Here is a 57,017-nt window from a genome sequence, read left to right on the forward strand (position 1 = left end):
TCCGGTAAACATTATCACCGGATATGAAGGTACCTCGGATCAGACCCTTGCGGTCCTCCGCGATGAAGCACAAGGCACCATCAATACCTATGGCAGCGCCATTGACCAGATCAACGACGAGGGCTTCAAGGTCATTACCAAACTGGGTGATCACCCTGCCATTGCCGATGTAGATAACGTTAAGCTTGCACTGACCGGCAAATGGCTGCAGGTCGCGGACGTTCTGGAAGGTCAGATGTTGATTGGCCGACCCTTCTTCACGGCGCCTGGCGTTCCGGCGGATCGCTTGGCAGCGTTGCAGGAAGCCTTCCATAAGGTTGTCGATGATCCGCAGGCAAAGGAAGAGGCTGAGCGCGCAGGTCGTCCATGGGGAGATTACGCCAGCCCTGAGGAGATGAATGATGCTTACCAGAAACTGTTTGATGCTCCGGATGAGGTGGTTGAATTGCTCGGAACCGACGACTGAGTAACTGGAACTGGCTACGCCGATATTCGGCGTGGCCAGAAACCAATTTCTTGCGGGATTCTGTTAGCTCATTCTGGTAGAGGAAATGAAATGTCTCAACAGTCAGGAAGTGGTGGTAGTGCGAAATGGGAAGAGCCGGGCAAGGGGAAACGGGCCGGTTTTGGCTCATTTGGCCAACCCAAATCGGATTATGACAAATTTATGGACTCCGAGGGCGTACCGGTTTTTCGGGGCATAGGTATTCGATCGGTCAAGGAATTGCCCCTGGCCGACTGGCCACGACTTGGCGGCCGGGGCAGCTACATACAGCTGAACGGGTCGGAAGGGAAGTGGGGGTTTTACATTGCGGAAATACCGGCTGCCGGCGCCCTCAATGTAGAAAAACACCTGTATGAGAAAGTCGTGTTTGTGGTGGAGGGACGTGGCAGTACCGAGGTGTGGCTTGAGGAAGGAGGCAAGAAACATACGTTCGAATGGCAAAAGGGTTCGTTGTTCTCTATCCCGGTGAATGCCTATCACCGCATTGTGAATGCCACTTCAAAGCCCGCTCTGATCTGTGTGGGAACCACCGCACCAAACTTGATTAATCTGATCGGCGACGTCGATTTCATTTTCAATTGTCCTTATCAATTTACCGACCGCTTTTCTGAGGCGGACGACTTCTATGTGCACAATGAGGAAGTCGAGCCAGACCCGATTCGGGGCCTGGCGATGCAGCGCACCAATTACATCCCCGACATCATCAATGCCGACCTGCCCTACGATAACCGTCGTTCACCGGGCTATCGTCGCGTCGAACCCCTCATGACGGGGAACAAGTTCTACATCAAGATCGGCGAGCATGAGACAGGCCGGTACGCCAAGGCTCATGCTCATACGTCGGCAACCGTACTGATGTGTATCGGAGGCCACGGCTATACCTATACCTGGCCTGAACACTTGGGTGTGACCCCGTGGGCGGACGGCAACGGCCATCTGGTTGAGCGGGTTGATTATGAGGCATTCGGGATTGTCAGTGCGGCGCCCGGAGGTGCCCGTTGGTATCACCAGCATTTCAATGCGTCAAAGGAGCCGTTCCGTCTGATCATGTGGAATGGGCCGAACCACCCAAGTCTGGTTACAGGCCTGGCTCCTGGAGCGAAACAGATCGATCATACTGGCATGGACATAACCGAGGGTGGTACGTCCATACCCTACTGGATGGAAGACCCGTACCTGCGGGACGAGTTTGAACGCCGACTTGCAGAAGATGGCGGGAAAAGCCGTATGGAACCCGATCTCTACGACAAGCCGGAAGGCGCCTAATCGATTGTGAGTGGGAGGGAGAATCCGTCATGCACGATGTGAAGAATCTCTGGAAGCCGGGAGATAGATATAGAGAACCGGCCAAACTGATGGAGCCGATTGTTGATCCTGCCGGATGGTATCCCTCGGAGTTGAATGCGGACGAGTGGATATACCGGCTGTCCGAAACCGAGATCGCTGAAATTCTGGATGCGGTGAGATCGGTAGAATCTGCTGGTCTGGATCTTAAAGACATCGACGTGAGGGCATTTCCGTTGCCGACGCTTGGTCCTCGATTGGTGGAACTGCGCAATGAAGTGATGGAAGGCCGCGGGTTTGCTCTCATACGCGGTTTACCCGTTGCAGGACGAAGCCGATTCCAGAACGCTGTCGCGTTTTGGGGCATTGGCGCGCACATCGGCCAGGCACGGTCTCAGAACAAGCATGGACATCTGCTTGGTCACGTAAAAAGCCTGGGTGGGGACTACGCAAAAGTGCGTGGCTATATGACCCAGGCCGCAATGGACTTTCACTGCGACAGCGCCGATATACTGTCACTGTGTTGTCTCAGCCCGGCGAAATCCGGCGGTGAGCATCGGATCTGCAGTTCGGTAACGCTCTACAATGAGATGCTGAAAAGCCATCCTGACCTGGTGAAAGAATTGACTGCCCGTTTCTATCTGGCTCGAAAAGGAGACATCCCTCCCGGTGAAACCGAGCCCTGGGATCGACTGCCTATTTTCAGTGTTACCGACGGCTACTTTGCTGGCCGGGGCATCAGTGCCCATATGGCAAAGGGGCAGCAGATTCCCGGGGTGCCAAAATATACCGATATCCAGGAAGAAGCGATTCGGATGTACAAGGAAACTGCGCCGAAACTCGCGATCGATATCGACTTCGAGCAGGGTGATATTTCCTACGTCTCGAACCACACCACGCTGCACTCACGCACAGACTTTGAAGATTACGACGAGCCCGAGCGTAAGCGGCATCTTTTGCGACTCTGGCTTTCAACCAGGATGCGCCCTGTTCATTCGGACATCGCCCGCATGTTGCGGGGGGTTCCGATCGAGGGCAAGGAGGATCCGACGCCGCTGGATGCGGTTTAACGGAAGTGCAGGTTCAAGCTCTGTGGACCTTAAAACAATAAAACCGTTTAGGAGAATAGTGATGAAAATACCCGTTTTATCCAGCCTGTTTTTATCTGCTGTGGTGGGGCTTACTTCGTTCACAGCTACAGCACAGGATCAGACTCCAGCTGAGTTTTACGGCGGTAAAACCATTGAGTTGATGGTGGGTTATTCCGCCGGTGGTGGTTACGATACCTACGCGCGGACAGTTGCCCGCCACCTGGGCAAACATGTTCCGGGCAACCCGGACGTCATCGTAAAAAACGTGCCCGGGGCGGGCTCTCTGGTGTTGATGAATCAGTTAGCCAACACCTTGCCGAAGGATGGGTCGGTCATTGGCTCCATCAACTCGGGGATGCCCTTCGAGCCCTTGTTTGGCAATGAAAAAGCCAAGTTCGACATTGAAACGATGAACTGGATCGGTAACGTTCTGGTTGCGACTACCGTTGGAGTTGTTCATGAGGATGCCGGCGTTAACAGCTGGCAGGACTTGCGAACAAAGAGCGTGACTATGGGTGCAACCGGCGCTGGCTCCAATACCAATGTTGTGCCGCGGATCATGGCCAAGATTTTTGACCTCAAGATTGATGTGATCGCCGGCTATCCGGGCGCCAACGATATCGTTCTGGCAATGGAGCGGGGCGAAGTTGACGGCCTGGGCAGCCGGTTCATGAGCTCCCTGAAATCCAGCACCCCCGAGTGGCTTGAGCCTGATAGCAAAATCAAAATCCTCTACCAGATTGCCCGCAAAAAGCATCCGGATCTTCCAAACGTTCCCCTGGTCAGTGAAATGGCAGAAACCGAAACCCAGCGTCAGGCAGCCAACCTTCTGGGTGCTCGCCTGGTCATGGGGCGTCCCTACGTTGCACCTCCGGGCGTTCCGGCCGACCGCATGGCAGCCTTGCGCAAGGCGCTGGAAGATACGTCAAAGGACCCTGAATTTCTGGCGGACGCGGCAAAACAGAGCCTGGCCATCGAATACGCCAATGACCAGGAGATGCTCGACTTCTACCGCGATGTCTACAAAGCGCCGCCCGAAGTGATTGAGTTTGTTGAAAGTGCAGTGAACTGATTGTGAACAGCCGGGGACAGGTTCTTCAACTGTGCCCGGCCCCTTGTTGGATACCATAAACCGTCAGGAGGTCAGATCCGTGGAAAGCCGGATTAAAACGTCTGAAACCCGAGGCCAGGAAGATGCGAATCCGAAGTCTGGCAGTGTGCTTGAAACGGCACTGGATGCGCACCTCAAAGAGCACGATCTTCGACATCCTCAAATGTTCAAATTGCGCGCCCAGTTGCCCAGTCAGGGTCGGGGGTCGGCGCTGGTTGCGGCCACGGACCGCATGTGGGTGAACCTGAAGACCTACGCGCAGGGGGGTGAGAATACGCTGCACGCCCATCCCAATGAGGATCATGTGTTCATCGTGCTTCAAGGCAAAGCGGTGTTCTTCGGCCCGGACGGTGAGAGCGTCACCTTCTCCCGGAATGAGGGCATCCTGTTGCCTCGGGGATGTTCCTATTATTTCCATGCCGATGAAAGCGAACCGCTGGTGCTGCTCAGAGTGGGCTGCGTGTTTGATGCCAGCAAGCCACCGTGGGGCCGGGTTGATCGGGATGGCGAGCCGCTGCTGGCGGTGAGTAAAGAGAATAATGCCGAAAAGACCGTATTTACCGACGACTATTTTGAGTAACTGCCAACTGAGTTTGGCCTTGGATGGTGGGCCGCCATGGCGCAGATAGATCGTTGTTACAACATCGCAGATTTGCGGCGTGTTGCCCGCCGACGGCTTCCAAAAGGGGTATTTGAATACCTGGATCGGGGCTCAGAGGACGAAGTCGCGCTGGCCCATAATCGTGCCGCTTACGACCGCCTGAAGCTCAAGACACGGGTATTGGCCGATCTTCGGGAACTGAGCACCGATGTCGATCTTTTAGGAGACGCTTCAGCGCTGCCGCTGGCGATCGCACCCACTGGTATCGCCGGTTTGTGTTCGTACGAGGGCGAGCTGGCACTGGCCAAGGCGGCAGCTAAAGCCGGTGTTCCGTTTACCCTGGCGACAGGGTCCATTACGTCGATGGAAAAGATCGCGGTAGAAGCGGGCGGGCGGCTTTGGTTTCAGTTGTACATGTGGCAGGAGGAAGACCTTTCCTACCAGTTGGTACAACGGGCCAAAGACGCAGGCTTCGAGGCGCTGGTAGTGACCGTAGACGCCGCGCTGGGCAATAACCGCGAATACAATCAGCGTAACGGCTTCAGTATTCCTTTCAAGGTCTCTGCCCGATCCATCATGGACATGCTACGCCATCCTCGGTGGATGTTGACGGTGCTCGGGCGCTATTTGATCACGTCCGGCATGCCGAGACACGAGAACTACCCTGCCAAATATCAGCATCGCATTACCCGGGGTACTGGTCAGGCCAAGCCCATGCGGCAGAGTGCCATGAGCTGGCAGGATATCGCTCGTTTGCGTGAATTCTGGCCCGGCAAGTTCATTGTAAAAGGCATACTCAGGGCAGAGGATGCGGTGCTTGCGGTGGAGCATGGAGCGGATGGGATCGTTGTGTCAAATCACGGCGGTCGCAATCTAGACAGCAGCGTTGCGTCGATTGACGCGTTGCCGGAGATCGTGTCCGCCGTTGCCGGCAGGGCTACGATCCTGCTCGACAGCGGCATTCGCCGTGGCAGCGATATCGTAAAGGCACTGGCGTTGGGTGCAGACAGCGTTCTGATCGGGCGCGCGACACTTTACGGCATATCCGCCGGAGGCCAGCAGGGCGCTGAAAAGGCGCTGGCGATTCTGCGGTCCGAGCTGCGCAAAACTATGGCGTATGTCGGTTGCAGGGAGGTGTCTGAGCTAGGCCCTGAAATTGTTGCTACGCCTCCGGATCCGCCGTCGGAAACAGCAGAGATTTTACCGTGACCGGAATCACCTCGGTAAAGCCCATGGGTGCGCCAATGTCGATGTAATCCAGGTCGCCAACCGCTATGCCGTCTATCGCCACCAACGTATTGCGAATCGTCAGTTCCTCTTCAAGAATGCCCCCCAGAGATTTGGCAACGTCCTGCTCCAGAAGAATGTAAAGCGGGGCGTCTGGCGCTGTGCTGGCAATCTGGGCGATGGCATTGGCCAGTTCGCGCAATCGCCCATAATTGATGTCACCTTCGATGGAAAAGGCCAGCGCGAGGCCCGGGCCAAATTCCCCGAGATCGAATTTGGTAAACGCGTCCTGCAATGCGTGAGTGAATGGCTGGTTTTCACGCAGCGGTACGGGAATAACTTTAAGTGCGTAGGCTGGCAACTGATGTTTGCCACTGATGTAGCTGGTATTGCCGCTGGCCTGAACGGTGTATTCACCAGCACCAATCACCGTCGCCCGAATACGCTCGGCAGGCTCGCACAGCTTGCCATCGGGCAAGGTGGCTAAAAACGTCGCCAGCTCGGCTCCCAGAATCGGTCCCAAGTCCCCGTAGGCGGAGGTGGTGCGTCCGTAGATATGTTCTGACACGCCGCCGGAAAAGACGATGTGGTCCACGCTCACCAAGCCCGGATAGACATTGAGCGGTGTGGTTACCATCAGGCTGGCAGCCAGGTCAAAGTTGTTATTACCCTCAATGACCGCAACCAGTATCTTGGCCATTAACTTACCGAGCTGATCTTTCTGCTCTTCGGTGATGGTCTGTCCGACCTTGATCTGATGGCCGCAGTGCGCCATCAGCCGTTCACCGGCGTGTTCGACGCGTGTCAAAATGTTGTTCTCATCAAAGGCAACGAGCCGGGCGCCAATGCTGATCGATGCGGTTTGCGTCACCGTGCCGTTGTTGATAAGCGACAATTTGGTGGTTCCTCCCCCCATATCGACGTTGAGGACGGTTGCCTGTTGCTGCGCGGACAGATCAACCGCGCCACACCCGTAGGCGGCTAGCAAGGCTTCGTGATGAGGTCCTGCGGAGGCGCAGATAAACTTACCGGAGTCATCGGAAAAAAAGTTGGCAATGCGTTGGGCGTTTTCTTTCTTGAGTGCTTCACCGGTGATCACTACAACGCCCGTGTCGATGTCATCGCGCTCCAGACCGGCCTCCTGGTAGGAGCTGCTAACGAACGCTTTGACCCGGTCGATATCAATCCGGGTCTCTGACAGGTAAGGCGTTAGCAGGATGCTCGAACGATATAGCAGCTCTCGCTCGGTGACTTTGAAGCGCCCGGAATAGTTGCCACTGTCCCGCCTGAGTGTCAGGTGGGAAAACACCAGGTGAGAGGTGGACGAGCCAATATCGATGCCCACGCTGATGAGCGTGAACATCTCCAACCCCTCAATTTCTTCCCCGAACTCAAACTCCGACGGATGTTCATGATCAAAGTCAGCATCATGCATGTGCGTTACCCTCTCCCCTCCCGCTCGCAGTTCTAACCGCTGGTCCTGGCGATCTTGGCCCAATCGAAATCCGGGTCGGTATAGGCATCCGGTGGCATCACGGTTGAGGTATTGTTCTTGGCCAGCTCTTCTTCGAATTTCTGTCTGATCCAGGGATCTTCATCCACATACTCAATCTGGTCTTTGGCCCGGTCTTTCATTTTGTCGGCGTGACCGTGGAACTGAACGGGTGGGTGCATCGCCAGGTAGCGGGCAGGTTCGCCACCGGTATTGAAATGCTGGTGGAACCATCGATCGGGGGGGACAAACATGCTGCACTCGTGCCAGGGCACGACCACCTTTTCCTTACCTTCTTCCCACAGGATCGAATAGCCTTCGCCTTTCGGAATAACAATGGCTCGGCCGGGCCCATGCCGATGGGCCTTCTTGTACATACCGGCGCCAAACTGAGACATGTGCGCTGACAATTCCGTGTGGGGGAACTGCATGAACACACTCTTACCGCCCGCACCCCGCCGGATATTGGCTTCCAGCTTATCCCACGCGCGCATGTCAGGGAAAAAGTTGCCATACCAGTAGGCGCGTTTGCTGTCGACCGAGCCATCAGCCCGTTCTTTGGGCTTGACCATCTTGGCTTCGGAGTAAAAATCCTGTCCCAGGTCGGGCGGGGAAATGGCCATGGGATTGTTGAAGAAGAATTCAGCGTCGGGCACGCCGGACATTGCCATGGGCAAGTAGTTATAGAGCAGAACGCGCACTGGTCGGTCGCCGTGAGCGTTGCTGAACTGGTAGTTGTGGTGTCGCGGCAGCAGGAACATGCTGTGCGCCTGCCATTCAAATGTCTGCTTTGCCTGCCCATCTTCGGGCCACAACGTCGTCAGGCCACGGCCATCGAGCGGGTAACAAATTTCGTCAAAGGCAAGCCGGATCGGGTCCAGACTTTCTCCAGGGGGAATTTCGACAACCCGGGTTGAGCTGACGCCTTCCTGGCCGGTTAGCTGTACGAAGGCGGCATTGCAATTCCGTGCTTCCCAGAAACCCAACTCAACCGTTCTCAGGTCTTCAATGTAATAACCTTTATGGATGGGGATGCCCTGTTCTTCCATCCACAGGTCGTAGGAAAAAACTTTCGACCACATCTGCTGTTCACGACGTTTGGGTTTTGTCACTAAAATCGCTCCGCTGCTTGTTATTTGAGTAAGACGCCCGCTAACGCGGAACATTCATACTGTCGATTGCAGTTGGCGTATGGCAAATGACTTTTTGTGAAGGATATATACGAATTTTGACGTGATCAGACTGAAGCTGCGGGAGAGGAAAGGAGAGAGGAGTGCTATTCGGGCTGGAATCGTTCGGCGAGTCTGCAGTGACAAACGCAGTGCGTTGAATTCTGCATACCCGCCGATCAGTTACGGTAATGCTGCTTCAATAAATCAAGCGTTTACGGCGCCTTTGCTACTGGTAACTTCCGATTTCCTGAACAGCTCAGCAATGTTGCGGCCAGCCCAGGAGAAGAATGCCAGCAGGTCGGCAACCATAGGGTTTGCAGGAGCGATTACCAAGGAGTTGCCGTGGTTGACCACACGCACTTCGCCATCTTGATCAGAGGCGTTGATCTTAGCGGCCATCGCTGCTGCTTCGTCTGCTGACTGGTAGTTGATGGTCACGATTTTATCGTTAGCCATAAAGTAAACTCCTATGGGTATTTGTAGTGAAGAAAGATGGGTTACGTTTAAGTGTTACCTATAGTAGCACGGCGTTCCAAAAATAGGAAGTTGACTAACCAATAAGCACGTAGTATTAACCGAGACTTCAAGGAAGGCTGAAAAAAAAGACGCTAAAACAGATCGTTATGCGATTCGGAAAAGTACGTGTCGGACAGGCGGGTGCATTTGGGAAGTATTTTCTATGTTACCTGAGTTCTCGCCTAAGACCTTAATCTACGGGGCTCCGGAACGGTGAAAATCAGCATGGAAAGTGCCAGCCCCTGCAACACCATGCAGGTAATAAACAATGACTGATAGCTGGAAAAGGCAAGGATAACACCGCCAAGCACAGGGCCAATCGCGGCGATTAAGCTGACGGCGGCACTTGAGGCGGCCAGCCGAAGGGGCACGTTTTCAACGCGACCGAATTCAAGGATCAGGTTTTGCCCGGATTGCACGAAACCTCCGCGACTGAGCCCCATGAGGGCAAAGAACAGGGCCATGCCTACAAGCTCCGTCACGAACAGGAGCAGTAGGTGAGACAGAATCCACAAAGCAAGGGTAGACACCATCACAATGCGGTGGCCCTTACTATCCGCCAGTATGCCCCAGACCATGTTAGTGATGCTTGGTGTGATCATCCATACTAGGGTCAGTAGGCCAAGCTCACTGCCACTGATGTCCATGCGAGTGGCCGCGAACAGGATGTAGAAGGGCATCGCCATTCGTCCGAAAGCGGCAAGCGCACGGGCAATGAAGAATTTTGCGAACGCGGGGTCGTCCCGCAGCAGGCCGGGTATCGAGCGCACAACCTCGCGGGTTGAAGCCCGATCACGAACCTTCACGGAATGCGGCTCGCGGGTGAACGCGATAATCGCCATGCCAGCGACGCCAATGGCGAAAGCCAGCAGGAACACGGAAGCGTAGCCATTGCCCAGAAAGTTGTTCTCAACCAGGTAGGCACCGGCAAAGTAGGACACCAGCGCTGAGGTCAGGCCAGCGAGGAAGCTCCTGGCACCGGCGATAACCCCTCGTCGTTTAACCGGAATGACCTTAGCCCTGAGTGAGTTAAGCGTGACCTGGGACATGCCTTGGAAGAAGCCCATCAAAGCCAGAAATGCGATGACGGCATAAAGCGCCTGTACGCTGCTGAGCAGAAACCCCGCCATCGCCATGCCAAGAATTTGCAGGCGCATCACCACGCCGAGAATCAGCGTGGTGCTCAGAATGCGCTCACGATGGCCGATCAAGGAAGCACCAAAAAACGGAGAGAATACGCGTCCGCTGGCTTCCAGAGAGCGCGCAAGACCGACCACGAAATCTGAGCCGGATAGTTCAAACAGGTAGGCGGGGATGAACGTTGGTGCCTGAACGAGGCGGACGCCGGTCTGCCCAAACATTCCGTTCAGGATCTGAACCGTTGCATTGCGTTTAAGGTACCGGTTTACCTCGCGCTGGTAGTTTAAATCGAGACGTTCTTGCGGGTCTTGCACCTTAGGACTTTGACTCGACCGGTTTTCCGAGAGCCGCTGATGGGGGGAAAACCAGAGATTTGATCACCACCGGCACGGCACCGGAAGACTCCATCAACGCACCAATATCAATGAAGTCGAACTCCTTCAACTTGATGCCGTCGATCGAGACAATCGGCTTGTCCAGTTGAACCGTTTCAGAGCAGTGCAGACCTATCAGCCCACCAATGTCGCCGTCACTGACCAGAATCAATGGCAGGTTCCTGTCCAGTATCGGTGCCAGGCCCTTGATGACGCCGCGGCAGAAGGCGTCGAGTCTGCCAAAGGTTGCTGAGCCCTGCCATCTAAAACACAGAGCAACGGCCTTTTCTCCCTCGTGCAAATCCAGCCGACGAAGAGATACCCCGATTGCCTCAGCGAGAGCGTCGACATCCAAATCATCGCTGGCCAATGGAAGGTCTGGCGTGATGACCGGCACATTGCGCACCGGAAGGGTTTCATGGGGCTCTACAAAGATCGTACTGCCGCTGACCTGAATGGTGTACTGGGAAGCACCTACCACCGTGGCCCGGAGGCCCTCAGCCGGGGGGACCATTTTTGGCCCCCAGTTTTTAACCCGCCGTGCGACGGCTTCTGCAAGCATCGGGCCGAGATCGCCATAGCCGGCGCTTTCTTTTGCATAGATATATTCAGAAACCCCACCGGAGAACGACAGAGTGTCCGGTATCAGTGGGTTTTTCAGGGGATCCAGGCGCAGCAGATTGATGGTGTCCGCATCGATGGGCGCGCCCCCCATCGCCTGAAACAGCCTGTCTGTCATCAGCTCAACAATCCGCGAGATCTGCATGTCGGAAATTTGCACGCCGGGCGCCAGCGTCACGCCTGCCTCTTGCGCAAACTGGCGACCGGCTTCTTCGAAAAAGGTGACCCGGTTCTCGTTGTCAAAGCAGATAATTCGTGCACCCACGTCAATGGCGGTCAGGTCAATGATTTCGCCGTCTTTGCATACGGCAATCTTTGACGTTCCGCCGCCGATATCGACGTTCATTGCGCACAGATTTTCCCGTTTGGACAACGCAGCTGCGCCTGATCCAAAGGCAACAAGGGTCGTTTCCAGGCCGTCGCCGGCACTGACGGCCACAAACTTACCGGCCTGGCTGGCGAACAGTTCGCCAATAGCGCGGGCATTGCTCCGGCGCACGGCCACCCCGGTAAGAATCAGGGCACCGGTGTCGATGTCGGTCGGTGCCAGGCCAGCCAGTTCATATTGACGGTCTATAAATTCGCCAAGCAGGTCGGCATTGATTGCCATATCGTCGGTATAGGGCGTTAAAAGAATTTCAGACTCGTGAAACACCGAACGCTCAGTGACGATGTAGCGGTTTCCGACCTGCTCCATGACAATTCGGGAAAACACGAGATGAGAGGTCGACGAGCCAATGTCGACACCGACACTGGTTAACCGGATTTCGTCTTCCTGCTCAAGACTGCGACCCACACTTGAAAAGATTCTCTGCTCGACTGCTTCCGACATGCCTGACCCTCTACATTTCACTAAAGATACAACCGAAAAAGCATCGCGCGGGGCGCGATGCTTCTGTTTCTAGATCATTTTTCGGTGGGTGATTGGTAAAGCTCATCCTGCATGCGGTTTTCAACGCCTTCACGCTCGAGGGTCTTTTTATATTCCTTGCGCAGGTACGGATCTTCCATCCAGTAGGGGATGGCGGTGCCGCCCTCGGGGAGGTCGATGGCGGTGTAGTCGGTATGCTTTTCGCCTGGGGGCCCTGGGTCCCGGCCGGGGTTGTGAGGGCCAAACCACGCGGTCAGACGGAACGGCTCTTTGGACACACTGAAATGCTGGTGGTACCAGCGTGCGCCACCGGGCGCCGCAGTCACCATGCCGCCCGGTTCATAGTCCAACCTGCGCACCTGATCGCCATGCCCGTCTTCCCAGGGTGTGGGCCCCAGGTGTTCCGGCCAGGTGTAAGTGTACCCTTTGCCTTTCAGGCAGATCAGAATTGCCGCTGACGTGTGAGCGTGTGCTTTAGAGTAACGACCGTTCTCATGTTGCCCAATCCAGTAGTAGAACGTGTTCTGGGTCATGAACGGTTCGACGCGCCGGTAACCAGGGGAGCGACGGTTATCAAGCGGCAGCTCGCAGTTAATTGCATCGGGAAGAAAGTTGGTACGACGCATGGCCAGACCGCGCACCGGGTCCGGTTCTATTTCATCGTGCTCTTTGTAGAAATCATCGGCACTGCTGAACCTGTCGTGGAACACGTAGGGGTTGTTGAAAACAGAGTCAACGTTTTGCAGAGCGTTGATGACAACAGGAGCCGTAGTGCCAGCTTGCAACAGAGCGCTGTCGTTGGTGGCGTTAACGATCCGGTGCCATGCGTTCATGGGGATTGAAAATACCGACCCTTTCTGCCACTCGAACACATGCTTTTTGTTCTCGCCTTCGAGCCAAACCTCGGTGGAGCCGCGACCTTCAACCACCAGGTAGATCTTCTCAAACATGTGCTTTTCAGGGTGCAGTGCGCCAGCGGGTGGTACCTCTACGACATAGCAACCCCACTTGCCTTCTGTTCCGTAAAGCTGAATGTAGCTTCCTTTGCCACCGGTGCGTTTCCAGGGTGCCAGAGGCAAGTCGCGGACATTCTTGACGCCCAGGTCGCGAAAAACCGGGATGCCTTCCTCTTCCATAAATTTGTCGTAGGCGGTCGCGAGTTTCGTGAACTTTCCGAAACCGGCTTTCTTGCCCCCTGAGGGCTCATTCCACTGTTTGCTCGCCATTAGCGGCTCCTTGTTATGTGGTTATTGCCAGGCGCGAAGTGAGCCTGCCGATCGTCGCAGGCGTTATTGGTCTGGCGATGTTGGTGCGTGTCTATAATTCTTGGATTCCTTATTTATCCATTTGGGCGAGATAAAGGCAAATGACCTTTTGAATGCCTTCCATACCGAAAAAGATATGCCTTTGTGGCATGGACTGCGGCCAGCGTCAGCCCACAGCCCACCCGATCAGACCCACAGCTGCGGCACCCAGAACGATGATGGCCGGTTCCGGGCTTCGCCACACGACCCATACCGCAATAGCAATAATCGAGGATAATTCAACGGTGCCAAGCGCCATCGGTTCGGCCAGTTTCCAGGCGGCCGCTGAGATCATGCCAGCGATGACAAATCCGGCGGGCAGGCTGATTCGTTTTATGGCGGGCTGCAGTCGGTCAAACCAGTATGAGACGGCACCCGCGCCAACCAGGCTTGGCAGGATAACGCCAACCATGGCCGCAAATGCACCGGGCAGGCCGTACATGTAATAGCCAATGGCGGAGAGGAATCCCGCTTTGGGACCGGGGCTGAGATAACCCAGCGCCAACGCCCAGGAGAACAGGGTGGGTTCCAGCAAGCCTGAGTTGACCCAGCGGTCCTGGATAATGGCGAGCGGGCCGTTACCGCCGCCGACTGAAAACAGAGTACTGAAAGCGATGATCATGACGATCTCGAAGAAACCGACGGAGTCTCCGGTCATTGGTTGCTCACCTTCTTGGGACGAATCAGGAAGACCCCGATGACCAGTCCCGAAATAGCCACAATGACCAGCGGCGCTCCCATGATCGTGGAGATTGCCACCGAGGCGCCGATCGCAATGCCGGTTACCCGTTCCCGCAATGGAACTTTGGTATTTCTGATCTGGTGTAGGGCATTGCCGAAAAGCAGGCCGATAACGCCAATTCCGACAGCTCTGGAAAGTACCGGCATGGCACTACCGAGGTTTTCGGGACTCAGAACAATGGCGCCAGCAAGAACGAACAGCGCGGGAGGCGCGAGAATGGAAAAAAGAGCCACGATGCTGCCGGGCCATTTACGCAGACGAAAGCCAATCATGCCGCCGAAGGCTAGAAATTTTGGCGCTGGAATGAGAGTGGCTGCCACCATAAGGGCTTTCTGATCATCAACCGTCAGCCAGCCTCTTTTTGAGACCAGCTCGTTCTCAAGCTTCTGCGTCGCTGCCCATAAACCGCCAAACGAGGTCGCTCCGATCCTGAAGAGAATCAGGCTGAGTTTTACCAGCGAAACCTGCCGATCGCTGACAGGTTCCAGCTTTTCCGCAACCAATTCGTTGGTCGGCTCAGTCATCATGAGTTTCCGTGTGTTTGTCATGCCGCAGTGGCAAGGACTGGTCAAGATCAAGGTGCCCAGCCAGGTCATCAATGTGAGGATGTGCGGGATCTTCGTCGGCAGGGTGTGCGTGCAGATGGGTGTGAGCATGTACGTGGGGATGACGATGCAATACCGAGTCAACCAGGTTGCCGTGCTTTAAAATGACCGCTCGGGTGGCCAGGCGTTCAACGAAGGCGGCATCGTGGGAGATGAAAACCATGGCAAGCGGCAGGTTGAGCAGGTAGTCAGTCAGCAACTGTTCGGTCGCATCATCCAGCCCCGTAGTTGGCTCGTCGAGCAGCAGAACGTCCGGCTCCATCGCCAGCACCGTCGCCAGGGCTACCAGGCGTTTTTCGCCGCCGGACAGCTTATGGGTGATCCTTTCGGTAAAATCACTGATCCCGAGATCGTCCAGGGTGCGGCGAGCGATCAGCAGTGCCTCGTGCCCGGAACGGCCCAGATTCAGTGGGCCAAACGCAACGTCCTCCAACACCGTCGGGCAAAACAACTGGTTGTCCGAGTCCTGAAACAACAGGCCGGCGCGTGCGCGAACTTCACGGAAATCGCGTTCGCAACGACGGGGCTTGCCGAAGGCGACGATGCGGCCTGAGGTCGGCGTGTTCAGGCCAACCATTAGTTCAAGCAATGTGGTTTTGCCGACGCCATTGGCGCCGAGGATTGCCACTCTTTCACCGGGGTGCAGTTCAAAATCGACACCGTTGAGCACGGTTCGATCCGCCGTGTTGAAACAGAGCCGCTCTAACGACAACAGTGGTTTGCTCATAAAAGTAGCTCCAGAATAACAAGTAGGCTCAGAGTCGTTAGGGCGGAAAATAGCATCAGGCTATCCCTCCACTGCCAGCACTGCTCATTGAGCAAATAGAAACGGCCATCGAACCCCCGGCATTTCATGGCTGCCATCACCCGCTGAGACCGTTCCAGGCTGCGCACCAGCAGCATGCCAAGGAGGTTGCCCAGGCTGCGCCAGGTATGAAAGTTACTCCGTGGTGTAAATGCCCGGGCACGCATGGCGCGGCGAAGGCTTTGGTATTCGTCGTGCAAAACACTGATGTAGCGAACAGTGAGAAGAAAAAGATGTACCAGTTTTGCGGGAATTCGCAGCCTGGCCAGGGCATGGCCAAGCACAACCGGCTCCAGGGTGCCTACCAGTGCCAACAACATGAGTACGACGGCGTTGGCCTTGAGAATGATGGTGAGCGCCAGCGTGAGGCCTTCCTCGCTGGCGGTCAGTGCACCAACGGAAAAGACTGGGGCGCCCGGTGTGGTAAATGGCAGCAGGCCAAGCATGACCAGCATGAATGTCTCGAGGGCCGCGATGCGCTTCAGCAACAACAAGGGCCGAAGCCCGGCTGCCAGAGCCGTACTGACCGCAATAATCAGGGCCGTGGTCAGTAACCCCAGGTGATCCAGGCTAACGGTCGCCAATGAAAACAGCACGGCCGTGATAACACGGGTTCTGGGGTCCCGCTGGGTTAGCCAGCTTTGCTGACCATCGCACAGTTGCAGGGTAATGCTACTCATTGGCCCGCCTTGCGTTTTTGCTGCCACCAGGCGATCAGCCCGAAGACTCCAAGGATGTAGCCAATGCCACCGATGATGTCCTGTAAACGAATCTGTTCATCGTAATCAATCATCTGCTTACGCAGCGGTTGGACCTGCCGCGCGACGGCGGCTTCGATCATAGCGGACAGCTCGCTGTCATTGGTGCTCGAAACTGTTTCGGGCGTCATCGCAGGGTCTTTTGGCCGGGCTTTGCTGCTACCGGTCAGTTCGGCGGAAGACACACGCCATTGGGCCACGTGTCCATCGCCGGTATCCGCCACAATCACATGGTCTTCCGCAGTGGTTGCCTGATAGCTGAACTCACCCTCGGCGTTGGGTTCGAGGGTGGCGAGCAAGCGATTGTCGGCGCTCATAACGCTCACCACCGCACCTGAGGCGGGTGTTCCACCGACAAAATAGACGCTGCCGGTGATGTGGTTACCGTCGGCAAAGGCAAATACGTTGAGCAGGTGGGCCTGTGCAATCGGGCTGATAAACGTCATCAGTACCATCAGCAAAAGCGCCAAAAGGCTAGTGCGCGCCATAGACGGCTCCCTTCATGAACAGCAGTTCCGGTGCGACTCGCTTGATGAACGACACGGTAGCGCCGGTAACGACAGCTTCCACGAAGGCGAGTGGAATGAACGTTGCGATGAGAACCTTGGCAGCCGGAATAAAGGCGCTGCCACTCATGGCCAGAGCGGCGCAGACTAGAAGGCCGGTCATCGCAACGGCGGATGCCCCGGCAACCGCCCCGATCATAAACGCACCTTTGGCACCTGAGTGCCGCAGGGGGCCACGAAGAAACAGCGCGCAAATCAGAGCTGGGAGTGCAATATTCATGATATTGACGCCCATCACCAGGATGCCGCCATAACCGAAGAAAACGGTCTGCAACACCAGCGCAATTAGGATTGCAGGAACCGCAGCCCATCCCAGCAGCAAACCCATCAACCCGTTCAGTATCAGGTGCACGCTGCTAACCCCAACTGGCACACTGATTAGCGAAGCAACAAAAAAGGTGGCCGCCATCACGGCTGCCTGGGGCACCTGTTCTGACCGGAGGCGACGCACTGCAATAGTCACCGCAGCGGCGGCAACGACCGCGCCGCAGGTGAGTATCGGTGTAGCGAGAACGCCATCGGGTATGTGTGCCATGCCAGATCCTCTACTTCATATCTCTGGTGTGAACCCAGATCAGCGCACCGGTTTCCACGGGCACCTGGTCACCATTCGGATTCGTCATGGTCGAGGGGCCCTCCAGCAAAGCGGCAAATCCCCACCAGCCCCCGCGCGGCATGGCGTAACTGAACACGCCGTTGGCATCCGCACGAACCACTTGAGTGCTGTAAGCATCGGCCGGAACGTCAACGGAGCCATCGTTGCGCCACTCCACTTCTACTTCCGCAAACGGCACCGGCTTACCCTCCTGTTTGACAATGCCGGTGAAGAGATTGCCGGTCCAAAGTCCGTATGGGCGGGTGAGTGGGGTAATCTCAACCGGGAAGCCCACTTCCGCCTGCCAGTTCTCCTCGCCGCCGAACGCTGTTACCACGGTCTTGGTGTAGTGAACAATCATGACGCCCTCGGCCGGCTCCCAGTAGGGTTCCGGCTCCAGATAAAACACCAGGTCGCCCGGGCGCTTGACGTCGTAGCTGGCTTCAAACGTTCTGGGTTCAGCACCCGTTTTTGCCATTAACTGTGAGCTGAGGTCTTCCTTGCCAGAAACCGTCAGCACACCGAACTGCGCGGGAACGCCCATTTCCATCACTGGCCCGCCGTTCATTGGGTGCGTAAATTGCAGTTGCAGACCCAACTGACGTCCGGTGGTCTGTGTGACAATTTCAGTGTCAGGAATCAGTTCCTGAAAATGCGCCTGGGCAGTGCCCGCGATTCCCAGAGCCGCGAGCAGTCCGAACGCGTACTTCTTGGTTTGAGCAAATAACATGAGCATCTCTTAGTAGTAGTGCAGTTGAGACCCCAGGGATCTGATTTTTTGTATAAGTAGAGCTGGGGATGGTTTAACGGCTCGGCTAGTAAAACTCGTCGAAATGAATTTGCTCAGGTGGCACTTTCAGTTCAAACAACAGTTTCTGCACAGCCTGGGCCATGGGCGGCGGCCCGGCGAAGTAGATTTCTTTGTCGCGGATGCTGTCGCCAAAAATCTCGTAGGCTACGTCGTGTATGAAACCGGTATACCCTTCCCAATCCGTGTCTTCCGGGCCGGGGTTGGAAATAGCCGCGTGAAAATGGATGCGCTCACCGAAGCCCGGAAGTTCAGCCAGGAATTCACGCCCACAAACATCCCGGGTCGCTCTGCCGCCAAACACGAAATCAATCTGGCGGCCTTTCAGTTTTTCGCTGATCGCAGCCGCACGGGTGATTGAAATCATGGGCGACAGCCCAGAGCCACCCGCCAGGCATAGAATATCTCGCGGCGCATCTTCGCGCAGAAACGCGGTGCCGTAAGGACCGTCCAGCTCGAGGGTGTCGCCGATCTTGACCTGATCAAACAGGCAGGTGGTGGCAATACCTTGCGGAACACGTTTGATCTGAAAGTGCCACTGTGAGCCATCATTGGTGATGTTGCTCATAGAGTAGGCCCTGCCACCCTCGACGCCGGGCAGCCCAAGCAGTGCATATTGTCCGGGAAGGAAGGGGTTGGAGTCTTTCAGTTCGAAGAAGAATTCAGTGATATCGTGGGTGATGGCGCTTTTTTCTTTCAACGTCATTTCAGTACGTGCCGGCGCAAACTCCGGCGCGTACGATTCATCAAATCTGAGTTTGATGCGACAGTCATCTTTCGGGTGGGCCTGGCAGCCCAGGTACCGATTACGCTTGAGGTCGCGTTCGCCCCAGGCCGGGGCATCTTTGCGGGCGTGTTCAACCTCGCCCTCAAGCAGCTGGAAGCGGCAGTTGCCACAGGAACCTACGTTGCAGGCGTAAGGGAAACCCATACCAGCCCGCAGCGCTGCCCTCAGTATGGTGTCATCGGGACTGCATTCGAATGACTGCTCTTTCTTACCTTCGATTGTGATTTGCACCATCGCTGTTCATTCCCATTGTTTTTGTCATGTATGTAAGTCCGCTTGCTCCTGGATGTAGCCCAGGCGGAGTGAAATGGCGTGGGCTGTTTCCACCACGCGGCGTGCAAGCAGTTTCATTCTGTCCGCATCCACCCGCTGGTCAGGCACTGTGACACCGATTGCAGAGGTGACGCTGCCATTGGCGTTGCGTATGGGCGCTGACACGCAGATAGCACCCATTTTTGCGTTTTCTTCCTCGGCGGCAAAACCCTCCAGTCGAATCTGTTCAATTTCTTTGTAGAGCTCTTTTCGCCTGGCAGCGGACAGGCGAGGATCTGCGCCGTTCAGTATGTCCTTGATGTTCTCTTCGCTTTGGAATGCGATCATCACCATACCTAGGGCGCTGTCCACTGCCAGCGTGGACAGGCCAAGTCGTGGGCGCAGTCGCACTGCTTCAGGACTCTCAAAATCATAGATATAAGTAATCGCATGGCCTTTGAGCACAGCCAGTTCGACGTTTTCCCTGACCTCGTCGCGTAAGTCGGTCAGCAGGTCTTTTGCCACACTGGTGACTGACAGGCGCTGGCGAACCAGCGCACCCAGGGAAAACAGACCCAGCCCGAGGCGATAACGTTCAGTGACCGGGTCCTGTTCCAGTAGGCCCTCTGCCAGCAGCGTCGATGCCAGGCGGTGGACTGTGCTCTTGGACGCTTTCAGCTGGCGCGACAACGTACTTATGCCCAATTCGGCGTTTTCTTCATTGAACACTTTTAATAGTCGAATGGCCGCTGCTACCGAAGACAGTCGCGTTCCATCTTTTTTGCTCTTCGTTGGCTCATCAGCCGAACGTTTGTCACTGGTGTTTGATTTTTCGATGCTGCTCATAAGCCGGTATCTCCTTGACGACGTCGCATTAGCGACCGCTGTAATTGCCTTGTTAAATTGCGATGTCCGCGATTATACCGGCATACAGGCAATAGGTCGTCCAAGTGTTCCGACTCATTTGCAAATGGTCACAGCATGGCCATGACATCGTTGTTTTCAACGACCACTTCATAGGTTTTGAGAGGAACCATGCATGGAGGCGCCACTACTTCGCCGGTGCGAATATCGAAGGCACCGTTATGGAAGTCACATTCAATGACGCAACCGTCAAGGTAGCCTTCGGACAGCGAACCGGGCCCGTGGGTGCAGCGGTCGTCGGTGACGTAGAAATGCCCGTCGACGTTGTAGACGGCCAACTCCAAATCATCGATCTCTACCAGCAGCGCACTTCCCGGATCTACGTCGTCGGTGCTGCACAGTCGAGTCGGTGTTGGATTATCTGCCATGTGATCACTCCTCTTAGTTGACGCCCCTATTTTTGACATGTAAATTTAAAAAATCAAGAACAGCGTTCCACATAAAGGAATAAATAGTGTTTTGGCCGGGGTATGGGTTGTCGAATATGTAAGCCCACCGTGGTGAGACTAAGTCACGCCGATTCACTCGGAAATTGGAAAATTGAACTTTGGAGAATCGATAAAATGTTGCGCAAAGAAGTCAATGAGCTGCTCACCCAGACCGGTCCAGACGCAGCCATGGGCAAAATGTTCCGTCAATACTGGATCCCGGCGTTGCTTGCAGAGGAATTACCGGAAGATGATTGTCCGCCAGTGCGAGTCAAGCTTCTGTCTGAGCGACTGATCGCCTTTCGGGATTCCGATGGGAAATACGGTCTGATGGATGAGTTTTGTGCTCACCGGGGTGTTTCTCTCTGGTTTGGCCGAAATGAGGAGGGTGGTTTGCGTTGCCCGTATCACGGCTGGAAATACGACACCACGGGCCAGTGCATTGAGGTTCCGTCCGAGCCGGCAGACAGTGGTTTCTGTGAAAAGATCAAGCTTCAGGCGTACCCGCTGATCAAGATTGGCGACATCCTCTGGACCTACATGGGGCCGAAGGATGATGAGCCACCCCATCCCGAGTTCGAATTTGCCACCGTGCCCTCGAATCAGACGTTCACATCCAAGCGGTTCCAGGAATCTAACTGGCTGCAGGCCATGGAGGGTGGTATCGATTCCAGTCACGTATCGTTTCTCCACAGTGGCAGCCTGAACACCGACCCCTTGTTCAAGGGCGCTCGCGGTAATCAGTACAACATTGCCGACAAAATGCCGTTCTTCGAAGTGGTCAAGCATGACGGCGGCCTTTACGTTGGTGCTCGTCGAAACGCCGAAGATGGCAAGTATTACTGGCGCATCACGCCCTGGGTTATGCCCTGTTTTACCATGGTGCCACCCCGTGGAGACCATCCCATCCACGGCCATTTCTGGATTCCCATTGACGACGAGAACTGTTGGGCCTGGAGTTTCGACTATCACCCCACACGAGCACTGTCCGACGTTGAAATGGAAGCTCTGGAAGGGGGTAAAGGGGTTCACTGTGAATACGTGCCTGGCACCTATATTCCGAAAGCGAATAAAACCAACGACTACCTTGTTGATCGCCAGGCGCAGAAAGAAGGCCGGTACTACAGTGGTGTCGAAGGCATTGCGATTCAGGATTCGTCGCTACAGGAAAGCATGGGGCCGATTGTTGACCGAACCAAAGAGAACCTGGTGTCGACAGACAACGGTGTGATCATGGCTCGTCAAATGCTGAAGAAAGCGGTGACCGCTTTGCGGGATAAGGGGGTAACCCCTCCAGGTGTTGATCCGGCGCACCATCGGACCCGTTCAGTATCCGTGGTGCTGCCCCCGGATCAGGCATTCGCGGAAGTTTGTGAGGAGGACCTGAAAGCCGCCACCGGTAAACCTCATACCTCGGTTTGATGTAGGCAGGCTCGCAGACGCCCGTACGCAAAAGGATGGTAGGTTTTATGATCAGTCAGACTGTCAAAGCAACGACCGCGGCAGAAAGCCATTACCGCATCAGCGCTCCGAATTCCAAAGGGCGTTCGTCTCTGGTGCTGGGGTTAGAGGCATCCTCTGCCAGCTTGTTGGGTGAACTGGCGGGGTTGGAGTGGAACGGCGCGCGCTTTCGGACGGTGGTGCCGACGGATGACGCTGGAAAGTCTGCAAAGGATCTGAACGTCAATGCTGACGATCTGGTCTTGCAGGCGCCTGATGGCGAGTTGAGCCGGCTGTCTGACGAGCTCGCCAGCACCGACGTAGTTGTCATGTTTGCCCGCAGCGGAGAGGCAGCGCAGGCGGCCTCAGTTGTTGGTGAAGCCGCGTTTGGCCGGCGCCTGATGACCGCAGGCTTTGTACTGGACGAACAGGACGATCGGAAAGCGCTCGAAGCCACTCTGACCGCCGTGCGGCCTTTTGTTATATCACTGGTGGTTGGGCCGGACGCCGAGGCCTTCAGTGAAACGCTCTCGGCAATACGCGCCTGACACTGGCCCCGGTCTTTCGCGAATGAGGAGTAACGCATTTTGAGAACGTCAGCGTCCACGATATCCGAGTTTAGCAAACAGCTTATTCAGGGTATCGGTGTTCTGGAACGCCTTGGAATCATCGATTTCAACGGTCATTTCAGTGTCCGCCTCCCTGACGGACGCATTCTGATTAACAGCGGAGATTCAGTTCGCAGTGCGCTGACACCAGCGGACTTTGGGACAGTTGAGCCTGATGGCACTGTTGATCCAGGCCAGCCGCGCCCGCCCGCTGAATTGCCCCTACACCTGGCGATTTACAAGTCGCGACCGGACGTGAAGTCGGTTGTGCACGGGCACCCGAAATGGTCAACGCTGCTGACCAGCGCCGGTCAGCCTTATCAGGTGACCCTTGCACAGGGTGCGCTGCTGGGCGATATCCCGGTCTATCCTTCGCCGCGCTCGGTAAACAATGAAGAGATCGCCGGTCAGGTTGCGGAAACCCTGGGCGAGGGCAAGGCAGCGCTGCTTCGGGCTCACGGCTCAGTGGTGGTTGCCGAGGACGTTCTGGAGGCAACCGTAATGGCGATCTACCTTGAACTAAACGCTGAACGGCAAGTGCTGGCGGCGCCTCTGGGCGGTGGTTACATTTTCTCGGATGCAGAAAAGGAAGGCGCGCGTAGGGGGCTTGCGAAGCGTGGCCTGTTCGAGAAGTGCTGGAACTACTACATCGCAAAGTTTGAGCTCGGTTAACGCCAGCTCATTTTAACAATAACGGGGTACAGCCATGTGCGGCGAATTTGAAGAAGAAGATTACATTGATGACCAACTGTTTAGCCGTCTTCTGCAGATGGCAAGTAAATACGGCGTGACGCCGTCTGCGGCCGATGCCAGCACGCCCTCGGATCTTTCTACCGAGGAGGCGCGAAGCAACTACATGTCGGGCCTGTTTCAGGCCGGGCTGACCCGGGCAGTGGGTGACGCCAACAATCTTGGCATGGGTGAGCGCATGGACGGCGTTGCCGGGCAGGCGATTGCGTTTGCGCGCTTGGCCGGGTTTTTAGCTGGCCAATTGCCGCCGGGGGCTGACGTCTTGCGCCCGGTCATTGATGCGCTTATGGAAGGCCACCGGGAGCCCGCAGAGTGGGGGCAGTCCCATAATCATGATCACCACCACCATCATCATGCGCACGAACATTAAGCCGGGATCCGGATCGTGGTGCTGTGATCTCTGAAGCCAATCGCCAGTGGCTGCTGAAGCTCCTCACCAATGGGTTCGGCAAGAGTTTTTGGTGGTTTCTCGCGTTTGCAATCGTTATGGGCATTGTGTGCCATCAACTGCTTGGGCCGGAGGAATTTCAAGCCGCGCTCCGGGAAGACCTGGAGTTGGTGACGGGCATGTTGCCCCGGGTGATCGCCGCACTGACGGTCGCGGGAATGGTCTGGGTGCTGCTGCCGCGGGACCAGTTCTCGCGGTTGATTGGTAAGGAGAGTGGGTTTCGGGGGTTGGTTATTGCCACCGCAGCTGGCGTTGTGACGCCCGGCGGTCCGGCCTCTGCCTACCCGCTACTGGCGGTGATGGGCGGTGCTGGAGCGGATCGTGGTGCCCTGGTGGCTTACATAACGAGCTGGGCGATTCTTGGCATGCAGCGAATTCTGGTTTGGGATCTGCCGTTTATGGGCGCTGAATTCAGCCTGATGAGGTTTCTGATCTGCCTGCCGCTGCCTATCCTCGCAGGCCTGATCGCTCGCTGGCTCCCGCTCTCGCTTTCGCTGGTGGAAGAGCGCCAGCCGCAACCGTTGTCAAAGGGGGCGGCATCGGATGCCCAGAGTGAAGGCGAGCGGAAGTGATGTCGGTTGGTATGGCGATCATCTACGGCGCGCCGATTGTGTTGGCCAGTTATGCGCTCTCGCGTCGGGATGACACCTTTCGGCGGGGAATGACCCGAGCAGTCGAGCAGTTCGCGATGCTGGTACCCAGAATGTTTTGCGCTCTGGTGGCAGCGGGATTTGTTGCGAAGCTGATCCCTACTGAGTTTATTAGTCGCTTTCTCGGAGATGAGGCGGGCATAACCGCCATTTTTATCGGCACGGTCACCGGACTTGCCATTCCCTCTGGCCCGGTTGTGGCTTTCTCTATTGCTGCGACGTTTGCCAAGGCGGGGGCTGCGGATTCTGCGCTGATTGCGTTTATCACAGCCTGGACCATTTTCGCGTTTCACCGTGTGATTATCTATGAAATTCCATTACTTGGGGTTTCATTTCTCAGGCTGAGGCTGTCGTCGGTGTTCTTATTACCAATACTGGCGGGCCTGATGACGATGGGTGTCACACGTGCCTGGGAATGGGTCAGCGTTTCTTGATATCGCCCCTGTGTTCAAGGGCTTGAAGTGTGGGTTTTGGTCATTCCGAGACCCAAAAAATGACCGAGGAGCAGAGTAATGAAAGTAAGCATTATAGGTATTGGGGATATGGGTCGGGACATCGCCGTTCATGTCAGAGATAGAGGGCACGACGTCACTGCTTTTGACATCAGTGAGCAAAGGCGCACGGACGCTTCCGGCAACGGTATCAACGTTGTTGACAGTCTGGCCGCAGCGGTGGCCGGTGCGGAGCTTCACCTGGTCATTGTTGCAACCGATGAGCAATCCGAAACCGTTACCCGTGAAATTCTGGGATCCGCGGCGAAAGGCAGTACCATCGTCATCCTTGCCACCAATAGCCCCAAAACCATGCAGGCACTGGCCGTTGAATGTGACGCCAAGGGCATCGGCTTTGTTGACGCGCCGGTGGTTTTCGGTCGCGAAGGCGCTAGAGACGGCACCCTGGGAAGCTTGTGCGGCGGCACCAATGAGCAGGTGGCCAAGGTTACACCGGTGCTTGAAGCCTACAGCAAAGACGTTCACCACGTCGGCCCCGTCGGATCCGGGCAGGTAGCAAAAGCCTGCAACAACATGCTGCATTGGGCGGCGTGTGTTGCCAATTTCGAGGTGCTTTTGCTTGCCAAACGCTATGGCATTGACGCCCAGAACATGCGGGAAATTCTGACCCAGTGCCCCGGAACCAACGGCACGCTGGAGCGTTGGGATGGCACACGGTTTACCTGGCATGAGAAGGATATGGACCTGGCACTGACGCTGGCACAGGACGGCAAATTGCCGTTGCCGTTGTTTGGACAGGTAGATCAGCTGGTGAAGCATCTGGACGCAGAGAAAGTGAAAAACCTGCTGTACGGACCAGACGCTGACTATCTTGGCCAGCACGTCAAACCGCTTACGAAAGAGGAAGGCGGGCTCAACTAACAAGAACAAATCGGAGTCAATATGAGTTTTAAAGACGATCCAAAGTACAAGAAATACCAGTCTGACGTCATCGTAGACTTACTACACGAGTACGACTTTCCTTACATCGCGATGAATCCAGGCGCCAGCTTCCGTGGGCTTCATGATTCGATTATCAACTACGGCGGCAACCAACCAGAGTTGCTGGTCTGTCAGCATGAAGAAATCGCGGTCCAGATTGCACACGGCTATGCCAGGGCAACCAACAAGCCTATGGGCGTGATACTGCACAATCTGGTTGGCCTGTTGCACGCGCAAATGGCGATCTATTACGCCAACTTGGACCGGGTGCCCATGTTCATCATGGGTGCCACCGGGCCCATGGATGAGGGCAAGCGTCGGCCTCACATTGACTGGAGTCATACGGCGCTGGTTCAGGGCGAAGCGGTGCGTAATTACACCAAGTGGGATTACCAGCCCACGGCCATTGAAGGTGTGCCAGACAGTTTCATGCGAGCCTATTCCACCATGGTGACCCAGCCGCAAGGCCCGATCTACATGTGTTACGACGCATGGCTGCAGGAAAAGCCGCTGGATAAGGACCTGGATCTGGGAATGCCGCCGGCGGGGATGGTGAAACAACCGGCTCTGATGGGAGCTGACCCGGCCACCCTCGAAAAGATTGTAGATAAACTGCTCGCCGCCAAGAACCCCCTGATTCTGGCGGAGTACGTTGGACGGCACGACGATGGTTTTGACAACCTCGTGGCGCTGGCTGAAACCCTGGGCGTGCCGGTCTGGGACATCAACGATTCTTTGTGTTTCCCCAACAAGCATCCGCTGTGCGCCTCAATGGACAAGGACGCGCTGCGCAAGGCAGACCTGATTCTCGGTATTGATGTGCGGGACTGGGAAAAGCCAACGGCTCACCTGGACAGCACCAACCGCATTGTCACTTCGCTGGTTCCGGAAGATTGCGAGTGGATGGAAGTCGGTTTCGGTGAAATCGGCATGTCGTCCTGGGCCATGGATTATGGCCGTTATCAGCCGAAAATCCTCAGTGCGCTGGGGGATCCGGCGTTGGCCATGCCTGAAATGACGCGTATTGGCCGCGGGCGTCTTGAGGGCGACGCGGCACTTGCCAAGCGAATTGAGGATCGTAAAGACGTATTAGGCCGCCGTCACGATGAGGTTTGGGCGAAATGGCAGGAAGACGCTCGGGAAAACTGGGGCAGCGAACCACTGGCGTTGGGGCGTCTTGCCAGTGAGGTGTGGGATGTGATTCAGGACGAGGACTGGGTTTGCGCCACAGGCACGTTGCGTAACTGGGCCCGCAAGATCTGGGACTTTGATAAGCCCTACCGGCATGCCGGCAAGTCACTCGGCACGGCGACCCAGATTGGCATGTCGATTGGTGTAGGCCTGGCCTATAAAAATACCGACAAAGTCGTCGTGGCCTTGCAGCCAGATGGTGATTTGATGTTTGACGCTGGCGCACTCTGGACGGCGGCGAAGCATGAAATTCCTTTGCTGATCATCATGTTTAACAACCGTGCCTACTATAACGACTGGGAGCACCAGGTTCGTATGGCGAAGCAGCGCGGCACCGATGAGACCAAGGCTCACATTGGTATGGATATTTTTGGGCCGGAGCCGGATTTCGGCACCATCGCTCAGGGCATGGGGTGTTACGGCGAAGGCCCGATCACTAAACCTGAGGAGGTCGGGCCGGCGATACGTCGTGCGCTTGCCGAGGTCAAGAAAGGTCGTCCGGCGCTGGTGGACATCGTCACCGTTCACCGCTAACCGTGAACCGGCCAGCAAGCCGCCCGATGGCTTGCTGGCCAACACACATCATTAATGAGGGTACCACCGTGGTTGAATCCAATTTCCAGGTCGCGACAGGCAGGCCCTGTTTTGTGACACCGGCGGGCAAGCTGTCTGGTTACCTTGCCCATCCCAGTGATGCGGAGCGACACCCGGCGGTGCTGGTTATTCATGAAAATACCGGCCTGAATCGGCATATCGAAAAAGTGGTTCAACGCTTCGCCCAGGAGGGTTTTGTGGCCTTTGCTCTGGACGCCCTGGCGCTGAGTGGTGGCACGCCCGGTGATGAAGACGCGGCACGTTCGGCTATTAGTGCCTTGAATGGCGACCAAAATCGCGCCAACTATTTGGCAAGCCTCGATTATCTTCGCCATTTGCCAGGCTCTAACGGCAAAGTGGCCAGCGTTGGATTCTGCTGGGGCGGCAAAGTGTCGGGAGAGCTTGCGGTAGCCGATCCGGACCTTGACGCTGCGGTTATTTATTACGGCAAATCGCCTGCTTCGGACGAGGTCCCTGGAATTGCTGCTCCGCTGCTACTCCATTACGGAGAAAACGATGACCGGATCAACGCCACCGTGCCGGAGTTTCAGAGCGCCCTGGAGCATCACGGCAAGCGGTTTCATCTGAATATGTACAAGGGTGCCGGACATGCCTTTAATAACGAAAGTCGCGAGGATCGATTCGAACCACACGCAGCCGCTGAATCGTGGACGCGTACGATTTCGTTTCTGAAATCAGAGTTAGCCTCGCAACTTTAAACAGCCAAGGCTGGTTTCACTGTTATAGAAATGGACAGAAGGGCGCCTGGCGGAGATTGGCTCCGTGGGTGCCTTAGATGGCTCTTCAAGCACAAACTCCCGTGTGTTTTTCTCGCTTGCTTTCATGCCCACCCCGCTTTTTGTGAGTTAATCCATAACCTTTTCCGTATGTAAAAATCAGGAACTGTGAATTTACTTACAGCCCCGGGTAATCAAAACTCTGTCAAAACGCCACGAGAAGCATATTATCCCATGAACATTAATGCGCTACCCGCCAGTGGCGGTTACCTAAATTATCAGCTTGAGGGCCCCGAACATCGGCCCCTGATTGTCTTTTCAAATTCACTGGGAACGGATGCTCGCATCTGGTCTTCAGTGGTTGAACTGCTGAGCAATCAGTACCGTTTTCTGCGTTACGACATGCGCGGGCACGGGCTATCCTCCCGCGAGGGCGGAGCCGGGCTGGAAACGCATGTTAATGATCTCATACAATTGCTCGAAAATTTGAATGAGAGCCAGGTGTATCTTTGCGGCCTTTCGGTTGGGGGCATGGTTTCACAATGTGTGGCTGGCAAGCGCCCTGATCTGGTGAAGGGATTGATCCTGTGTGCGACCGCGCCCCACATTGGCACACCGGATATGTGGAATGAGCGCATCGAATCCGTGCGCGGGCATGGTTTAGAATCCATCTGTGATGCGGTGCTTGAGCGCTGGTTCAGCGCCGAGTATCAGGCGCAGAACCCGGCCAGACATGCGATTTGGAAAAACATGCTCTCGCAGACCCCGGTGGAAGGCTATATAAATACCTGTAAGGCGATCCGGGATGCTGATAATACTGATATCTGCCGCCGGCTTTCCGTGCCGACTCTGTGTATTGCGGGCGACAAGGACGGGGCCACGCCGCCGGAGCTGGTCAAGTCTATGGCTGACCTGATTCCGGGCGCAAAGTACGAAGTCATTCCGTGCGCCGGGCATTTGCCCTGTATTGAACAGCCTGGGGCACTGGCCACGTTGATTGATCGATTCATCGCAAGCCAGGGTAAGCACGAATGTCGGTTTGAGCGTGGAATGAGTGTTCGGCGCTCGGTGTTAGGCTCAGTTCACGTTGACCGCGCGGAGGCAAACAAAACAACGTTTGATGAACCGTTTCAGACCTTTATCACCGAGTCCGCCTGGGGTTCTGTGTGGAGCCGACCCGGATTAAGCAAGCGAGACCGGAGCCTGATTACAATTGCCATGATGGCGGTGCTGGGTCATGAAGATGAACTGGCTATGCATATTCGTGCGACGATAAACACCGGCGCCACAATGCTGGAGGTACGGGAAGTTCTTCTGCAAGTGGCGATATACGGCGGTGCGCCTGCGTCCAATAACGCTATGCGGATTGCAAAAAAGGTATACGCGGAGCTGGCCGAGGCCGCGCCGACTAACAGAGACGAAGCCAAATGAGTACAACAAGCTGGCGCGACTGGGAATCACAGCCGCCTCACATAGACCAGGGATACAAATCAACGGCGTTGCGCGGCCCTTCGCAGAGCCTCGTGAAGATCGATCCCGAGCTGGCGGGAATGACCGGTCCAGCGTTTGGGAATGAGGTGATTGGGGCTTTGGATCACGATCTCACTTGCAATGGGCGGATCAATGGCGAACCCCAGGGCGAGCGTATCGTCGTCACTGGCCGCGTTCTGGATGAGCATGGCAATCTCGTGCCCAATACGTTGATAGAAATCTGGCAGGCGAACGCGGCCGGGCGCTATGTTCATAAAAAAGACCAGCACGATGCACCGCTGGATCCCAATTTTCTGGGTGCCGGGCGGTGCTTAACGGATGATCAGGGCCGCTATCGGTTTTACACCATCCGCCCTGGCGCCTATCCTTGGGGCAATCACCCCAACGCTTGGCGCCCGAATCACATTCATTTTTCGCTGTTTGGTCCAACGATTGCCACCCGGCTAATCACCCAAATGTACTTTCCGGGAGATCCGCTATTGGCGTTTGACCCGATTTTCGAAAGCATTCCTAAAGCGGCCAGGAGCCGCCTGGTGAGCGAATTTTCCCTCGATGTGACGGAGGAGGGATTTGCTTTGGGGTACGTATTCGACATCGTTCTGCGTGGCACAGACGCAACGCCGATGGAGGTGGACTGAATGAGCGCCAAGCAAACCCCGTCCCAAACTATTGGCCCATTTTTTCACTACGGCCTCAACCCGGTAGAAGCCAATTACCCCCACACGCAGATTGCCAATGATTGCCTGGTATCGGCTCAGATTCAGGGAGAGCGAATGACGCTCACCGGGCGGGTGTTTGATGGCAAGGGCGTGGTTGTTGAGGACGCTTTGGTAGAAATCTGGCAGGCAAACGCCGCCGGACGTTACCGTCACCCGAACGATGCTCGAAGTCAGCGCGCGCTTGACCCGCACTTTCAGGGGTTTGGTCGTTGTGGCACAGGGGCGAATGACGATGGACGCTTTGTGTTTAAAACCATAAAGCCTGGGCCTGACCAGCCGGGGAACGCGCCGTTCATTTCCGTTACGGTGTTCATGCGGGGGCTGCTCAATCATGTCTATACTCGTGTGTACTTTGACGACGAAGTTGACGCTAACGCCACCGACCCAGTTCTGAGCCGTATAGAAGCAGGCCGGAAAGTGACGTTGCTGGCCAAGCGCTGCGATACGCCCGATGGGCTGGAATACACGTTTGATATTCACATGCAGGGCGAACAGGAAACCGTCTTCTTTGATCTCTGAGCAATTGCCTGAGCTGAGCTCTTTTTCAGGCGTTCAGAATCGGTAAATGCGATTAGCCTGTCCGTAAGAGAGTGACTATGAGCCAATCTAACCTTGGCAATTCGGGCCTGTACAACGGACTGTTATCGGATCAGGAGTGTGGGCAATTCCTGTCAGACCAGACTCAGATCAAAGCGATGCTGAAAGTCGAAGGTCAGCTTGCGCTGGCCCAAGCGGAGGCAGGGTTAATTCCTCACCAAGCCGCCAGCGCCATAAATCAGGCGGCCCTAAGTATCGAGCCTGATCTGGCGAGTCTTTCGGCGGGCACGGCTTCAGCTGGGGTTCCTGTACCGGCACTTGTAAAGGCACTCAAAGACGCACTGGCGCCCGAGATAGCGCGCTGGGTTCACTTTGGCGCAACCAGTCAGGACATCGTTGATACGGCTCTTGTACTCAACTGCAGGTCGCTTGTTGAGGTGTTCGAGTCACGCCTGCTCAGTGTCGTAGGGATGCTTGGGGAGTTGGCCGAGCGACAACGCAGTACGCTGATTGCGGGTAGGACCCGAACCCAACAAGCAGTACCCATGAGTTTTGGTTTGAAGATCGTAACCTGGATTGATCCCTTGCTTCGGCAACATGAGCGTCTTGCAGAGCTCAAACCACGTCTGCTAAAAATTCAGCTAGGTGGGGCAGTGGGCAGTCTGATCGCAATGGGCTCCAACGCAAATGCAGTGGCACTTGGCCTGGCAGATCGCCTGGATTTGAGATATGCGCCAAGCTGGCATACTCAGAGGGACAGTCTGATGGAGTTTTCCGGGTGGCTCGCAATGACTACCGGCAGTCTCGGGAAAATGGGTGAGGATTGGCTCCGCATGGCCCAGACAGAAATGGGTGAGCTTCGGTTCAGTAATGGCGGTGGCTCATCCACCATGCCACAGAAGTGCAACCCGGTTAATGCTGAAATTATGGTGGCCATGGCTCGGCAAAATGCCGGACTGGCCGGCCAGATGCAGCAATGCATGCTGCACGAGCACGAGCGCAGCGGCGTCGCCTGGACCCAGGAGTGGCTGGTGTTGCCGCAAATGCTCATGGGCACGGCGGTCAGCTTGCGTCATTGTTTGGAAGGACTGCACCATCTGGAAATTTCGCCCGACCGAATCGATGCCAATCTTAATAGCGGCAATGGTTTGATTTATGCCGAAGCGGCGACTTTTATTCTGGCCGGGTCGATGTCCCGGGACGAGGCTTCCGAACATGTGGCGAGGGCGTGCCAGAGTGTGGCTGGGTCTGAGCGCCACCTCTTTGATGTGCTCAAGGATCTGACCGGGCGAGAACTTGATCTTCAGCAGATCAAGCAGGATCTGCTTGCTGGGGGTGCCACCGAAAGCTTGATTGACGAGACTCTCAGGAATGCCCGGACGTTGCTCGGGCGCAACTCTTCCACTGCCCAGGGCAGTAATTGAGTAAGTATCCTTCCTTTGTTGCAAATTACCCTTCGAAAACATGCTTTTTTGATATTTAAAAATATCATTAAGTCATTATTTAACTGCCTCTGACTCCTGTAATACTGAAAAACATTCTTTCCTAGTCCGAATAACAAAAAGGAGATCAATAAGATGCGATCATTTGGTTTAATGTCTTTGTTCACGTTAGCTGTTGGCGCCTATGCCGCACTATCTTCCGCTGCCGTCACGGCCAGTGAGCAGGACGAAGCTGACTTCTATAACGGTCGTACTGTTCAGCTGATGATTGGCTACTCTGCAGGCGGTGGCTACGATACTTACGGTCGCACACTGGCTCGCCACCTTGGCAAGCATATTCCAGGTAATCCCAACGTTGTCGTAAAGAATGTACCGGGCGCAGGCTCTCTGGTGCTAATGAATCAAATCGCAAACACATTACCCAACGACGGCACGGTCATCGGTGCCGTTAACTCCGGCATGCCCTTCGAGCCACTTTTTGGCAATGAACAGGCTCAGTTCGACGTCAACGATGTGAGCTGGCTTGGCAACCTCAGCCTGGTTACGTCGGTAGGCCTGTTTCGCAAAGAGTCTGGCATCAATAAGTGGCAAGACTTGGAAACTCAGGCAGCGACTGTAGGGGCGACCGGTGCCGGATCCAACACCAACACCATTCCCCGGGTACTGGCGACATTGTTTGATCTGAAAATGACAGTGATTGCTGGCTACCCCGGCAGCAACGATGTCGGTCTGGCCATGGAACGTGGCGAAGTGGACGGAATGGGAAGCGCATTTTTGAGTACGATCAAAGCCAAGAATCCGGAATGGCTCGAGTCGGACAGCGATGTGAATATCGTGTTTCAGCTTGGACGTAAGCGGCATCCGGATTTGCCGAATGTCCCGCTGGTTAGCGAGATGGCGAAGACGGATAGAGAGCAGCAGGCCGTTGACCTGCTTGGCGCGCGGCTAATCATGGGGCGGCCTTATGTAGCGCCTCCTGGCATGGATCCCGAGCGTTTGGCTACCCTGCGCAAAGCAATTGAGCAAACGACTCAAGATCCCGCGTTTCTTGAGGACGCCAGCAATCAGGGCTTGAGTATAGACTTCGTGGACGGTGAGGAAATGCAGACGTTCTTCAAAGAAGTCTATGAATACCCGAAGGAAATCGTCGAGCTTTTGAACGCGTCGATGCAGTAATCAGTCAGCGCTATCGTTTTTTCAGGAGATAATGCTGTGGATGAACAGGACTGGTCGTCGCAGAAAGCGTGGATGAAGGTTGTGCCAGAAGAGGAGCGGGCCCTCTATCGCCAGTCTGGATTTGGTGAGCGTCAGCCCTTCGGGAATGTCCCCGTGTTGATTGTCATTGATGTCACGCTGGCCTTCACCGGCTCTAAACATCAGCCTGTGGCTGACGCGATTCGTGAGTACCCCACCGCCTGTGGTGAGGTAGCCTGGGAGTCGCTTCCACGGATTGCGCGTTTGCTGAAACTGTTTCGTGATCGAAGCTGGCCAGTTGTGTTTACCCGCAATGACAGCCTTGATCAGGCCTTTGCTGGGGGCGCGACCAAGCGTGTGAGGTCCAAGCCGTCACCGCCCAGCGGACAGGAGTTTCCGGCAGAAATCGCCCCGTTAGAGAGTGAATGGGTGCTGGAGAAAGCGAAAGCCAGTTGTTTCTTCGCCACCCCATTGAGCTCGTACCTTCAGCTGCAGAAAGTGGACACACTGGTTGTCTGTGGCGTCTCTACGTCCGGTTGCGTGCGCGCTTCCGTAGTGGATGCCTGCTCCCACGGATACACAACGTATCTGATTGATGATTGCTGTTTTGACCGCTCGCACTTTGCCCACTGCGCAAACCTATTCGACATCAGCGCCAAATACGCGTCCGTTGTTTCCCTGGCAGAGTTAGAGACGGTTTGCTTATCAATAAACCTCTCAGATAACGGCGATAGCATATAAAGTAATCAAAAAGTGATTTGTGCTCGATGCGTTTTACCTGCGAAGTGTCAGAGGTCGATAACAAAAATACGGATGCTACGAAATAGGAGAATAATCATGCGAACAACAATAAATTTTCTGACGCTTTCCCTGACCATCTTTCTTTGGTCGGCCAGCGCTATCGGGCAATCCGAAAACACCGACAATTTTTATGCTGGTAAAACCATTGACCTGTTGATCGGGCACTCTCCGGGCGGGGGCTATGACGCCTACGCCCGAACGCTTGCCCGTCATATCGGCAAGCATATTCCCGGTAACCCGGACATTGTACCGAAGAATGTCACCGGAGCCGGCAGCCTTGTTTTGATGAATCAGGTGGCCAACACCCTTCCCAACGACGGGACCGTCTTCGCAACCGTCAATCAGGGCATGGCCTTTGAGCCGCTACTTGGCAATGATCAGGCAAAGTACAGAGCCGCTGATATCGTCTGGCTTGGCAGTCTGTCCAAGGGAACGAGTCTTTGTGTTTCCAACAAGGACGCGGAAGTTCAGAGCTGGCAGGATCTCAAATCCAAGACTCTGACTGTGGGTGCTTCCGGCGCCGGGGCCAGCACCAACATCTACCCGCGGGTTATGGCAGAACTTTTCGATTTCAAATTCAATATTGTTACGGGATATCCGGGTGGCAATGACATTCTGCTGGCTATGGAACGCGGTGAGGTCGAGGGACGCTGTAGCTGGCTGCTGAGCAGCGCCAGAACTCAGAGGCCTGGCTGGATTGAAGATCGTGACGTTAATGTGCTTTTTCAGATGGCGCTGGAGAAACACCCGGATCTGCCGGATGTTCCGTTAGTTATGGATTTTGCGGAAACCGATAAACAGACAAAAGTGTTGAGGCTGTTTCTGGCGCGGCAGTTGGTTGCCCGTCCTTATATCATGCCTCCCGGAGTTCCTGAGGAGCGGGTCGCAATCATGCGTAAAGCAATGGCCGATACAGCGAAGGATCCGGAGTTTCTGGCGGATGCAGCGAATCAGAGCCTGAGCATTGACTTCGTGACCGGTGAAGAAGCCCAGGCAATCGTTGTGGAAACCTATGAGTACCCGGATGACGTAGTTGATGTGGTAAAGCGTGCCATGTAATGAGTCCCTGCTTCCTGGAGGCCATTAAAATGAACGAGCCGGCAAAAGATCCTGCCTTCGAGCGCTATATCGCGGCTATAAACAGTCTGTGGCAGCCAGGCAGCGCTACGGACCTGAACACCGCGCACCGTGTGCGCAAGCTCATGGGTGAGTGGCTCCATGCCACAACGCCTGACGCCAATTGGGTGCGCACCCTGAAAGCTGAAAAACCGTCTGGTGTCCCGATCCACACAAGTTCGGACCACGGATTCATTCAGATGAGTCACTTCCACGCTGGGTTTCGCACCAATACGCCCCACGACCACGGGCCGTATTGGGTCGTCTATGGCGTATACGAAGGTGAAGTGGAGATTCCGGTCTATGCCTACGATGCCGCCAACAATACCGTCAAGGTGGATCGTATTGACCGTCTCAAAGGCGGTGATGCCGTGGCGTACCTACCCGGCGAGATTCACTCCACCCGGGTTCCCACGCCGGAACCCGCCCTTGTGCTCAGGTTTTTAAGCACGGATCTGAGTCAGGTGCCACGACAGCGGTTTAAGCCTGAACAGATTGTGGCCTGATGTGAGGCCGTTAAACGGTTGTTGAAGGCAACGCTCATAGACTTAAAAATGCGGGAGTAATCGCCGTGATGATACTCAACCACCTCCGCGCCCTGGCGTATTTCAACAAGGCGATGAACGACAAGGTCTACGGCGCGGCTCGGCAACTGCCAGAGGCGACGGTGGACGCCGACAAAGGTGCTTTTTTTAGTTCCATCTTTGGCACGCTCAATCATCTGGTGGTGGCCGACACTGCCTGGCTCAAACGTTTCAGGGCGCATCCCGCCAGCCCGGCGGCATTGCAGCCACTCGATGCCGTGCCCTGGCCTGACGGGTACAGCACAAGGATGGCGGCCACCTTGGCGGACCTGTACGCACGGAGACAGAATCTGGACGAAATAATCATAGACTGGGCGCATCAGTTGCAGGAAAGCGACATGGCTCACCCCCTGCAATACCAGAATACGCAGGGCAAACCTTTTTGTAAGCCGTTTGGCCATCTGGCGTTACATCTGTTCAATCACCAGATCCACCATCGTGGGCAGGCAACCACGTTGCTTTCACAGCAGGGAATTCGTGTGGAAGGAACGGGTCTGCTTCCCTTTGTGGCAGACGTTTAGGGAGCGTTCGACCGTACCACAACACCGCGGATGAAATCTGTCAGCCCGCTGTTGCTGCATTCCTCGTCGACCTTGAAGCGCGACGCCAGACCGACCTGAGGTGCTGGCGTCATGTACTTTTCCCAGCCTTTGTATTATCAACGAAAAAGGAAATAACCCTATGTTAGGAGGTCTGTTAGCATTATTGGCGGCGGCAACGTTCGGGTTCAATAATGCCGCGATTCGGCGTGGTGTGCTGACTGGTTCCGTTCTCCAGGCGCTGGTGATCACAGTGCCCATGGGTGTCCCCATGTTGCTTATTGTGATGATCCTTACCGGTCAGATCTACAATCTGGGAGGCTTTCCACTTTCTTCTTATTTCTGGCTGGGGTTTGCCGGTATCCTCCACTTTGTGTGGGGCCGGTATTGCAACTATCGGTCCACACGCGCGATCGGCGGCAATCTGGCGGGCCCGTGGCAACAGGCCAACATGATATTGGCGCTGACGCTGGCGATCATCCTTCTGGATGAAACGCTGACGCCACTTAAGGTCGCCGGTATTGGTCTGATCATTTTCGGGGTGGTGGCCACGTCCCGCGCTGCTCAAATTGCCAAGAGGAAAGCGCAGGCAGATGAAAAAACAGCTGCCCAGGCCAGGTCTGAACAGGACATTCAGAGCGCGGTCACCGAGGTGAACGAAAACGGGCCGCCGGTCTTCAAGCCCAACTATGCGGAAGGCTATACCTTCGCTTTGTTGTCCGCGACGGGCTATGGAATCAGCCCCGTCATCGTGCGCATGGGCCTGGAGGACCTGGGTCCCAGCTATAGCGTCGTGGGCGCCTTTATCTCCTATTTTTCGGCCGCAGTCGTGGTGGGCCTCATTATATTGTTTGCCCGGCAATGGCCTCATGTCAGGGCCATGAGCTTCACTTCGGTGAAGTGGTTTTCCCTGGCAGGCCTGTTGGTAGGCATCTCACAAACCCTGCGTTATGTCGCATTGTCCATTGCGCCAGTGACGGTGGTGGCACCGATACAGGCCACCTCGAACATATTCCGAGTGATCTTTGCGTGGTTGATCAACAAGGAACATGAAGTGTTTGGCGGCTGGATCTTTGTCGGTATGTTCCTGACCTTCTTCGGTGTCGCGGCCTTGACTGTCAGCACGGAAATGGTACTGGCTTACATTCCCCTGCCGGAATTTCTGCAAACCATGGCCGGGTGGAAGTGGTCAGTAATCCAGTAATAAAGTGTCAATGAGTTAACCAGAGAGTACGCCTTATGAACAGTCTGCTGAGTAGTCATTTCAATGAACCTGGTGTCGGCCTTGGCTGCATGAATCTGTCCCATGCCTATGGCACGCCACTATCGGAAAACGAAGCGATTCGCGCGTTACACTCGGCCTTTGACATGGGATACCGACATTTTGACACCGCGACGGTCTATGGCGCAGGCAAGAACGAAGTCGTCGTCGGCAAGGCATTGAGTAGCAAACGTAGCAAACTGTTTTTAGCCAGCAAATGTGGAATGGCAATCAACACAAAGACGGGCAAGAAGGAGATCGAGGGCCGCCCGGAAACTCTGCGAGCTCAGTGTGAAGCCAGCCTGCGTCGCCTACAAACCGACTATATTGATCTGTACTACCTTCATCGCCTCGACCCTGATACACCTATTGAGGACAGCATAGGCGCCTTGGCCGAGTTGGCGCGTGAAGGAAAGATTGGTGCCATAGGTCTGTCCGAAGTATCTGTAGCAACCCTGAAGCGTGCTCAGTCCGTCTATCCCGTTGCGGCAGTGCAGACAGAATATTCACTCTGGTCCCGCAATGCCGAAATCGCTGTACTGGACCACTGCCGTCAGTTTGATATCGCCTTTGTAGCCTTTAGCCCGCTAGCCCGAGGGTTTTTAACCAACTCGCTACGGGATGTGGATGAGCTGACAGAAGGAGATATCCGTCGAGGCATGCCTCGTTTTCAGAAAGAAAATTTCCAACAGAACCTGATGCTGCTGAATGACTATGTCGTTATCGCCAAGGAACTCGGTTGCACCCCCACACAACTGGCGTTGGCATGGCTTAAATCCAAAGGGGACTTCATCTTACCTATTCCCGGTACACGTTCAATCGAACACATGCGAGAAAATCTGAGTGCTGCGCCCCTGAAACTGGATGCTGAGAAAGTGTCACAGTTAGATGCTCTGATTAATCAAAACACCGTTCACGGGTCTCGTTATAGCGCGATGAAACAAAACGAAATTAATACGGAAGAGTTTGTATGATTTTTAGAGGTTGGACATGTAGCCGCGCTCAATCAGGATGACGAACAGAAACAAGATACCGTTTCTGAGGCCTGAGCATTGACTTTTTGACCGGCTAAGAGGCCCAAGCGATTGTTGTTGAAGCTTATGAGTACCCGGATGAGGTGATTGATGTGGGGAAAAATGCCATGTAACCAGAGCAAGTTCAGTAGTGCCTGGTTATACCTCGACGATTAGCGGTGTCACCGCAATGCCGCCGACAGCCAACAGCAAGAACAGCACCAGCCCCAGAATCAATGGCTTGACGCCCAGTGCACGGAGCTTCTCAAATCGGGTTTCGTAGCCAAGTGCAGCCATGGCCATAGTAAGAGCGATCTGACCAATCAACGTCAGACTGGCGTTTAATGTCTCAGGTAAAGCAATCAGGCTATTGATCACCACCATGGCGATGAACCCGAACGCAAACCAGGGCACAGTAAGCTTACCCGCAGGTTCACCATTTCCCTGCGAGGCGCCATGGTACTTGAGCCACCACCTCCCCAGTATGAGCAGAAAGGGCACCAGCAGCATCACCCGCACCAGCTTTACAACCACTGCGTTAGCCTGAGCATCTGCCCCCACGGCGTTTCCGGCTGCTACAACGTGGGCGACCTCGTGCACCGTGGCACCGATGTAGACCCCATAGAGGCCCTCTTCCCAACCAAGCAGCGGAAACAGTGCGGGATAAACCACCATGGCCAGACTACCGAACATTACAACGGTTGCGACGGCCATGGCCGTGACTGCCGGCTTGGCCCGGATCGTAGCCGCCGTGGCCAGAATGGCCGCGGCACCACAGATGGCGCTTCCCGCACTAGTGAGTAATGCTGTTTCGGGGTCCAGTTTGAGCCAGCGGGTACCAAGTGAATATCCAACGATCATGACTGTGGCAATCACCAGCAGATCAAGCACGACTACTTGTGGGCCTAGCACAAACACTTGTTGTAGGGTCACGGACAGCCCGAAAAGCACAATGCCGGTTCGTAACAGCCACCGGATCGAAAACGTCAGACCCGCTTCTACAGATTGAGCATTTCGAGCTATCGGCAGGTTACCGACGATGACGCCCAGCGCCAGCGCGAAAACAAGAGGGCTGACACTGTTGGGGGTCAAACTGGCAAGTCCAAAGCCAACCCAAGTCACTGCGGCGCATAAAGCCAGTCCTTTCCACACATGCTATTCCTCTTAAAACAAAATGGAATAACATTATTCTAAAAATAAAATTATATTTGTAAATTGAATAAATCAGGAATAAATAATCGATTTTATGAATTATCTTTTTCAACTCCCTGGTTCCTAAAACTTATCGGATACTATTTTTGAAACATCCTTTGCCGTAGTGCATGCCAAAGAAATCAGGTATTAAGGGTGTTCTCCACAAAAAGTTCTTCCGGGGGGTAGATCGAATCGATCATCCCCTGATCCTGGGAGTAGTGGATAAAGCGTTCGAGATTTGCTCGGTTTCGTTGAAAACCGTTCTCCCAGGGATCGGTGCCGAACAGGGCTTTTTCCTGCTCGTAGTAATGACGCCCCCAGGCCAGCCGGGACCAGCCGGGGTCCTCGTAATATTCCTCGGCCAGTGATTTGGCCTGATTGAACAGATCGTAAAGTGCGCGGCCCAGCCACGGTTCCTGCTGAATCAGCTCTTGCCGGATGGCGATCACGTGCATGATGGGGAAGTCGCCGACGCGGCGGAAATAGTCGATCTCTGCGGCGCGACAGTCGTCTATCAGGCGCCGGGCCGGTAGTTTTCCGGAAACGACTGAGTGCGGCGGGTGGGGCAGGAAAAAGGCGTCGATTTCATGATTCGCCAGTTTCTGTGCCACGTCTTCCCGACTGCCGCCGATATAGTCCACCTGGACGCCGGGCTTGAAGTCGAACTGGACTTTTTCCTTAGTGGTAAGCAGCCAATGAATTTTCTCCCACGGCGTGTCGTACTGAAATTTTAGATCTCCTTTGGCGAGCAGTGACAGAGTCGTCTGAAAGGAGGAAATAGCGACCTTCTTGCCAATCAGGTCCCGAGGGTGGTGTAAGCCAGAATCCGGATGTACCCACATCTGACTGAGGCTGAACAGGCGTCGTGGGAACACGGGAATGCCGACGATGGGCAGGCCTCGGGCCCGGGCCATAAGGAAGGTCGATAAAGAAAACTCGGCGACGTCGAAATCACCGCCATGCAGCATACGTTCATGCCGACCTTTGCCGTCACGCAGCGGGGCAGACTGCCCGGTCTGATAGACCGTAAGGTTCAGTCCTTCTGGCAGTTGCAGGGTATTGTCGAAGAATGGAAAGTGTCGATCATAGCGTTCTATGGCGAGTGTCAGGTTGAGTGGTACAGCCATGGTCATGCCCTTGCCGAAATGCGCCCGGCAGGCTGAGCCGCCAGGCGCAGGTTCATTCGATCAATTCTTCGCTGACACGACGATCTCAACAACGTGAGGGGGCGTCTGTTCGATTTTTGCAAAGAATGCGTGCATCTCCTCCCCGGAACCGAAATTAACCGGCAAACCCTGACGTTCAGCATCAGCGAGAAATTCAGGATCTTGCGATGTGTTTTCCATCGCCGTGCGCAGGGTCTGCAGGCGCTCAGGGTCCAAACCCGGGGGTGCCACGAAGGGGCGGGCAAACATCAGGCTAGCGGCCAAAAGGTCCACGGCCAGACGCTGATCCTCCGTTTCGGCCATATCCCTGACCAGATCAACGTCCGGCAACAGCTCATGCTTTTCCATTGATAATTGATAGATGTGATTTACCGGGCGGTCTTCGGCAAGCCATTCCGGGGAGCGGGTCAGAATAGTGCTCATGAACTGGCCACCGATGCCGTCTACCTCGCCTCTTTGCATCGCCAATACGATGTCTGTTGAGCCCGGGTAACCGGCGATCACGGTAAGGTTAAGGTCGAACAGGTCCGCCAGAACCCGAGGCATGAAGTTGGTGCTTGAGCCGGCGCCAGAGCCGCCCATGGTCATGCTTTTCTCACGCAGGTCCATCAGGTGTTCGATGCCACTTTCGACGTTGGCAACGCCCAGAACGGTGTCATTGGCGATGCTGCCAACCCAATTAACCTCCTGAACGCTGAATTTGGCCTGCTTGTTGCCGAACATTGGCTCAAACGGAATACCTGAATTGACCAGCGCAAACACGGTGCCGTCTTTGGGGAGTGAGTTCGCGATCTGGTTCATCAGTACCAGAGAGCCAGCACCGGGGACGTTTCGAACCACCACGTTAGGGTTGCCCGGCAGATGTTTTGGCAAGTGGCGGGCGAGTGTTCGGGCGTAGGTGTCATAGCCACCGCCGGGAGAGAATCCAACCATCAATTCAACGGTCTGATCTTCGTAAAAGGACTGCTCACTGGCTTCATCGGCGACAGTGGCAACTGACATAAAGCATCCGATCGCCAGGCAGGCAAGCGCGGGTATTCTGAGTTTCATATACATGACCTTTTTTGTTTTACAAAATGGAACGGCGTTCTTTAATATAGAATGCCTGAACCAAAAAGCAACGTTAAATGACTCGCCTGACGTGCGAGTGACTCCAACAACCGTAAGAGGTCTTATGGCCAGTCAGAACGAATTTGAAAACCACTGTTGGCAGAACCTGTACCCACAGGACATTTACGATCTGTACGCGCCGTATCGACGTGAAACCGGCATCAAAGGTCGATGCGGTCTGCTTCTGGTTGACCTCTATAACCTCTGCTACGAAGGTGGCGACCGGCCAGTCAGTGAACTCTTCAAGGACTATCCCAGTTCCTGCGGCGAATACGCCTGGCGGGCGCTGGAGCCGACACGCCAAATCCTTGAAACCATGCGTAAGCTGGGGCTGCCGGTTTTATTCTCCACCAAGGATTTGCGCAATGCCGGACACGGCGCCAAGGCAAGTGCGACCTTCCGTAAACAGAAACGAACCTCTGGCAACGCCTACGACATCTATCCGGATTTTGCGCCGATAGACGGTGAGCTTGTGATCGCCAAAGAGCGTGCGAGTTGTTTCTACGGGACGCCGCTTGCCACTTATTTACAGAAACTGCAGGTGGACACTCTGATCGTTGTAGGTGAAAGCACCAGTGGCTGCGTGCGAGCAACTGCGACGGACAGCTATTCGTTCGGCTTCCACACGGTATTAATTGAGGAAGCTGTGTTTGACCGGAACCCGATTTCCCACCAGACCAGTCTGTTTGACCTGCACCATAAATACGCGGACGTTCTGACACTGGCGGATGCGTTGGAGCAACTTCAGTCTCAGGCGTCCAGCGCGATTCAGGATACAACGGTCTGAGTGAACCATTCGAGCGGCAACTCTTTGCCAAGTCCGGCGCGGCGGGCTTTGTCGAGGATCAGTGCGCCGGCAGCGGCAAACTGCAGCCCAAGCCCGACGTTGTTCATGAAGCAGGTGATTTCCTGTTCGTTGTTCCGACCTATCACCTGGCCGGACGTTAACTGGCCGATCTCCGGTTGGTTGAGCCAATCGATGCCGTCACTGGCTTTACGTTCGGCCCAAAGCGCATCGTCAGGGAGCGTGTTTTCTCCCATCATCAGCATGTCGGGTTCCCACAAACGGGTATGCACGGCAACCCGGTCTGCGCGCCGCAAACACTCAACGGGCAGTTCAAAACGCTTGAGGCTCGACAGGTGCATGCCGGGCTGTAACCAGTCGGCCTGGATCACCGGCTGCATGGAGTTGGTGGCACAGAGTATGATGTCTGCCTCGGTTACGGCATCCTTGGCCGAGTCAACCGGCGTGACCGGGACTCCAAGCTTTTCGGACCACTCTCTGGCAAACTCCTCCCGTTTTGCCTGCGTAGGGCTGTACACGCGGATATCGTCGATCGGCCGCACCGCGCAGGCCGCCAGGGCCTGGGTGCCGGCCTGAAAGCCTGCGCCAATCAGCCCAATACGTCGGGCATTCTGGCGAGCCATCATCTTGATGCCGAGGCCATTGGTGGCTCCCACTCGGAAGCGTTGGATAATGCCATCGGGGATGATGGCAAGTAGTTCGCCATTGTCGATGCTGAACAGCAACACCAGCCCAAGCCACCGATTACCGGGAAGCGTGGGTAGTTTTTCTTTGCGTTGCTGCCCTTCACCTTTGCCAGGCCATTGAATAATGTCGGAGCTGATTCGAAGGGCGTAAACGCCCCGTCGCGGGTAGCCGCCTTCCATGGACTTGAACACATAGCTGGCGTCTATTTCCGGGCGCGGGATGGCGGTGTCTGACCGATTACGGTTGATCGCCTGATTCTGGGCCAGATCACTGTAGGCGATGGCCAGTTCGTCGATCACCTCTGGCATGCTCAGCAGGCTTTCAGCATCGTCGTTGGTCAGTAGCAAGGTCATTGCAGGCCCCTAGTTCCGGATGTCCTGAAGAAACAGGCTGGTGGGAATCTCATACCCTAGCCCGGCGGCTTTCGCCAGCTCATAAACTTTGCCCGCAACCGCATAGAACTGAGCACCCTGCAGGTTTCCACGTTCGGACCAGGTGATTTGTTGATCAGAGGTACGACCGGGCGTTTTGCCGTTCAGGATGCCTGCCAGGGTGATTCGCCGCTCTGGCAGCCAGACTCCGCGAGCTCTCGTTCCCCAGCGCCCGTTGCCAAACTTTGGCAGATCGGGGCGCGCTTCCCAGGCGATGTACTCGGCGTCTGTTTCAAATTCCGGGTGGCCGGTGGGTGCCGGTGTATCACCGAATCGCAGGTATACATCGACTTTTTCCATGGTGGCCGGGTCGGGCCGGCCCTCGCTGCCTACCACAATCACATGGGCGCCCGGCTCAATCAGTGTGCCATCCAGCACCGAAACAGCGGAGTCCGTCAGTGACGCTATGATGTGCGCACCGCGGTATATCTGCTCGGGGCTGTCGCACACCTGGACTTCGATATTATGTTTCGCGGCCATGTCACGGCCAAAGGCTTCGCAGTTTTCCCGGGTGGGGCTGTAAACCTGCAGCCTCTTGATGTTGCGAACGCTCATGAACGCATCCATATGAGAACGCGCCATGCCGCCGGAGCCCAGCATGCCAACCACTTCGGCGTCCTGTCGGGCCATGTACTTGACGCCAATGCCGCCGTCACCCGCCACCCTCATATGTTGTAGAACGCCATCGTTGATAAACGCCAAAGGCTCACCGTTCTCAATGGAGGTCAGGAATATGAGGCCACAGAATAACCCCGGTTTGACACAGTATTTCTCCGAGGTGGTTGCACCGTTGTAAGTGGTTTCATACAAGATGTCCGACTTCATTCGAGTCGCAAAGTAGCCCTTGGTAGAGCCGCCTTCCATGGAGCCGAACTGATAATTTTTATTCGGGTCGCTGGTGGGAATCCGGATATCGATCCGGGGCCGGCAGGTGGCTTCGCCCGACACGAGATCCTTATAGGATGTTTCGAGTGCGCTAATGGTGGTGTCAACTGTGAGAACTTTGGCAACGTCGTCGTTATTGATGATAAGCGTCATAGTTTTCCTCGCATCGGGAGTCAGTCCCGGATGTCTTGTAGTAGCCAGTCGGTTGGAAGCTCACGACCAAAGCCTTTGGCCAGGGCCTGGGAATAAACCCAGCCGCCAACCGACGAAAATTGCAGGCCCTGGTTGCCGACGTTTCGGTAAAAGGTGACCTGGTCGGGGTGAGTTCTGCCGCTGGCTTTGCCAGAGATCAGGTCGGCAAAGTCAGGCTTGTCGCCGCCTTTGCCTCGGTCGTTGAATTCAGGGCTGTCGCCACCAAAGCCCGGTTCGGCGTTCTTCTCGGGGATGAGCTTCATCTGTTCGGGGGTCCCCCCGATAAACGCCGCTGGGCTGAATCCCCGTTCTGCCTGGAAGCGCTCTGTTTGGCGCATCTGAAGGCCTGCGGTGCCCTGCCGGACGACCACATCAAACTTTTCCATCGCCTTATCACTGATCTCGCGCCGGCTAAGGTTAGTCACGTGCATGCCCGGCTCGATCCAGTCGGCGTCATACACCGGCTTCATACTGGTGGTGCAGCTGGAAAGGATATCTGTGCCCTGAACGGCCTCTTTCGCTGAGTTTACGGCGATCACTTCAATGCCCAGCTTTTGCGACATTTCATCCGCATACGCTTTCCGATGTTCCGGGTTGGGGCTGAACACCTTGCACTGCTGGATGTCCCTCACGGCGGCAAAGGCTTCCAGATAGGTTCGTGCCATGCCACCAGACCCCAGCATGCCAACAACGTGGGCGTCCTCCCGGGCCAGATGTTTGGCGCCAAGACCTGCTCCGCCGCCAACGCGCATATGTTGCAGTGCGCCATCGTTGATAAACGCCAGGGGTTCGGCGTTGCGGGTGCTCAATAGGAAAATCAGTCCGCAATAGGTGCCGGGCTCGCGACAGTACTTTTCCTCGGTCCAGTTGCCATCTGCGGTTCTTGGCCAGGTGATCACATCGGACTTCATTCGGATGGCGAAGAAGCCGTCGTTCGCGCCTTCCATCGAGCCCCAGCGATAGTAGCTGTCGTCCTGACCGGTCGGCATGTACATGTCGATACGTGGTCGATGGATTGCGCCACCGGAGGGGATCTGGGTGAAGGCCGCTTCCTGAACACGGATACAATCCTCCATGGTCAGCAATTTGAACACGTCGTCGTTGTTGATGAGAAGCATGGGTCACCTTGTCTGTCTTTCGAACTAACCTATGCCACCCGCTTGTATAATGCGAATATATAAAAATAATATTGCCATAATAAAAACTGATACTGAGAGGCGGCAAAGACCCGATGAACCTGCACTTATTGCGAACGTTTACCAAAGTAGCTGAGCAGCGCAGCTTTTCCCGCGCCGGCGAAATTATTCACATCAGTCAACCGGCGGTATCCAGGGCCGTTCGGGAGCTTGAAGAGCAATTAGGAATAACGCTTCTGGAGCGGCGAGGCGGGCAGGTCAGGCTGACCGAGGCGGGCGCTGAACTCTACCAGCATGCCCGCGCCATCTTTGCGCTGGAGCAATCAGCCATGGCTGATCTTCGCGGGCGCCAGGGCCTCGAGCGGGGGAGCCTGACGGTCGGTGCGAGCCGAACCATCGGTACCTATTTTTTGCCACCTGTGATCGCTGAATTCCTGCGCCAGTTTCCGGGGGTGGATGTTCGTATTATCAGCGAGAATACGGAACTGATTCAGCGACGGTTGCTGGCTTACGAGCTGGATGTGGCATTTGTCGAGGGTGCTGTAGAGGACGCTCGGGTTGATCAGGCGTTCTGGCATGAAGATGAACTGGTCATTCTGGCGCACTCGCATCACCCGCTGCTTGATCGTCAATCACTCAAAGCGTCTGATATGAATGCTGAGCGCTGGGTCCTGAGGGAGCAGGGCTCCGGCACCCGAACGGTGACGCTCGCTCTGTTAGAGCAGGCGGGCGTTGATGTGAGCCGCACCATTGAGGTTGGCGGCAATGGTGCGCTGGTGCAAAGCGTGGCGGCTGGGTTGGGGCTTGCGATGGTGTCGTCGGCTGCGGCCCGGGAGCACTTGAGCGTTGGCAAAGTAAAAGTGCTTGAATTTCCGACCTGCTTCAAACGCTCCATGCACCGCGTTCGCCTCAAGAATAAGCCGGCAAGCCCTGCCGCACAGGCGTTGATGAGGGTGGCCGATGAGGTGGCGAAAACCTTCGTGTTGAGTTGAGCCCTGCCGTAGCGTCACGAACCTCCTGTTTCCTTTCTTGTTCTGCAAGTATTGTTCTGTTATGTGGAACGGTGTACCTTAAAAGAGATTCACAGATTATGGGATTGGAGAATAACAATGACCTATCAGACTGTGCCTCTCTCGCCGGCGCTTGGGGCAGAGGTTAAGGGTGTTGACCTGACTCGGATGAATGCCTCCGAAGCGCAGGCCCTAAACGAACTTTGGCTCAAACATCATGTATTGGTCGTCCGGGACAGCCCGCTGGGTGAAGATCAACTGGTCGAGTTTGCACGGGCTTTCGGCTCGATCGAAAACGCGCGCAAGATGAGCCCGCTGGCGAAGCGTCCGGAAATCATGGTGATCTCGAACATCCGCGAGGGGGGCGCCGCGCTCGGTGCCCTGCCAGACGGTGAGCTCTATTGGCACTTCGATCGCGTTCACCAGACAGTTCCCAACAAAGCAGGGGTACTGCATGCTATCGAATTACCCTCAAAGGGTGGGGAAACCCGGTTTTCGAGTACGTGTAAGGCCTACGACGCGCTGCCCGAAGACACCAAGCGTAAGCTCGAAGGGCTGACCGCGCTCAACACCTATCAGTACGGACAAACAACCTCAACCAACAAGCAACTGACGGAAGATTCCCCCTCAGCGGTTCACCCGGTGGTACGCACCATTCCTGAGACTGGCCAAAAAGCGCTGTACGTCTGCCGTCTGATGACGGACCGGATTGTGGAACTGCCGGAGGCAGAAAGCCGTGATCTGCTGGCGGAGTTGTTTGACCACTGTGAGCGGCCAGAATTTACCTACGAGCACAGCTGGAAAGTGGGCGACACCCTGATTTGGGACAACCGCTGCGTACTTCACGCCAGGAACGATTTCAACGAGAACGAGCGCAGGCTGCTCAAACGAGTCACTGTGGGCGATACCGTCGCACCTATGCCCTGATTCACCCCTAGCCAGATTAAGGAGCAGAACATGAGTTCAAGATTGAATGGTCGAGTCGCGATTGTCACCGGCGGTGGACATGGCATTGGAAAGGCCTATGCGAGACGACTGGCTGAGGAAGGGGCAAGCGTTGTTATTGCCGAGATTGATGCCAAAGCGGCGTCTTCGGTTGCGGAAGAACTCAACGCAGAAGGTTTTCACGCACTGGCGGTGCACACCGATGTGACGAGTCTGGACAGCGTCAAGGACATGGCCAGGCTTGCCGCAGAAAAGTTCGGTCGAATCGACATACTGGTCAACAACGCCGCCATTTTTATTTCAGTCCCCATGTCACGGGCACCGTTTGATGAAATCGATCCCGATGAGTGGGATCGGATGATGGCGGTCAATGTGAAAGGTGCCTGGTTGTCATCCTGCGCGGTGGCGCCTTATATGCGTAAGCAGCAGTACGGTAAGATCATCAATATCAGCTCGGGTACCGCGTTGAAGGGCGCTGATAACCGCATTCACTACGTTGCCTCAAAAGCGGCAATACTCGGGTTTACCAAAACGCTGGCCAACGAACTTGGCAAAGAGGGCGTCTGTGTGAACTGCATCGCTCCGGGTAGCACGATGAGTGAAGAGAACCCTGATGACGCAATCAGGAAAAGACGCGCCTCTGCCGCCTCAACGCGAGCCCTCCCACGACTTCAGATGCCGGAAGATATGCTGGGCGCGGTGGTGTTCTTTTCGTCAGCGGACAGTGACTTTATTACCGGCCAGACACTGGTGGTCGATGGCGGTTCCTGCATGCATTGAGGTTCAGTGGCCGGGTCGCGTGGCGATCAACTCTATTTCCAGGTGCTTGTCCGGGCTCGCCATACCGTCGACATCGAACAGGGTAATGACAGTGGCTTCGGGGTCATTGCGGGTTGCCAGCGTGGAAAGTACTGGCGCCCAATCGATATTCTGTCCGCGCTCCCGGAACAGGTTAAGCTGGCACACATTGGACCATTGCAACTCCTCTGCCTGGAGCGCCTCGTCCAGCCATGCCAGGCTCTTCTGGCACTGTTCTTCGATGCTGACACCCGCTTCGGCCATGCCAGAGGTAAACAGGCCGTTTCCATGGGCAAGATAATGCAGGTATCGGCGTGGCGGATCGAATTCAACCGGTTTACGGGCTGAGTTGCGGTGATCCGGACAATAGAGCGCATTGATGCGAATGTCTCCAGGTCCCTGGAAGACGGTTGTCGAGAAAAAGCTCGAGGATGCTGTTCGCTCCTTGTCGTCGATGAGCTTGCGGCGTACCGCTCTGACTTCTTTACTGATAGCTCGTGAGCGCATCCAGAACCGGATAAAGACCAGATCAGACAGGCTGCCGCCGAGTGTTTCGCACGCGAAGCCGAGGTCTATCAGCAGTTGTTCTGTCTGTTCCGCAGGCGACCCAGCTCCCGCGTCTCCTTCCCCGGTCAACTCCCATGTTGTCAGTCCGCGAAATTGTTGCTGCCTTACATCAATCATTTAAGGCTCCGTTCATTACACCGGTACTAAACCGACGGAATCATTTTCAGCACCGGCCAAAAATCACCGATGACAGTGTGTGGCCACGGCAGTGTCATGATCTGATCAAACAGGACGTAAACAAACAATGTCAGCACCATTGCGTAGGGTATGGCCAGCTTGTAAGGCTCGGAGCGTTCCAGGCGCATATAAGTGATGACGAACAAGGGGATCGTAGGTATCAGCCCGATAACCGCCATGGAGATAACAAATGCCAGAATCCAGCCCAGAAACAACAGGGAGCGCAGGCATTGCGTGGTCAGGCTAAGGCCTTCGAAGGAGCTGGTGGTATCCATGTGCATACTGCTGTGTTCATTGACCGTGACCTCCTGCTCACCAGCGGCCAGCCGTCGATTGGAGCGCAACAGTTTCACCAGAAAGCTGATACTGAGTATGGTAACCGCCGTCAAACCTATAATGAGGGCGCCGATGCGCGCCTGAGGACGCCACTGCGTGGTCTCGTAAAGGGCGTAGCCGACAACGATCGCCAGGGCCAGATAGAACAGGTCGGAAAATCGCAGAACCGGCTTGCCAAAACTGGTGGCCATATTGCGGAAACCGCCTTCAGCCCGGACAATCTGCAAAAGGGCCCGAATCAGAATCAGGGCGGTCAGACCAAACGCCACCGCAACCACTGGACGCCCTATCCAGTCGAAGCCATAACGGCGAACGGAGATATAAAGGTATTGCTCGACGATGCTGCCCAGAACAAAACCCAGAACCAGTGGCGGACGCGGCCATTTCATCTGCTTCATGGTCCAGCCGATAACGCCAAAGATCAACAGTGTGTATACGTCTCCCCAGGCGCGGTTCGCCTGAAACGCGCCGATGTACATGATGACCAGGACCGCCGGCACAATCAGGGTGTAACGCAGAGTTGCTATCTTGGCAAACTGGCCACTGAACGCGAAGCAGAGACCGGCGCCCGCAATATTGGCGATGGCAATGCTCCAGACCATGGAATAGGTCAGTTCAATGTTTTCTGTCAGCATGCTGGGGCCAGGGACAATACCCTGAATCATGAAGGCCCCCAGCAGAAGCGCCATCGATGCGCTGCCAGGCACACCAAAGGCGATGGTGGGCAGAAGCGCGCCGGATTCCTTGGCGTTGTTGGCGCTCTCGGGGGCAATTACACCCCGGATGTCTCCCTGGCCGAATGTCTTTTTGGCGCCTTTGAGTGTGTTGAGTGCGTAGCCGTAGGCAAACCAGTCAACAACGGCCGAGCCCAGCCCGGGTATTGCGCCCACCGCCGAACCGAGCGCACCACATCGCAGGATAAGATACCAGTTCTTCAGGGCGTCTTTCGCACCCTTGATCATGCCGGTGTGGGTATTAAACTTTGATTTGGAGACAATGGCGCTTTTGTTGACGGCCAGGTCACACAGTTCGGGGATGGCAAAAACCCCCAGTACCATGGGCACGAGCGGCAGGCCCTCCCAGAGGTAGAAGCTGTCCATTGTCCATCGCTGCTGACCGGTCTGACTGTCGATGCCGATCATCGCCAGCATGATGCCGATGCAGGCGGCAAGCAGGCCTTTCAGGGGGGCGTTTCCTGACAGGGTGGCGACCAGTGATAGCCCGAATATGGCGAATGCCAGCAGTTCCGGGGAGCCGAGATACAGGATGACAGGACGCAACAAGGGTATGGAAATACCCAGAAGCAGGGCGCCGAACAGGCCACCGATCAGTGACGCGACGTAGGCCGCTGCTAGTGCGCGGCCAGCTTCGCCCTTTTTGGTGAGAGGATAGCCGTCCAGCACCGTGGCCTGTGAGCCGGCGGAACCGGGGATACCGAACAACACCGAGGGTATGGTGTCACTGGTGGCAGTCACCGCTGCCAGCCCCAGCATGATAGCAATGGCGGCGTAGGGATCCATGGTGTAGGTAAAGGGCAGTAGCAAAGCCAGCCCGACGATACCACCAATACCGGGCAGTATGCCCAGTACCAGACCAATCAGGACGCCAGTCACAAGAAGTAGCAGCCGCATGGGTTCGGTAATGATCGCCAGTGCAGAGCCAGCAGATTCCAGGTACGTTAGAAAATCCATTGTCAGGATCCTAAAAAGAAAAAAGTCTCAGGGAATCATCTGGGCGCCGCCGTTGACCACCACGCACTGTCCGGTCATGAACGCCGCTTCCTCACTGAAAAGAAATCGCACGATGCCGGCCACATCTTCGGGCTGACCGATGCGACCCAGGGGAATTTTATTGCCGCGTGCCCGTAGTTCTTCTATCGAGGTGTGCGCCAGGGGTTGCGCGGTTTCTGTGACGCCGGGAATGACCCCGTTGCACCGGATGTTGTGGGGCGCCAGTTCGAGTGCCGACGATTTCGTAAAGGACACGATGCCGGCCTTGGAGGCGGCATAATGCGCGCCTTTTGGAGTACCTTGCAGGGCGCGACCGGATGCAATATTCACGATGCAGCCGCGCTGCGCCTGAATCATAGCTTTCGCAAAGACCTGTGTGCAGAAAACGGTACCCAGCAGATTAACGTTCAACACTGCACGCCAGATTTCGGGTGTGACGTCGACGATGGCCGCGCGCGGGAAAATTCCGGCGTTGTTAACCAGCCCGTGAATGACTCGGTGTGCCTCCAGAGTTTTTCTGGCCGTTTCGAAAATGCGGTCCGTATCGCCCAGGTCCACGCCCCAGGATGTGGTCTTAACGCCGAGCGCTTTGCACGCTGCTGCCGATTCCTCGCAGGCCTCTTCGTCGATGTCCCATAGCGCCAGATGGACACCATCACCGGCCAGCTTTTGGGCAATAGCGCGACCGATGCCGTGGGCGGCACCAGTCACAACGACAGTGTCACCGGCCTGGATGGTGCTCATGATCACTCCAGCCGCACGTTCTTCGAGAAATCATAGGTCTGGGGTATCACGGCATTGAAGCGCCACTGGATGTCATCGCCTGCGGTGAAAATGTTCTTCAGCGTCCGCTCCAGAAATGACTGCTGCGCTGCCCAGCCAGCTTCGGCCTGCTGCTTGCGGTAACGTCCGGGCATGGTGTCGTTCAACCAGCCGTGCGGTGCACCGGAATAGATGTTGAGGTCGTAGGTCTTGAAATGAGACTCAAACACATTGCGAAGCCGGACAACATCCTCTACCGCAATAATGTGGTCGTTGGAGCCGAATGCACCGAAAATTGGGCAGCCGACGCGTGCGATCAGATCTTCAAGCGCTTCGGGCTGTTCTTCCTTTATGCCCCATTCGCGCTTGGATGCGCCGCCGTACCAGAGGACCACAGCGGCGACGTCGTTACGGTGTGCGGCATACACCAGCGGGTGTCGGCCGGTCTGGCAGTAGCCCGCTACCGCAATTTTTTCGTTGTAGACTTCCGCCCGATCACGCAGCCAGGCCATGGCGACGTCTATCAGTTCTACGGACTCGGGATCCGTCAGGTCGTAACGGGAGTCGCCAGCGTTGAGGGCGTTTTTGTCGGCGTGACGGAAAAAGAAGTCGGGCGCAATGGTGGCATACCCATCAGTGGCGCAGCGAACAGCCTGGTCTCTGGTGTGCTGAACCAGCCCGTAGCGTTCGTGCATCAGAATGACGGCGGGTACGGCTCCGGCCTGTTCCGGGTAAGCAAAGAAAGCTGGCATACCGTTGGGCAGCGTGATTTCCTCAGTTGCAACATTTACAGCCATTGGGGCGGGTTCCTTAGGAATGGTTTTTCAGCATAGCTACTACGTCATCTGAATTTCTGACGCGGCTCATACGAGGGAAAATTCGTTTCATGAGCTGGTCGTGATTGTCGATCTCCAGCGAAGAACAAGCGTCCGGTACGATGACCAGGTTGTAGTCCAGATCCCTTGCCGAAAAGGCCGTACTGGTGACGCCGACGTCGGTAGAACCGCCGGCCAGAATAATAGTGTCGATGCCCCGTGAGCGCAGTGCGAGATCCAGGTAAGTCTGGAAAAAGGCGCTCCAGCGGTATTTGGGAATCATGTAATCGGATTCCTGTGGCGCCAGTTCGTCGATGACTGCGGCCTCCCAAGTGCCGCCCGCGACCACGGGCTTGAATTCGGGCTTCTGGTCAATGGGCAGCGGGTTGAGGCGGTTGTCAGTGTCGCGGATGGTGTGCGCACTGGTGGCGTTGTCTGGACGGTGATTGGCCGCCGCATAGGCAACCATCATGTTTTGCTGTCTTGCCGCCTGTAACAGGGTTTGTCCTGCTTTGATCACGGGCACATAGCGGTCAAGAGGCTTTCCCTCATTTTTTTTGATATGGCCGTTAAGCATGTCAAAAAACAGCAGGGCGGTTTTCTCTGGATTCAGTGTCTCTTTGAACATTCTTCAGGTCTCAGCTTTTTTAATGCAGGAAAGCCGGGCGCACATCGGGCCCGGCGGGAGATGACCGTATTACCTACTCGGGTCGTAGATTCGGACCATGCGTTCGATGATTTCAGGCGAGGTATTGAACACGCGGTCCATAAAGGCGTTAATTTCCGCCCCGGTGCGCGGCGCGCCGGTAGACAGACCGATAGCCTTGGCCTCGCTCAGGAACTCCGGATCAACGAAGGTATCTTCGAATGCCTGACGCATGGCGGCGAGACGGTCAGCCGGGACTCCTGGGGGCATGAGGTAGGGGCGCCCCAGTGTCAGTGGTGCAAACGCGACTTCCAGCAAGGCCAGGTCGTCTTCGTCCGTTATCAGATCCGCAAGGAAAGGCACTTCCGGAATTGCCGGTTCAGGCTGCGGTCCGTATTGCAGAAGTAGCTTGACCAGGCCTTGTTCGACCCACTCACCGCGTGTGGACATCAGTGACCCGTAGAAGACGCTGGGGTAGCCGTCTACTTCGCCCCGCTCCATGGCGAGGAAAGAATCGTTCTGGCCCTTGTAGCCGGGAATGTCTTCAATCTGAGTGTCGAGCAATTCGTTGATAATGCGGGTGTAGAAGCTCGGGGTTGAATTCACACCGGACGAGGCAACGGTGATCTTGTTTTGCCGCACGTCCTCGATGTTGTCCACATCGACTTCGTGCCAGACCACCAGCAGGCCGGTTTCGACACTGGGCGTGCCGAGCCAGTTAAATTTGAGGGCATCATAGTCCACCTCATTGCCGAACAGCGCTTCAAAGGGGGCGTTGTTCTGTAGGCCGCCAATGACGCTGCCGTCTTTCTCAGCGATGTTGTACAGATAAGTGGTGGCTACAATGCCGCCGGCACCGGGCATGTTCTGGACAATGATGTCCGGGCTGCCGGGAATGTGTTTTGGCAGGTGTTTTGCCATAAGCCGGCCGAGCGTGTCATAGCCACCGCCCGGTGACGAACTGATAATGAAGGTTACGTCGTTACTGCTGTAGAACTCTTCTGCCGTCTCTGCCATGACCGAAGCAGTAAGGCTCATAGCCAGGCCAAAAGCCGCTGCCTTTGCGATTAATGAGTGTTTCAATGAATATTTCATGAGGCTTTCTCCGTAGTTCCTGGATCGACTTATTGTTATCAGCCAACCATGGGGGGGTGCTGCAATTTATGTTGTTCATCGCTTCCTGCAATCAGTCACGATCAGTCGTCCTCCCTTTGAAGGCCAGATATCCGCCGTCGCACAGCAGGTCGGTTCCGGTAACAAAAGATGCATCGTCTGAGACAAGGAACAGGGTGGCGTTGGCCACTTCATGCACTGTTCCAAGTCGGCCGAGCAGGTACAGTGGGCCGCGGGCAGCTCGTGCCTCATCGCGGTTACTGAACCTTCGCATGCGCCGCTCGGTGTCGATGCCACCCGGCGAAAGTGAATTGGCTCTGATATTGAATTCGGCGTAATCGACCGCCAGGCAGCGGGTAAACTGCATCAACGCGGCTTTGGTGGTGGTGTAGGGGGATCTCAGGGGCACGCCAATCTGGCCGAGTTGGGAGGTGATGTTGACTACCCGCCCGTCGCCGGCGTTGCGCATTGCTGGCATGGCGTATTTGCAGGCCAGGAAGACCCCGGTGAGATTTACACTGAGTGTTCGGTTCCAGTCCTCCAGAGAGATGTCCTCAGCGCGACCGTCCTCGGTGACAGTGGCGGCCGCATTGACCAGAATGGTGAGCTTGCCAAACTGCGTCACAGCTAGATCGACGGCTTTTATGGAGGTTTCCGGGTCCGCAATGCTGCCGCCCAGAGCGACCGCTTTGCCGCCTGCCTCGCGGATCTGGCGAGCGGTCTCCTCGGCCTTTTGAGCGTCCATATCCGACGCAATTAAAGAGGCTCCCTCAGCGGCAAGGGTCAGTGCAATGGCGCGACCAATTTCGCCACCACCACCGGTAATCAAAGCGACATGACCGGCTAATTTCTTTGCCTTCGACGCATCCATTTTCAAAACGCCTTAATGTTTTAGCTGTTCCGAACTGAGGAACGCCTTTCCTTTAATTAAGATTTCATGAAGTCTGAGGAATGTCAAGATGGCAGTGTTGGCGTGAACGAACTGAACCGACTCGGGGGTAGATCTAGTCTTGTGGGGACGTATGAGTTATTGCGCTTTCCAATCGGCTGCCAGAAGTATGGTGCCAACCAGAGACAGCAGAACGCCCATGATCACGGTTGGGGTCAGCACCTCATGATCGCGGTTGATCACGTAGCCTGCACACACCCGCGCAATCAGTGAGAACTGATGAATCGGCGCGACGACGGTAACGGGCGCCAGGCTAAGCGCCATGAAGTACAGCATTTGCCCCAGATAGACCAATAGTCCTGCGAGTGCGTACCAGGGCACGGCCTTTCTGTCGGTTTGGCGAATATGCCGGAGTTGCCCCGGCGCCAGGCTGGAAAACAGCCCAAAGACCAGCGTGGCCGCCGAATACGCAATCAGTCCGCCCAGAATGCCGAGG

60 protein-coding genes (2 of these 60 cut by a window edge) are annotated in these 57,017 nt (G+C 55.7%); 30 read left to right on the forward strand and 30 right to left on the reverse strand.

The genetic code is table 11. From position 1 onward, the window contains the following. The 6 genes from WEB64_RS06915 to WEB64_RS06940 all read left to right on the forward strand — a co-directional run. Positions 1-466, forward strand: partial view of a Bug family tripartite tricarboxylate transporter substrate binding protein gene (locus tag WEB64_RS06915; RefSeq protein ID WP_368057975.1) — the final stretch only. Its footprint begins 629 nt before the window's first position; 466 of the gene's 1,095 nt are visible here — the last part of the coding sequence; its start codon lies off the left edge, out of view; the stop codon is at positions 464-466. Positions 467-556: 90 nt separating this feature from the next. Continuing rightward, positions 557-1,771, forward strand: coding sequence for a cupin (locus WEB64_RS06920; RefSeq protein WP_368057977.1), 1,215 nt, complete (start codon positions 557-559; stop codon positions 1,769-1,771). A 29-nt stretch (positions 1,772-1,800) separates the two neighbouring features. Further along, positions 1,801-2,859, forward strand: a complete 1,059-nt coding sequence (locus tag WEB64_RS06925; protein ID WP_368057979.1) for a TauD/TfdA family dioxygenase — start codon at positions 1,801-1,803, stop codon at positions 2,857-2,859. Positions 2,860-2,920: 61 nt separating this feature from the next. Beyond that, positions 2,921-3,952 (forward strand): Bug family tripartite tricarboxylate transporter substrate binding protein, encoded by a 1,032-nt coding sequence (locus WEB64_RS06930; protein ID WP_368057981.1) that lies wholly within the window; start codon positions 2,921-2,923, stop codon positions 3,950-3,952. 79 nt (positions 3,953-4,031) lie between these two features. Beyond that, entirely contained in the window at positions 4,032-4,571 is a 540-nt protein-coding gene (locus WEB64_RS06935; RefSeq protein ID WP_368057983.1) for a cupin domain-containing protein, read from the forward strand. A gap of 36 nt (positions 4,572-4,607) precedes the next feature. After that, positions 4,608-5,801 carry an alpha-hydroxy acid oxidase gene (locus WEB64_RS06940; RefSeq protein WP_368057985.1) on the forward strand — a complete coding sequence of 398 codons (1,194 nt, stop codon included), beginning with the start codon at positions 4,608-4,610 and terminating at the stop codon, positions 5,799-5,801. On the opposite strand, the gene WEB64_RS06945 is transcribed toward WEB64_RS06940, so the two are convergent. The 16 genes from WEB64_RS06945 to WEB64_RS07020 all read right to left on the reverse strand — a co-directional run bounded on the left by WEB64_RS06945 (position 5,755) and on the right by WEB64_RS07020 (position 20,519). Further along, positions 5,755-7,254 carry an ethanolamine ammonia-lyase reactivating factor EutA gene (locus tag WEB64_RS06945; RefSeq protein ID WP_368057987.1) on the reverse strand — a complete coding sequence of 500 codons (1,500 nt, stop codon included), beginning with the start codon at positions 7,252-7,254 and terminating at the stop codon, positions 5,755-5,757. The two genes, WEB64_RS06940 and WEB64_RS06945, sit on opposite strands and share 47 nt — an antisense overlap. A gap of 32 nt (positions 7,255-7,286) precedes the next feature. After that, positions 7,287-8,423 (reverse strand): cupin domain-containing protein, encoded by a 1,137-nt coding sequence (locus WEB64_RS06950; RefSeq protein ID WP_368057989.1) that lies wholly within the window; start codon positions 8,421-8,423, stop codon positions 7,287-7,289. A gap of 264 nt (positions 8,424-8,687) precedes the next feature. After that, positions 8,688-8,939, reverse strand: coding sequence for a hypothetical protein (locus tag WEB64_RS06955; protein WP_368057991.1), 252 nt, complete (start codon positions 8,937-8,939; stop codon positions 8,688-8,690). Between the two features lie 242 nt (positions 8,940-9,181). Beyond that, positions 9,182-10,453: an MFS transporter gene (locus WEB64_RS06960; protein WP_368057993.1), complete on the reverse strand. Its 1,272-nt coding sequence runs from the start codon at positions 10,451-10,453 to the stop codon at positions 9,182-9,184. A gap of 1 nt (position 10,454) precedes the next feature. Next, complete coding sequence (locus WEB64_RS06965) at positions 10,455-11,966, reverse strand: ethanolamine ammonia-lyase reactivating factor EutA (RefSeq protein WP_368057995.1); 1,512 nt, start codon at positions 11,964-11,966, stop codon at positions 10,455-10,457. Positions 11,967-12,040: 74 nt separating this feature from the next. Beyond that, positions 12,041-13,231 (reverse strand): cupin domain-containing protein, encoded by a 1,191-nt coding sequence (locus WEB64_RS06970; RefSeq protein WP_368057997.1) that lies wholly within the window; start codon positions 13,229-13,231, stop codon positions 12,041-12,043. Between the two features lie 205 nt (positions 13,232-13,436). Next, on the reverse strand, positions 13,437-13,967 hold the full coding sequence (locus WEB64_RS06975) for a chromate transporter (RefSeq protein WP_368057999.1): 531 nt from the start codon (positions 13,965-13,967) through the stop codon (positions 13,437-13,439). Further along, complete coding sequence (locus tag WEB64_RS06980; RefSeq protein WP_368058001.1) at positions 13,964-14,575, reverse strand: chromate transporter; 612 nt, start codon at positions 14,573-14,575, stop codon at positions 13,964-13,966. The genes WEB64_RS06975 and WEB64_RS06980 overlap by 4 nt, the downstream gene beginning before the upstream one ends. Then, positions 14,568-15,383, reverse strand: a complete 816-nt coding sequence (locus WEB64_RS06985; RefSeq protein WP_368058003.1) for an ATP-binding cassette domain-containing protein — start codon at positions 15,381-15,383, stop codon at positions 14,568-14,570. Before WEB64_RS06985 ends, WEB64_RS06980 begins: the two co-directional genes overlap by 8 nt. Further along, positions 15,380-16,141, reverse strand: a complete 762-nt coding sequence (gene cbiQ, locus WEB64_RS06990) for a cobalt ECF transporter T component CbiQ (protein ID WP_368058005.1) — start codon at positions 16,139-16,141, stop codon at positions 15,380-15,382. The genes WEB64_RS06985 and cbiQ overlap by 4 nt, the downstream gene beginning before the upstream one ends. Continuing rightward, on the reverse strand, positions 16,138-16,707 hold the full coding sequence (locus tag WEB64_RS06995) for a hypothetical protein (protein ID WP_368058007.1): 570 nt from the start codon (positions 16,705-16,707) through the stop codon (positions 16,138-16,140). Before WEB64_RS06995 ends, cbiQ begins: the two co-directional genes overlap by 4 nt. Beyond that, positions 16,694-17,320, reverse strand: a complete 627-nt coding sequence (cbiM, locus tag WEB64_RS07000) for a cobalt transporter CbiM (RefSeq protein WP_368058009.1) — start codon at positions 17,318-17,320, stop codon at positions 16,694-16,696. The genes WEB64_RS06995 and cbiM overlap by 14 nt, the downstream gene beginning before the upstream one ends. 10 nt (positions 17,321-17,330) lie before the next feature. Continuing rightward, the gene (locus WEB64_RS07005; RefSeq protein WP_368058011.1) at positions 17,331-18,110 is read right to left on the reverse strand and encodes a DUF4198 domain-containing protein; all 780 of its coding nucleotides are present in this window, start codon (positions 18,108-18,110) and stop codon (positions 17,331-17,333) included. A gap of 85 nt (positions 18,111-18,195) precedes the next feature. Next, complete coding sequence (locus WEB64_RS07010; RefSeq protein ID WP_368058013.1) at positions 18,196-19,209, reverse strand: 2Fe-2S iron-sulfur cluster-binding protein; 1,014 nt, start codon at positions 19,207-19,209, stop codon at positions 18,196-18,198. Positions 19,210-19,233: 24 nt separating this feature from the next. Beyond that, a complete protein-coding gene (locus WEB64_RS07015; protein ID WP_368058015.1) occupies positions 19,234-20,073 on the reverse strand; it encodes an IclR family transcriptional regulator in 840 nt (279 codons plus the stop codon). Between the two features lie 128 nt (positions 20,074-20,201). Continuing rightward, entirely contained in the window at positions 20,202-20,519 is a 318-nt protein-coding gene (locus tag WEB64_RS07020; protein WP_368058017.1) for a non-heme iron oxygenase ferredoxin subunit, read from the reverse strand. Positions 20,520-20,714: 195 nt separating this feature from the next. Between WEB64_RS07020 and WEB64_RS07025 the strand changes: the two genes are divergently transcribed. From WEB64_RS07025 to WEB64_RS07120, 20 genes are all read left to right on the forward strand, one after another. Beyond that, the gene (locus tag WEB64_RS07025; protein WP_368058019.1) at positions 20,715-22,001 is read left to right on the forward strand and encodes a Rieske 2Fe-2S domain-containing protein; all 1,287 of its coding nucleotides are present in this window, start codon (positions 20,715-20,717) and stop codon (positions 21,999-22,001) included. 47 nt (positions 22,002-22,048) lie between these two features. After that, the gene (locus tag WEB64_RS07030) at positions 22,049-22,567 is read left to right on the forward strand and encodes a hypothetical protein (protein WP_368058021.1); all 519 of its coding nucleotides are present in this window, start codon (positions 22,049-22,051) and stop codon (positions 22,565-22,567) included. 39 nt (positions 22,568-22,606) lie between these two features. Then, positions 22,607-23,299, forward strand: a complete 693-nt coding sequence (locus tag WEB64_RS07035) for a class II aldolase/adducin family protein (protein WP_368058023.1) — start codon at positions 22,607-22,609, stop codon at positions 23,297-23,299. Positions 23,300-23,333: 34 nt separating this feature from the next. Continuing rightward, complete coding sequence (locus tag WEB64_RS07040; protein WP_368058025.1) at positions 23,334-23,747, forward strand: hypothetical protein; 414 nt, start codon at positions 23,334-23,336, stop codon at positions 23,745-23,747. 23 nt (positions 23,748-23,770) lie between these two features. Continuing rightward, positions 23,771-24,397, forward strand: coding sequence for a hypothetical protein (locus WEB64_RS07045; RefSeq protein WP_368058027.1), 627 nt, complete (start codon positions 23,771-23,773; stop codon positions 24,395-24,397). After that, entirely contained in the window at positions 24,397-24,909 is a 513-nt protein-coding gene (locus WEB64_RS07050; RefSeq protein WP_368058029.1) for a hypothetical protein, read from the forward strand. Before WEB64_RS07045 ends, WEB64_RS07050 begins: the two co-directional genes overlap by 1 nt. Before the next feature lie 78 nt (positions 24,910-24,987). Further along, entirely contained in the window at positions 24,988-25,848 is an 861-nt protein-coding gene (locus WEB64_RS07055; protein ID WP_368058031.1) for an NAD(P)-dependent oxidoreductase, read from the forward strand. Between the two features lie 21 nt (positions 25,849-25,869). Beyond that, positions 25,870-27,633, forward strand: a complete 1,764-nt coding sequence (locus WEB64_RS07060) for a thiamine pyrophosphate-binding protein (RefSeq protein ID WP_368058033.1) — start codon at positions 25,870-25,872, stop codon at positions 27,631-27,633. A 68-nt stretch (positions 27,634-27,701) separates the two neighbouring features. Then, the gene (locus WEB64_RS07065; protein ID WP_368058035.1) at positions 27,702-28,412 is read left to right on the forward strand and encodes a dienelactone hydrolase family protein; all 711 of its coding nucleotides are present in this window, start codon (positions 27,702-27,704) and stop codon (positions 28,410-28,412) included. A 252-nt stretch (positions 28,413-28,664) separates the two neighbouring features. Continuing rightward, positions 28,665-29,861: a 3-oxoadipate enol-lactonase gene (gene pcaD, locus WEB64_RS07070; RefSeq protein WP_368058037.1), complete on the forward strand. Its 1,197-nt coding sequence runs from the start codon at positions 28,665-28,667 to the stop codon at positions 29,859-29,861. Then, the gene (pcaH, locus tag WEB64_RS07075) at positions 29,858-30,559 is read left to right on the forward strand and encodes a protocatechuate 3,4-dioxygenase subunit beta (RefSeq protein WP_368058039.1); all 702 of its coding nucleotides are present in this window, start codon (positions 29,858-29,860) and stop codon (positions 30,557-30,559) included. The genes pcaD and pcaH overlap by 4 nt, the downstream gene beginning before the upstream one ends. Next, entirely contained in the window at positions 30,560-31,159 is a 600-nt protein-coding gene (gene pcaG, locus WEB64_RS07080) for a protocatechuate 3,4-dioxygenase subunit alpha (RefSeq protein WP_368058041.1), read from the forward strand. A gap of 77 nt (positions 31,160-31,236) precedes the next feature. After that, positions 31,237-32,601, forward strand: coding sequence for a 3-carboxy-cis,cis-muconate cycloisomerase (gene pcaB, locus WEB64_RS07085; protein ID WP_368058043.1), 1,365 nt, complete (start codon positions 31,237-31,239; stop codon positions 32,599-32,601). A 153-nt stretch (positions 32,602-32,754) separates the two neighbouring features. Beyond that, entirely contained in the window at positions 32,755-33,795 is a 1,041-nt protein-coding gene (locus WEB64_RS07090; RefSeq protein WP_368058045.1) for a Bug family tripartite tricarboxylate transporter substrate binding protein, read from the forward strand. Between the two features lie 36 nt (positions 33,796-33,831). Then, positions 33,832-34,554 (forward strand): isochorismatase family protein, encoded by a 723-nt coding sequence (locus WEB64_RS07095; RefSeq protein ID WP_368058047.1) that lies wholly within the window; start codon positions 33,832-33,834, stop codon positions 34,552-34,554. A gap of 96 nt (positions 34,555-34,650) precedes the next feature. Beyond that, positions 34,651-35,673, forward strand: coding sequence for a Bug family tripartite tricarboxylate transporter substrate binding protein (locus WEB64_RS07100; protein WP_368058049.1), 1,023 nt, complete (start codon positions 34,651-34,653; stop codon positions 35,671-35,673). A gap of 29 nt (positions 35,674-35,702) precedes the next feature. Next, positions 35,703-36,236 (forward strand): hypothetical protein, encoded by a 534-nt coding sequence (locus WEB64_RS07105; protein WP_368058051.1) that lies wholly within the window; start codon positions 35,703-35,705, stop codon positions 36,234-36,236. 68 nt (positions 36,237-36,304) lie between these two features. After that, positions 36,305-36,835, forward strand: coding sequence for a DinB family protein (locus WEB64_RS07110; protein WP_368058117.1), 531 nt, complete (start codon positions 36,305-36,307; stop codon positions 36,833-36,835). Positions 36,836-36,995: 160 nt separating this feature from the next. Then, complete coding sequence (locus tag WEB64_RS07115; protein ID WP_368058053.1) at positions 36,996-38,057, forward strand: EamA family transporter; 1,062 nt, start codon at positions 36,996-36,998, stop codon at positions 38,055-38,057. 35 nt (positions 38,058-38,092) lie between these two features. Beyond that, a complete protein-coding gene (locus WEB64_RS07120; protein ID WP_368058055.1) occupies positions 38,093-39,088 on the forward strand; it encodes an aldo/keto reductase in 996 nt (331 codons plus the stop codon). A 198-nt stretch (positions 39,089-39,286) separates the two neighbouring features. On the opposite strand, the gene WEB64_RS07125 is transcribed toward WEB64_RS07120, so the two are convergent. The 3 genes from WEB64_RS07125 to WEB64_RS07135 form a co-directional block, all read right to left on the reverse strand. Beyond that, positions 39,287-40,279, reverse strand: a complete 993-nt coding sequence (locus WEB64_RS07125; RefSeq protein ID WP_368058057.1) for a YeiH family protein — start codon at positions 40,277-40,279, stop codon at positions 39,287-39,289. A 182-nt stretch (positions 40,280-40,461) separates the two neighbouring features. Then, a complete protein-coding gene (locus tag WEB64_RS07130) occupies positions 40,462-41,448 on the reverse strand; it encodes an ABC transporter substrate-binding protein (RefSeq protein WP_368058059.1) in 987 nt (328 codons plus the stop codon). Between the two features lie 60 nt (positions 41,449-41,508). Continuing rightward, the gene (locus WEB64_RS07135) at positions 41,509-42,537 is read right to left on the reverse strand and encodes a Bug family tripartite tricarboxylate transporter substrate binding protein (RefSeq protein WP_368058061.1); all 1,029 of its coding nucleotides are present in this window, start codon (positions 42,535-42,537) and stop codon (positions 41,509-41,511) included. Positions 42,538-42,661: 124 nt separating this feature from the next. Here WEB64_RS07135 and WEB64_RS07140 point away from each other — a divergent pair, with 124 nt between their 5' ends. Next, positions 42,662-43,384, forward strand: coding sequence for an isochorismatase family protein (locus WEB64_RS07140; protein WP_368058063.1), 723 nt, complete (start codon positions 42,662-42,664; stop codon positions 43,382-43,384). On the opposite strand, the gene WEB64_RS07145 is transcribed toward WEB64_RS07140, so the two are convergent. From WEB64_RS07145 to WEB64_RS07155, 3 genes are read right to left on the reverse strand one after another with little or no spacing between them, the layout of a single operon-like run. Further along, complete coding sequence (locus WEB64_RS07145) at positions 43,366-44,442, reverse strand: ornithine cyclodeaminase family protein (protein ID WP_368058065.1); 1,077 nt, start codon at positions 44,440-44,442, stop codon at positions 43,366-43,368. The genes WEB64_RS07140 and WEB64_RS07145 overlap by 19 nt on opposite strands. 9 nt (positions 44,443-44,451) lie before the next feature. After that, positions 44,452-45,558, reverse strand: coding sequence for an ornithine cyclodeaminase family protein (locus tag WEB64_RS07150; RefSeq protein WP_368058068.1), 1,107 nt, complete (start codon positions 45,556-45,558; stop codon positions 44,452-44,454). A gap of 20 nt (positions 45,559-45,578) precedes the next feature. Beyond that, a complete protein-coding gene (locus WEB64_RS07155) occupies positions 45,579-46,715 on the reverse strand; it encodes an ornithine cyclodeaminase family protein (RefSeq protein ID WP_368058070.1) in 1,137 nt (378 codons plus the stop codon). A gap of 113 nt (positions 46,716-46,828) precedes the next feature. Here WEB64_RS07155 and WEB64_RS07160 point away from each other — a divergent pair, with 113 nt between their 5' ends. The 3 genes from WEB64_RS07160 to WEB64_RS07170 all read left to right on the forward strand — a co-directional run bounded on the left by WEB64_RS07160 (position 46,829) and on the right by WEB64_RS07170 (position 49,468). Continuing rightward, complete coding sequence (locus tag WEB64_RS07160; RefSeq protein WP_368058072.1) at positions 46,829-47,725, forward strand: LysR substrate-binding domain-containing protein; 897 nt, start codon at positions 46,829-46,831, stop codon at positions 47,723-47,725. Positions 47,726-47,842: 117 nt separating this feature from the next. Next, positions 47,843-48,670: a TauD/TfdA dioxygenase family protein gene (locus WEB64_RS07165; RefSeq protein WP_368058074.1), complete on the forward strand. Its 828-nt coding sequence runs from the start codon at positions 47,843-47,845 to the stop codon at positions 48,668-48,670. Between the two features lie 30 nt (positions 48,671-48,700). Next, positions 48,701-49,468, forward strand: a complete 768-nt coding sequence (locus WEB64_RS07170; RefSeq protein ID WP_368058076.1) for an SDR family NAD(P)-dependent oxidoreductase — start codon at positions 48,701-48,703, stop codon at positions 49,466-49,468. A 3-nt stretch (positions 49,469-49,471) separates the two neighbouring features. Here WEB64_RS07170 and WEB64_RS07175 read toward each other — a convergent pair whose 3' ends face one another. The 8 genes from WEB64_RS07175 to WEB64_RS07210 all read right to left on the reverse strand — a co-directional run. Further along, positions 49,472-50,170 (reverse strand): hypothetical protein, encoded by a 699-nt coding sequence (locus WEB64_RS07175; RefSeq protein ID WP_368058078.1) that lies wholly within the window; start codon positions 50,168-50,170, stop codon positions 49,472-49,474. Between the two features lie 26 nt (positions 50,171-50,196). Next, positions 50,197-52,257, reverse strand: a complete 2,061-nt coding sequence (locus tag WEB64_RS07180) for a tripartite tricarboxylate transporter permease (RefSeq protein WP_368058080.1) — start codon at positions 52,255-52,257, stop codon at positions 50,197-50,199. A gap of 27 nt (positions 52,258-52,284) precedes the next feature. Further along, complete coding sequence (locus WEB64_RS07185; RefSeq protein WP_368058081.1) at positions 52,285-53,040, reverse strand: SDR family NAD(P)-dependent oxidoreductase; 756 nt, start codon at positions 53,038-53,040, stop codon at positions 52,285-52,287. Between the two features lie 2 nt (positions 53,041-53,042). After that, on the reverse strand, positions 53,043-53,855 hold the full coding sequence (locus WEB64_RS07190; RefSeq protein ID WP_368058083.1) for a dienelactone hydrolase family protein: 813 nt from the start codon (positions 53,853-53,855) through the stop codon (positions 53,043-53,045). A gap of 13 nt (positions 53,856-53,868) precedes the next feature. Further along, positions 53,869-54,501: a cysteine hydrolase gene (locus tag WEB64_RS07195; protein ID WP_368058085.1), complete on the reverse strand. Its 633-nt coding sequence runs from the start codon at positions 54,499-54,501 to the stop codon at positions 53,869-53,871. A 69-nt stretch (positions 54,502-54,570) separates the two neighbouring features. Further along, positions 54,571-55,614: a Bug family tripartite tricarboxylate transporter substrate binding protein gene (locus tag WEB64_RS07200; RefSeq protein ID WP_368058087.1), complete on the reverse strand. Its 1,044-nt coding sequence runs from the start codon at positions 55,612-55,614 to the stop codon at positions 54,571-54,573. 91 nt (positions 55,615-55,705) lie between these two features. Continuing rightward, a complete protein-coding gene (locus tag WEB64_RS07205) occupies positions 55,706-56,503 on the reverse strand; it encodes an SDR family NAD(P)-dependent oxidoreductase (protein WP_368058089.1) in 798 nt (265 codons plus the stop codon). 156 nt (positions 56,504-56,659) lie between these two features. Further along, on the reverse strand, positions 56,660-57,017 hold the 3' portion of the coding sequence (locus tag WEB64_RS07210; RefSeq protein WP_368058091.1) for an EamA family transporter. 587 nt of this gene lie beyond the right edge of the window; 358 of the gene's 945 nt are visible here — the last part of the coding sequence; the start codon falls outside the window, past its right edge; it ends in the stop codon at positions 56,660-56,662.

The organism is Marinobacter sp., from assembly GCF_040882185.1.
Taxonomy (GTDB): domain Bacteria; phylum Pseudomonadota; class Gammaproteobacteria; order Pseudomonadales; family Oleiphilaceae; genus Marinobacter.

Coding starts and splice junctions, on each gene's coding strand:
- WEB64_RS06920 (WP_368057977.1), top strand. CDS start 557: ATGTCTCAACAGTCAGGAAGTGGTGGTAGTGCGAAATGGGAAGAGCCG.
- WEB64_RS06925 (WP_368057979.1), top strand. CDS start 1,801: ATGCACGATGTGAAGAATCTCTGGAAGCCGGGAGATAGATATAGAGAA.
- WEB64_RS06930 (WP_368057981.1), top strand. CDS start 2,921: ATGAAAATACCCGTTTTATCCAGCCTGTTTTTATCTGCTGTGGTGGGG.
- WEB64_RS06940 (WP_368057985.1), top strand. CDS start 4,608: ATGGCGCAGATAGATCGTTGTTACAACATCGCAGATTTGCGGCGTGTT.
- WEB64_RS06945 (WP_368057987.1), bottom strand. CDS start 7,254: ATGCATGATGCTGACTTTGATCATGAACATCCGTCGGAGTTTGAGTTC.
- WEB64_RS06955 (WP_368057991.1), bottom strand. CDS start 8,939: ATGGCTAACGATAAAATCGTGACCATCAACTACCAGTCAGCAGACGAA.
- WEB64_RS06965 (WP_368057995.1), bottom strand. CDS start 11,966: ATGTCGGAAGCAGTCGAGCAGAGAATCTTTTCAAGTGTGGGTCGCAGT.
- WEB64_RS06970 (WP_368057997.1), bottom strand. CDS start 13,231: ATGGCGAGCAAACAGTGGAATGAGCCCTCAGGGGGCAAGAAAGCCGGT.
- WEB64_RS06975 (WP_368057999.1), bottom strand. CDS start 13,967: ATGACCGGAGACTCCGTCGGTTTCTTCGAGATCGTCATGATCATCGCT.
- WEB64_RS06980 (WP_368058001.1), bottom strand. CDS start 14,575: ATGACTGAGCCGACCAACGAATTGGTTGCGGAAAAGCTGGAACCTGTC.
- WEB64_RS06985 (WP_368058003.1), bottom strand. CDS start 15,383: ATGAGCAAACCACTGTTGTCGTTAGAGCGGCTCTGTTTCAACACGGCG.
- cbiQ (WP_368058005.1), bottom strand. CDS start 16,141: ATGAGTAGCATTACCCTGCAACTGTGCGATGGTCAGCAAAGCTGGCTA.
- WEB64_RS06995 (WP_368058007.1), bottom strand. CDS start 16,707: ATGGCGCGCACTAGCCTTTTGGCGCTTTTGCTGATGGTACTGATGACG.
- cbiM (WP_368058009.1), bottom strand. CDS start 17,320: ATGGCACACATACCCGATGGCGTTCTCGCTACACCGATACTCACCTGC.
- WEB64_RS07005 (WP_368058011.1), bottom strand. CDS start 18,110: ATGTTATTTGCTCAAACCAAGAAGTACGCGTTCGGACTGCTCGCGGCT.
- WEB64_RS07010 (WP_368058013.1), bottom strand. CDS start 19,209: ATGGTGCAAATCACAATCGAAGGTAAGAAAGAGCAGTCATTCGAATGC.
- WEB64_RS07015 (WP_368058015.1), bottom strand. CDS start 20,073: ATGAGCAGCATCGAAAAATCAAACACCAGTGACAAACGTTCGGCTGAT.
- WEB64_RS07020 (WP_368058017.1), bottom strand. CDS start 20,519: ATGGCAGATAATCCAACACCGACTCGACTGTGCAGCACCGACGACGTA.
- WEB64_RS07025 (WP_368058019.1), top strand. CDS start 20,715: ATGTTGCGCAAAGAAGTCAATGAGCTGCTCACCCAGACCGGTCCAGAC.
- WEB64_RS07030 (WP_368058021.1), top strand. CDS start 22,049: ATGATCAGTCAGACTGTCAAAGCAACGACCGCGGCAGAAAGCCATTAC.
- WEB64_RS07040 (WP_368058025.1), top strand. CDS start 23,334: ATGTGCGGCGAATTTGAAGAAGAAGATTACATTGATGACCAACTGTTT.
- WEB64_RS07050 (WP_368058029.1), top strand. CDS start 24,397: ATGTCGGTTGGTATGGCGATCATCTACGGCGCGCCGATTGTGTTGGCC.
- WEB64_RS07055 (WP_368058031.1), top strand. CDS start 24,988: ATGAAAGTAAGCATTATAGGTATTGGGGATATGGGTCGGGACATCGCC.
- WEB64_RS07060 (WP_368058033.1), top strand. CDS start 25,870: ATGAGTTTTAAAGACGATCCAAAGTACAAGAAATACCAGTCTGACGTC.
- pcaD (WP_368058037.1), top strand. CDS start 28,665: ATGAACATTAATGCGCTACCCGCCAGTGGCGGTTACCTAAATTATCAG.
- pcaH (WP_368058039.1), top strand. CDS start 29,858: ATGAGTACAACAAGCTGGCGCGACTGGGAATCACAGCCGCCTCACATA.
- pcaG (WP_368058041.1), top strand. CDS start 30,560: ATGAGCGCCAAGCAAACCCCGTCCCAAACTATTGGCCCATTTTTTCAC.
- pcaB (WP_368058043.1), top strand. CDS start 31,237: ATGAGCCAATCTAACCTTGGCAATTCGGGCCTGTACAACGGACTGTTA.
- WEB64_RS07090 (WP_368058045.1), top strand. CDS start 32,755: ATGCGATCATTTGGTTTAATGTCTTTGTTCACGTTAGCTGTTGGCGCC.
- WEB64_RS07100 (WP_368058049.1), top strand. CDS start 34,651: ATGCGAACAACAATAAATTTTCTGACGCTTTCCCTGACCATCTTTCTT.
- WEB64_RS07105 (WP_368058051.1), top strand. CDS start 35,703: ATGAACGAGCCGGCAAAAGATCCTGCCTTCGAGCGCTATATCGCGGCT.
- WEB64_RS07110 (WP_368058117.1), top strand. CDS start 36,305: ATGATACTCAACCACCTCCGCGCCCTGGCGTATTTCAACAAGGCGATG.
- WEB64_RS07115 (WP_368058053.1), top strand. CDS start 36,996: ATGTTAGGAGGTCTGTTAGCATTATTGGCGGCGGCAACGTTCGGGTTC.
- WEB64_RS07120 (WP_368058055.1), top strand. CDS start 38,093: ATGAACAGTCTGCTGAGTAGTCATTTCAATGAACCTGGTGTCGGCCTT.
- WEB64_RS07130 (WP_368058059.1), bottom strand. CDS start 41,448: ATGGCTGTACCACTCAACCTGACACTCGCCATAGAACGCTATGATCGA.
- WEB64_RS07135 (WP_368058061.1), bottom strand. CDS start 42,537: ATGAAACTCAGAATACCCGCGCTTGCCTGCCTGGCGATCGGATGCTTT.
- WEB64_RS07140 (WP_368058063.1), top strand. CDS start 42,662: ATGGCCAGTCAGAACGAATTTGAAAACCACTGTTGGCAGAACCTGTAC.
- WEB64_RS07145 (WP_368058065.1), bottom strand. CDS start 44,442: ATGACCTTGCTACTGACCAACGACGATGCTGAAAGCCTGCTGAGCATG.
- WEB64_RS07150 (WP_368058068.1), bottom strand. CDS start 45,558: ATGACGCTTATCATCAATAACGACGACGTTGCCAAAGTTCTCACAGTT.
- WEB64_RS07155 (WP_368058070.1), bottom strand. CDS start 46,715: ATGCTTCTCATCAACAACGACGACGTGTTCAAATTGCTGACCATGGAG.
- WEB64_RS07160 (WP_368058072.1), top strand. CDS start 46,829: ATGAACCTGCACTTATTGCGAACGTTTACCAAAGTAGCTGAGCAGCGC.
- WEB64_RS07165 (WP_368058074.1), top strand. CDS start 47,843: ATGACCTATCAGACTGTGCCTCTCTCGCCGGCGCTTGGGGCAGAGGTT.
- WEB64_RS07170 (WP_368058076.1), top strand. CDS start 48,701: ATGAGTTCAAGATTGAATGGTCGAGTCGCGATTGTCACCGGCGGTGGA.
- WEB64_RS07175 (WP_368058078.1), bottom strand. CDS start 50,170: ATGATTGATGTAAGGCAGCAACAATTTCGCGGACTGACAACATGGGAG.
- WEB64_RS07180 (WP_368058080.1), bottom strand. CDS start 52,257: ATGGATTTTCTAACGTACCTGGAATCTGCTGGCTCTGCACTGGCGATC.
- WEB64_RS07185 (WP_368058081.1), bottom strand. CDS start 53,040: ATGAGCACCATCCAGGCCGGTGACACTGTCGTTGTGACTGGTGCCGCC.
- WEB64_RS07190 (WP_368058083.1), bottom strand. CDS start 53,855: ATGGCTGTAAATGTTGCAACTGAGGAAATCACGCTGCCCAACGGTATG.
- WEB64_RS07195 (WP_368058085.1), bottom strand. CDS start 54,501: ATGTTCAAAGAGACACTGAATCCAGAGAAAACCGCCCTGCTGTTTTTT.
- WEB64_RS07200 (WP_368058087.1), bottom strand. CDS start 55,614: ATGAAATATTCATTGAAACACTCATTAATCGCAAAGGCAGCGGCTTTT.
- WEB64_RS07205 (WP_368058089.1), bottom strand. CDS start 56,503: ATGGATGCGTCGAAGGCAAAGAAATTAGCCGGTCATGTCGCTTTGATT.